General features: G+C 68.5%; 52 protein-coding genes, 1 pseudogene and 1 riboswitch (1 of these 54 cut by a window edge). Of the genes and pseudogenes, 29 read left to right on the top strand and 24 right to left on the bottom strand.

Annotation, left to right across the window (positions count from 1 at the left end):
- A protein-coding gene (locus ACTIFS_RS20205; RefSeq protein WP_439575927.1) for a dihydrodipicolinate synthase family protein crosses the window boundary here: on the top strand, window positions 1–863 show its 3' portion. The gene continues 322 nt to the left of window position 1, outside the view; the window shows 863 of its 1185 coding nt (coding positions 323–1185); its start codon lies off the left edge, out of view; its stop codon occupies window positions 861–863.
- A gap of 255 nt (window positions 864–1118) precedes the next feature.
- Window positions 1119–1985, top strand: a complete 867-nt coding sequence (locus ACTIFS_RS20200; RefSeq protein ID WP_439575926.1) for a sugar phosphate isomerase/epimerase family protein — start codon at window positions 1119–1121, stop codon at window positions 1983–1985.
- A gap of 428 nt (window positions 1986–2413) precedes the next feature.
- On the opposite strand, the gene ACTIFS_RS20195 is transcribed toward ACTIFS_RS20200, so the two are convergent.
- The 5 genes from ACTIFS_RS20195 to ACTIFS_RS20175 form a co-directional block, all read right to left on the bottom strand.
- Entirely contained in the window at window positions 2414–3070 is a 657-nt protein-coding gene (locus ACTIFS_RS20195; protein WP_439575925.1) for a TetR/AcrR family transcriptional regulator, read from the bottom strand.
- A gap of 58 nt (window positions 3071–3128) precedes the next feature.
- Window positions 3129–3962 (bottom strand): sugar phosphate isomerase/epimerase family protein, encoded by an 834-nt coding sequence (locus tag ACTIFS_RS20190; protein ID WP_439575924.1) that lies wholly within the window; start codon window positions 3960–3962, stop codon window positions 3129–3131.
- A gap of 70 nt (window positions 3963–4032) precedes the next feature.
- Entirely contained in the window at window positions 4033–5010 is a 978-nt protein-coding gene (locus ACTIFS_RS20185; protein ID WP_439575923.1) for a Bug family tripartite tricarboxylate transporter substrate binding protein, read from the bottom strand.
- 203 nt (window positions 5011–5213) lie between these two features.
- Window positions 5214–5705: a PaaI family thioesterase gene (locus ACTIFS_RS20180; protein WP_439575922.1), complete on the bottom strand. Its 492-nt coding sequence runs from the start codon at window positions 5703–5705 to the stop codon at window positions 5214–5216.
- Window positions 5706–5788: 83 nt separating this feature from the next.
- Entirely contained in the window at window positions 5789–6511 is a 723-nt protein-coding gene (locus ACTIFS_RS20175) for a transaldolase (protein WP_439575921.1), read from the bottom strand.
- Window positions 6512–6746: 235 nt separating this feature from the next.
- On the opposite strand from ACTIFS_RS20175, the gene ACTIFS_RS20170 reads away from it, so the two are divergent.
- Window positions 6747–7100, top strand: coding sequence for a hypothetical protein (locus ACTIFS_RS20170; protein WP_439575920.1), 354 nt, complete (start codon window positions 6747–6749; stop codon window positions 7098–7100).
- Window positions 7101–7276: 176 nt separating this feature from the next.
- Entirely contained in the window at window positions 7277–8263 is a 987-nt protein-coding gene (locus ACTIFS_RS20165) for a Gfo/Idh/MocA family oxidoreductase (RefSeq protein ID WP_439575919.1), read from the top strand.
- A 32-nt stretch (window positions 8264–8295) separates the two neighbouring features.
- Here ACTIFS_RS20165 and ACTIFS_RS20160 read toward each other — a convergent pair whose 3' ends face one another.
- Window positions 8296–8586: a hypothetical protein gene (locus tag ACTIFS_RS20160; protein WP_439575918.1), complete on the bottom strand. Its 291-nt coding sequence runs from the start codon at window positions 8584–8586 to the stop codon at window positions 8296–8298.
- Between the two features lie 283 nt (window positions 8587–8869).
- Between ACTIFS_RS20160 and ACTIFS_RS20155 the strand changes: the two genes are divergently transcribed.
- From ACTIFS_RS20155 to ACTIFS_RS20145, 3 genes are all read left to right on the top strand, one after another.
- Entirely contained in the window at window positions 8870–11185 is a 2316-nt protein-coding gene (locus ACTIFS_RS20155) for a xanthine dehydrogenase family protein molybdopterin-binding subunit (protein WP_439575917.1), read from the top strand.
- 155 nt (window positions 11186–11340) lie between these two features.
- Complete coding sequence (locus tag ACTIFS_RS20150) at window positions 11341–11781, top strand: c-type cytochrome (protein WP_439575945.1); 441 nt, start codon at window positions 11341–11343, stop codon at window positions 11779–11781.
- 73 nt (window positions 11782–11854) lie between these two features.
- The gene (locus ACTIFS_RS20145; RefSeq protein ID WP_439575916.1) at window positions 11855–12775 is read left to right on the top strand and encodes a c-type cytochrome; all 921 of its coding nucleotides are present in this window, start codon (window positions 11855–11857) and stop codon (window positions 12773–12775) included.
- 166 nt (window positions 12776–12941) lie between these two features.
- On the opposite strand, the gene ACTIFS_RS20140 is transcribed toward ACTIFS_RS20145, so the two are convergent.
- Both ACTIFS_RS20140 and ACTIFS_RS20135 read right to left on the bottom strand, forming a co-directional pair.
- Window positions 12942–13298, bottom strand: coding sequence for a DoxX family protein (locus ACTIFS_RS20140; protein WP_439575915.1), 357 nt, complete (start codon window positions 13296–13298; stop codon window positions 12942–12944).
- Between the two features lie 160 nt (window positions 13299–13458).
- On the bottom strand, window positions 13459–13695 hold the full coding sequence (locus ACTIFS_RS20135; RefSeq protein ID WP_439575914.1) for an Lrp/AsnC ligand binding domain-containing protein: 237 nt from the start codon (window positions 13693–13695) through the stop codon (window positions 13459–13461).
- A gap of 151 nt (window positions 13696–13846) precedes the next feature.
- A riboswitch (TPP riboswitch) is annotated at window positions 13847–13948 on the top strand.
- Between the two features lie 20 nt (window positions 13949–13968).
- Between ACTIFS_RS20135 and ACTIFS_RS20130 the strand changes: the two genes are divergently transcribed.
- From ACTIFS_RS20130 to ACTIFS_RS20115, 4 genes are all read left to right on the top strand, one after another.
- Window positions 13969–14742, top strand: a complete 774-nt coding sequence (locus ACTIFS_RS20130) for a hydroxyethylthiazole kinase (RefSeq protein ID WP_439575913.1) — start codon at window positions 13969–13971, stop codon at window positions 14740–14742.
- Complete coding sequence (thiD, locus tag ACTIFS_RS20125; RefSeq protein ID WP_439575912.1) at window positions 14739–15536, top strand: bifunctional hydroxymethylpyrimidine kinase/phosphomethylpyrimidine kinase; 798 nt, start codon at window positions 14739–14741, stop codon at window positions 15534–15536. Before ACTIFS_RS20130 ends, thiD begins: the two co-directional genes overlap by 4 nt.
- A gap of 4 nt (window positions 15537–15540) precedes the next feature.
- Window positions 15541–16629 (top strand): TRAP transporter substrate-binding protein, encoded by a 1089-nt coding sequence (locus tag ACTIFS_RS20120; RefSeq protein ID WP_439575911.1) that lies wholly within the window; start codon window positions 15541–15543, stop codon window positions 16627–16629.
- A 94-nt stretch (window positions 16630–16723) separates the two neighbouring features.
- The gene (locus tag ACTIFS_RS20115) at window positions 16724–17338 is read left to right on the top strand and encodes a helix-turn-helix domain-containing protein (protein WP_439575910.1); all 615 of its coding nucleotides are present in this window, start codon (window positions 16724–16726) and stop codon (window positions 17336–17338) included.
- Between the two features lie 23 nt (window positions 17339–17361).
- Here ACTIFS_RS20115 and ACTIFS_RS20110 read toward each other — a convergent pair whose 3' ends face one another.
- The 6 genes and pseudogenes from ACTIFS_RS20110 to ACTIFS_RS20085 all read right to left on the bottom strand — a co-directional run bounded on the left by ACTIFS_RS20110 (window position 17362) and on the right by ACTIFS_RS20085 (window position 23591).
- Complete coding sequence (locus ACTIFS_RS20110; protein ID WP_439575909.1) at window positions 17362–17562, bottom strand: hypothetical protein; 201 nt, start codon at window positions 17560–17562, stop codon at window positions 17362–17364.
- A gap of 243 nt (window positions 17563–17805) precedes the next feature.
- Window positions 17806–18665 (bottom strand): annotated as a pseudogene (locus tag ACTIFS_RS20105) (S8 family peptidase).
- 641 nt (window positions 18666–19306) lie between these two features.
- Window positions 19307–20266 (bottom strand): DMT family transporter, encoded by a 960-nt coding sequence (locus tag ACTIFS_RS20100; RefSeq protein ID WP_439575908.1) that lies wholly within the window; start codon window positions 20264–20266, stop codon window positions 19307–19309.
- 226 nt (window positions 20267–20492) lie between these two features.
- Complete coding sequence (locus ACTIFS_RS20095) at window positions 20493–21353, bottom strand: DMT family transporter (protein WP_439575907.1); 861 nt, start codon at window positions 21351–21353, stop codon at window positions 20493–20495.
- Between the two features lie 55 nt (window positions 21354–21408).
- Window positions 21409–22254 carry a fumarylacetoacetate hydrolase family protein gene (locus tag ACTIFS_RS20090; protein WP_439575906.1) on the bottom strand — a complete coding sequence of 282 codons (846 nt, stop codon included), beginning with the start codon at window positions 22252–22254 and terminating at the stop codon, window positions 21409–21411.
- A gap of 140 nt (window positions 22255–22394) precedes the next feature.
- Window positions 22395–23591, bottom strand: a complete 1197-nt coding sequence (locus tag ACTIFS_RS20085; RefSeq protein ID WP_439575905.1) for an MGDG synthase family glycosyltransferase — start codon at window positions 23589–23591, stop codon at window positions 22395–22397.
- A gap of 177 nt (window positions 23592–23768) precedes the next feature.
- Here ACTIFS_RS20085 and ACTIFS_RS20080 point away from each other — a divergent pair, with 177 nt between their 5' ends.
- The gene (locus tag ACTIFS_RS20080; RefSeq protein ID WP_439575904.1) at window positions 23769–24743 is read left to right on the top strand and encodes a threonine ammonia-lyase; all 975 of its coding nucleotides are present in this window, start codon (window positions 23769–23771) and stop codon (window positions 24741–24743) included.
- A 153-nt stretch (window positions 24744–24896) separates the two neighbouring features.
- Here the strand turns inward: ACTIFS_RS20080 and ACTIFS_RS20075 are convergent, their stop codons facing one another.
- Window positions 24897–25916, bottom strand: a complete 1020-nt coding sequence (locus ACTIFS_RS20075) for a hypothetical protein (protein ID WP_439575903.1) — start codon at window positions 25914–25916, stop codon at window positions 24897–24899.
- A gap of 76 nt (window positions 25917–25992) precedes the next feature.
- Between ACTIFS_RS20075 and ACTIFS_RS20070 the strand changes: the two genes are divergently transcribed.
- Window positions 25993–27216 (top strand): MFS transporter, encoded by a 1224-nt coding sequence (locus ACTIFS_RS20070; protein WP_439575902.1) that lies wholly within the window; start codon window positions 25993–25995, stop codon window positions 27214–27216.
- Here ACTIFS_RS20070 and dgcA read toward each other — a convergent pair.
- Window positions 27186–28169, bottom strand: a complete 984-nt coding sequence (gene dgcA, locus ACTIFS_RS20065) for an N-acetyl-D-Glu racemase DgcA (protein ID WP_439575901.1) — start codon at window positions 28167–28169, stop codon at window positions 27186–27188. The genes ACTIFS_RS20070 and dgcA overlap by 31 nt on opposite strands.
- Window positions 28170–28255: 86 nt before the next feature.
- Window positions 28256–29329, bottom strand: coding sequence for an N-acetyltransferase DgcN (gene dgcN / locus ACTIFS_RS20060; RefSeq protein WP_439575900.1), 1074 nt, complete (start codon window positions 29327–29329; stop codon window positions 28256–28258).
- A gap of 139 nt (window positions 29330–29468) precedes the next feature.
- On the opposite strand from dgcN, the gene ACTIFS_RS20055 reads away from it, so the two are divergent.
- From ACTIFS_RS20055 to ACTIFS_RS20040, 4 genes are all read left to right on the top strand, one after another.
- On the top strand, window positions 29469–30623 hold the full coding sequence (locus tag ACTIFS_RS20055; RefSeq protein ID WP_439575899.1) for an MlaE family lipid ABC transporter permease subunit: 1155 nt from the start codon (window positions 29469–29471) through the stop codon (window positions 30621–30623).
- 1 nt (window position 30624) lies between these two features.
- Window positions 30625–31416, top strand: a complete 792-nt coding sequence (locus tag ACTIFS_RS20050) for an ABC transporter ATP-binding protein (RefSeq protein ID WP_439575898.1) — start codon at window positions 30625–30627, stop codon at window positions 31414–31416.
- 37 nt (window positions 31417–31453) lie between these two features.
- Window positions 31454–33031, top strand: a complete 1578-nt coding sequence (locus ACTIFS_RS20045) for an MlaD family protein (RefSeq protein ID WP_439575897.1) — start codon at window positions 31454–31456, stop codon at window positions 33029–33031.
- 73 nt (window positions 33032–33104) lie between these two features.
- Window positions 33105–33674 carry an ABC-type transport auxiliary lipoprotein family protein gene (locus tag ACTIFS_RS20040; protein WP_439575896.1) on the top strand — a complete coding sequence of 190 codons (570 nt, stop codon included), beginning with the start codon at window positions 33105–33107 and terminating at the stop codon, window positions 33672–33674.
- 82 nt (window positions 33675–33756) lie between these two features.
- Here ACTIFS_RS20040 and ACTIFS_RS20035 read toward each other — a convergent pair whose 3' ends face one another.
- Complete coding sequence (locus ACTIFS_RS20035; RefSeq protein WP_439575895.1) at window positions 33757–41040, bottom strand: hypothetical protein; 7284 nt, start codon at window positions 41038–41040, stop codon at window positions 33757–33759.
- 193 nt (window positions 41041–41233) lie between these two features.
- On the opposite strand from ACTIFS_RS20035, the gene ACTIFS_RS20030 reads away from it, so the two are divergent.
- Entirely contained in the window at window positions 41234–41554 is a 321-nt protein-coding gene (locus ACTIFS_RS20030; RefSeq protein WP_439575894.1) for a hypothetical protein, read from the top strand.
- Here ACTIFS_RS20030 and ACTIFS_RS20025 read toward each other — a convergent pair.
- Window positions 41521–42039 carry a hypothetical protein gene (locus ACTIFS_RS20025; protein WP_439575893.1) on the bottom strand — a complete coding sequence of 173 codons (519 nt, stop codon included), beginning with the start codon at window positions 42037–42039 and terminating at the stop codon, window positions 41521–41523. The genes ACTIFS_RS20030 and ACTIFS_RS20025 overlap by 34 nt on opposite strands.
- A 242-nt stretch (window positions 42040–42281) precedes the next feature.
- Between ACTIFS_RS20025 and ACTIFS_RS20020 the strand changes: the two genes are divergently transcribed.
- From ACTIFS_RS20020 to ACTIFS_RS19985, 8 genes are all read left to right on the top strand, one after another.
- Window positions 42282–42653, top strand: coding sequence for an Hpt domain-containing protein (locus ACTIFS_RS20020; protein ID WP_439575892.1), 372 nt, complete (start codon window positions 42282–42284; stop codon window positions 42651–42653).
- Between the two features lie 164 nt (window positions 42654–42817).
- Window positions 42818–43138, top strand: coding sequence for a 2Fe-2S iron-sulfur cluster-binding protein (locus ACTIFS_RS20015; protein WP_439575891.1), 321 nt, complete (start codon window positions 42818–42820; stop codon window positions 43136–43138).
- A gap of 92 nt (window positions 43139–43230) precedes the next feature.
- On the top strand, window positions 43231–44289 hold the full coding sequence (locus tag ACTIFS_RS20010; RefSeq protein WP_439575890.1) for an NAD(P)/FAD-dependent oxidoreductase: 1059 nt from the start codon (window positions 43231–43233) through the stop codon (window positions 44287–44289).
- 361 nt (window positions 44290–44650) lie between these two features.
- Window positions 44651–45526: a DMT family transporter gene (locus tag ACTIFS_RS20005; RefSeq protein ID WP_439575889.1), complete on the top strand. Its 876-nt coding sequence runs from the start codon at window positions 44651–44653 to the stop codon at window positions 45524–45526.
- A gap of 56 nt (window positions 45527–45582) precedes the next feature.
- On the top strand, window positions 45583–46107 hold the full coding sequence (locus ACTIFS_RS20000; protein WP_439575888.1) for a SixA phosphatase family protein: 525 nt from the start codon (window positions 45583–45585) through the stop codon (window positions 46105–46107).
- Complete coding sequence (locus ACTIFS_RS19995) at window positions 46108–47544, top strand: YcjX family protein (protein ID WP_439575887.1); 1437 nt, start codon at window positions 46108–46110, stop codon at window positions 47542–47544.
- Window positions 47541–48554 (top strand): YcjF family protein, encoded by a 1014-nt coding sequence (locus ACTIFS_RS19990; protein WP_439575886.1) that lies wholly within the window; start codon window positions 47541–47543, stop codon window positions 48552–48554. The genes ACTIFS_RS19995 and ACTIFS_RS19990 overlap by 4 nt, the downstream gene beginning before the upstream one ends.
- A 61-nt stretch (window positions 48555–48615) precedes the next feature.
- On the top strand, window positions 48616–49047 hold the full coding sequence (locus ACTIFS_RS19985; RefSeq protein WP_439575885.1) for a universal stress protein: 432 nt from the start codon (window positions 48616–48618) through the stop codon (window positions 49045–49047).
- Here the strand turns inward: ACTIFS_RS19985 and ACTIFS_RS19980 are convergent.
- From ACTIFS_RS19980 to ACTIFS_RS19970, 3 genes are all read right to left on the bottom strand, one after another.
- Window positions 49031–49666, bottom strand: a complete 636-nt coding sequence (locus tag ACTIFS_RS19980) for a hypothetical protein (RefSeq protein WP_439575884.1) — start codon at window positions 49664–49666, stop codon at window positions 49031–49033. The two genes, ACTIFS_RS19985 and ACTIFS_RS19980, sit on opposite strands and share 17 nt — an antisense overlap.
- A 39-nt stretch (window positions 49667–49705) precedes the next feature.
- Entirely contained in the window at window positions 49706–50467 is a 762-nt protein-coding gene (locus ACTIFS_RS19975) for a tRNA1(Val) (adenine(37)-N6)-methyltransferase (RefSeq protein WP_439575883.1), read from the bottom strand.
- A 61-nt stretch (window positions 50468–50528) separates the two neighbouring features.
- The gene (locus ACTIFS_RS19970) at window positions 50529–50759 is read right to left on the bottom strand and encodes a putative signal transducing protein (protein ID WP_439575882.1); all 231 of its coding nucleotides are present in this window, start codon (window positions 50757–50759) and stop codon (window positions 50529–50531) included.
- Window positions 50760–50900: 141 nt separating this feature from the next.
- Here ACTIFS_RS19970 and ACTIFS_RS19965 point away from each other — a divergent pair, with 141 nt between their 5' ends.
- Both ACTIFS_RS19965 and queC read left to right on the top strand, forming a co-directional pair.
- Window positions 50901–51908 (top strand): polyprenyl synthetase family protein, encoded by a 1008-nt coding sequence (locus ACTIFS_RS19965; RefSeq protein WP_439575881.1) that lies wholly within the window; start codon window positions 50901–50903, stop codon window positions 51906–51908.
- A 68-nt stretch (window positions 51909–51976) separates the two neighbouring features.
- A complete protein-coding gene (gene queC / locus ACTIFS_RS19960) occupies window positions 51977–52675 on the top strand; it encodes a 7-cyano-7-deazaguanine synthase QueC (RefSeq protein ID WP_439575880.1) in 699 nt (232 codons plus the stop codon).
- Between the two features lie 251 nt (window positions 52676–52926).
- On the opposite strand, the gene ACTIFS_RS19955 is transcribed toward queC, so the two are convergent.
- Window positions 52927–54102 (bottom strand): vWA domain-containing protein, encoded by a 1176-nt coding sequence (locus ACTIFS_RS19955; RefSeq protein ID WP_439575879.1) that lies wholly within the window; start codon window positions 54100–54102, stop codon window positions 52927–52929.
- Between the two features lie 52 nt (window positions 54103–54154).
- Window positions 54155–54343, bottom strand: coding sequence for a hypothetical protein (locus tag ACTIFS_RS19950; RefSeq protein ID WP_439575878.1), 189 nt, complete (start codon window positions 54341–54343; stop codon window positions 54155–54157).
- A 119-nt stretch (window positions 54344–54462) separates the two neighbouring features.
- Between ACTIFS_RS19950 and ACTIFS_RS19945 the strand changes: the two genes are divergently transcribed.
- Entirely contained in the window at window positions 54463–54831 is a 369-nt protein-coding gene (locus tag ACTIFS_RS19945; protein WP_439575877.1) for a hypothetical protein, read from the top strand.
- Window positions 54832–54904: the final 73 nt, after the last annotated feature.

Raw genomic sequence — 54904 nt, 5'->3', positions numbered from 1 at the left:
GCTCGGTGCGGCAGGCCAGGGCCACCCCCGGAGCGGTGGTGTTCTCCGGCGCGGGGACCGACCATCTCGACCCCGCCGATGCGACATCCATCGACGATGTCATCGGCGCCTACGAAACGCAGTTCGAGGCGATCGAGGCGCTCGGCGGCCGCATCATCCTGATGGCCTCGCGGGCCCTTGCCCGGGTCGCCAGGAACCCGGAGGACTATGCGCGGGTCTATGACCGCATCCTGTCGCAGGCCGCCCAGCCCGTGATCATCCACTGGCTCGGCGACATGTTCGACCCCGCGCTCGCCGGCTACTGGGGCACCTGGGACCTCGATGCCGCCATGGACACGGCGGTCGATGTCATCAACCGCAATGCCGCCAAGGTCGACGGCGTCAAGATCTCGCTCCTCGACAAGGACAAGGAGATCGCCATGCGACGGCGCCTGAAGCCGGGCGTGAAGATGTATACGGGCGACGATTTCAACTATGCGGAGCTGATCGCGGGCGACGACAAGGGTTATTCGCACGCCCTTCTGGGCATTTTCGATGCCATCGCGCCCGCTGCGGCGGGGGCGCTCTCGGCGCTGGCGGATGACGACATCGCCACCTTCCACGACATCTTCGCGCCGACCGTGCCGCTGTCGCGGCACATCTTCAAGGCGCCGACCCGGTTCTACAAGACCGGCGTGGTCTTCGTCGCTTATCTCAACGGCCATCAGGACCATTTCACCATGGTCGGCGGGCAGGAGAGCACGCGCTCGACCCTGCATCTTGCCGAACTGTTCCGGCTGGCCGACCAGGCCGGCATCCTGCGCGATCCCGAGCGGGCCGCGGCGCGGATGGCGGCGGTGATGGCGACGCGAGGGGTGGCGTGATCAGGTCGTGACCTGCAGCAGCCAGGTGCGTCCTTCGAGGCTCGCTGCCGCTCGCACCTCAGGATGAGGAGGGATGTGGTTTGCATCAGTCCTGGATGAGACCTGACCGCCTCACCGCATACGGACCCTTGGTGCAGTCTGCCCACCTTCCTCATCCTGAGGTGCGAGCGTCAGCGAGCCTCGAAGGACGCTTTCGCCTGAAGCAGGGCAGCCGGCGCCCTTGCCCTGACCGGACATGACAAGGCCCTGACGACCATGCGTGATTTCTCCACCGACCATTCCCTGCTCTCGATCAACACCGCCACCGTGCGAAAGCAGGGTGACCTCGTCCAGATCATCGAGGCCTGCGCCCGCCACGGCATCCGGGCCATCTCGCCCTGGCGCGACCAGGTGGCAGCCGTCGGCCTTGAGGCGGCGGTCAAGGCGGTGAAGACCCACGGCCTCCGGCTCTCCGGCTATTGCCGCGGCGGCATGTTTCCGGCCGATGCGTCGAAACGGCAGGAGGCGCGCGACGACAACCGTCGCGCGGTGGACGAGGCAACGGCGCTCGGCGCCGTGTGCCTCGTGCTGGTGGTCGGCGGGTTGCCGCAGCACTCGCGGCCGGGTTCGGCGGTGTCGCATGATCTTGCCGGTGCGCGGGCGCAGGTCGAGGACGGCATTGCCGAGCTTCTCGACTATGCGCTGCAGGTGCGGATGCCTCTCGCCATCGAGCCGCTGCATCCGATGTATGCGGCCGACAGGGCCTGCGTGAACACGCTGGAACAGGCGCTCGACATCTGCGACCGGCTGGACCCCGGCCGGACCGGCGCGCTGGGGGTCGCGTGCGACGTCTATCACGTCTGGTGGGATCCGAACCTTTTCCGCGACATCGCGCGGGCCGGGCGCGAGCAACTGCTCGCCTATCACGTCTGCGACTGGCTGGTGCCGACCCGCGACCTGCTCACCGACCGCGGCATGATGGGCGACGGGGTGATCGAACTGAAGAAGATCAGGGCCGCCGTGGAGGCAGCGGGCTTTGACGGCTTCAGCGAGGTCGAGATCTTTTCAGAACTCGACTGGTGGCAGCGCCCGATGGACGAGGTGCTGAGGGTCTGCATCGAAAGGCACCGAAGCGTGGTGTGATTATCAGCGCGAGACAAATAAAATGTCTAGATGACCGGAAATCTGATCCGAAAGTCGTCAATGGCCTCTTCGAAGCGCCCAAATCCCTCCGCCCTCATTTGTGCGGCGAAGCCGATGCTTCGCTCGGTGCCAATCACAGCGGACCAAAAGTATTGGATCATGCCTCTCGCGTCCCGCTGTTCGAGCCGCGTTATTGTAAGGCGGACGCCTTGCTTCAGCCCCTTCGATGCAGTCGGGGAACTTAGAACGGGATCAAATACATTATCGTGCAGGAAATCCATGATCTCACGTTCCCGCGCACCTAGTAGTCTGGCCACTCGTCCCTCCCGGAATCCGGAAGCTGGTGATTGCATACCTATCATAGATCGCCAGCAGGCCGCCTATGGTGTCTAAAGCCGGCCAAACATCAATCGGATATGTTCGGCGCCTCAGGCCTTCACCCCCCTCAGCACGAACTCCACCACATGGGTGCGGCGCTCGGCGATCTGGTCGGGCTGTTCCATGTCGGCGTCGAAGATCACCGACAGGGTGTAGACGTTGGAGAAGAAGAAATAGCAGATGCCGATGATGGTGATCCACAGCTGCCGGGCATCGAGCCCCGGCCGGATCGTGCCGTCGGCCTCGCCCTTTTCCAGAATGCGCCCGATGGCGGCGATCACCGGCGAATTCATCGTGTTCACCTTGGCCGATTTCTTCAGCACCTTGGCGCGCTGGCGGTTCTCGGTGGCGAGCAGGTTGATGAAGGTGCGGTCGCGCACGAAGCTGTCGAAGGTGAACTCGGTGAAGCGCGCCAGTGCCCGCAGCGGCTCCAGCTGGTCGAGCTCGATCTTCTGCTCGGCCGAGCGGGCCCGCTCATAGGCCGATTCCAGCACGGCCAGGTAGAGCTGCTCCTTGGACGAAAAATAGTGGTAGATCATGCGCTTGTTGATGCGCGCGCGATCCGCGATGTCGTCGGTCTTCGCCCCCTCGTAGCCCTTGTTGGAGAACTCGCGGGTGGCGACATTGAGGATGCGCGCGCGGGTGCCGGCGCTGTCGCGCCGACGGATCGGCTTCGCCGCCGCGTCCGCTTCCTTCACCTCGTCCATCCGTGCTCCCCGTGCCGATTCGGGCCCGGCCTGACAGTCGCACGGGCGGGCCGGGCCGTCATGAACCCCGTGCCTCCATCAGGCCGCGCACATAGCCGGCGGCGCGGGCGGCGCAGGCCGGGCCGTCCGGCTCGTAGATGAACGGCTCGATGGCGATGTCGCCGGCATAGCCGGATTCCGCCAGCGCCCCGAGCACGGGCGCGAAACGGTCCCGGCCCTCGCCGGGGCCGCGCCGGTTGGCATCGTTGAACTGGACATGGGCGATGTGCCCGGTCGGCATCCAGCGGCGGATGAGGTCGGCCACCGGCTCCGCCTCATGGGCGGAGGCCGCCGAGGTGTCGATCATCGTGCGGAAGGCGGGATGGGCGACCGAGTCCACCAGCTGCGCCGCCTCGGCAAGCGTCGTGACGAAGTGGTTGTCGGGCGGGGCCAGCGCCTCGATGCAATAGGTGATGCCGCGTGCCCCGGCCTCGGGGGCGAGGGCGGAGAACAGGTCGCGGGCATGGGCGAAGGCATCCTGCTCGCTCTGGCCCCCGGCGACCTGCCTCTGGGCCGGCGAGCCATGGACCATGACCCGGCCGCCAAGGCCCGCACAGAGGTCGAGCAGGCCGAGCAGGATGTCGCGGGTGCGCGACCGGATCGCGGCGTCGGGGGCGGTGATTGACAGGCCCTGCGGCGTGACCAGCAGCCAGTGCAGGCCGGTGACGGCAAGCCCGTTGTCCTCGACGATGTGGCGCAAGCCCGCCGTCTCGGCTGCTGACAGCCGATGGGGTTCGGCCGATAGCGTGAAGGGGGCGATCTCCAGCCCGTCATAGCCGACCGCGCGGGCGAAGGCGCACTGGGCAGGGAAGGAGAGGTCGCGCAGGACCTCGTTGCACAGGGCAAGGCGCATGGGCCACCGATGGGCTTTCGACCCGCGCGAAGGCGTGCCGGGGCGGGCATTCCGCCCCGGCACGTCCGGATTACTGGATGCGGACGTTGGCGGCGCGGATCACGTCGCCCCACTTCTGCACGTCGGCGGCGTGGAGGGCACGCAGGGCATCCGGCGAGCGCTGGGCCTCGGGCGGGGCCTCGGCGCCAAGCTGCAGGAAGCGCGCACGGGCGGCCGGATCGTCGATCGCCTTGCGGAGCGCGGCGTTGAGCGCGGCGACGATCGGGGCCGGCGTGCCCTTCGGCGCGAAGACGGCGTTCCAGACCACCATCTCGGCGCCCTGCATGCCGGCCTCCTGGGCCGTCGGCACGTTCGGCAGCACCGGCGAGCGGGTCGGCGCCAGCACCGCGAGCGGGGTCACGGCGCCGCCCTGAACCTGGCCCATCAGGCTCGTCACCTGGTCGCAGATATAGCCGACATTGCCGGCCACGAGGTCCTGGATGGCAGGTCCCGTCCCACGATAAGGCACCATGGTGGGCGAGGCGCCGATCCGGTTGTTGAGCAGCAGGCAGGCCAGGTGCGAGGTGGAGCCGACGCCGGCATTGCCGTTGTTGACGGTGGTGGCATTGGCCTTCAGATGGGCGGAAAACTCGGCCAGCGTGGTCACCGGGATGCGCTTCGATGCCACCACGATGATCGGTGCGGAGGCCGCGACGCCGATGGGCTCGAAATCGGTCAGCGGGTTGAAGGCAAGGTTCGGATAGAGCGCCGGCGAGAAGCTCATGGTGCTCATCGGGCCCATCAGGATGGTGTGGCCGTCCGGCTCAGCGCGCGCGACGCGACCGGCACCGGTCGTGCCGGCGGCACCGGCGACATTCTCGACCACCACCTGCTGGCCAAGGCTGGTCGACATGCGCTCGGCGACCAGGCGCGCGACGATATCGGTCGGTCCGCCCGGTGCGAACGGCACGACCATGGTGATCGGCCGGCTGGGAAAGGTCTGTGCCGCCGCGGGGGCGGCGGCGAAGGCGGCGAGAATGCCGGCAAGGGCCAGCCTGGCAATGGTCATCGAATCCTCCCGGTGTCGTGCGGCGCCTGCAGGCACCATCGTTCAGGGTCCGCCCCGCGACCGGCAGGTCCGGGCGGTGCGGACATGGCGGGAGGATAGAGCCCGACAGCCCACGGCGTCAATCAAGTAAGTAACTGGTGAGGTGGTTACTGTGACGGTGCGATGGCCTGCGGGACCTCCGGCCGGGTGGCTCGTCGTCCGGGTCAGGAGGCCGGCGCGGTTTCCGGCGGGCGCGGCGGGGCGCCGATCTCGCCGGAGAAGATGCGGTAGATGGAGGTGGCGGTGAGGACCGGTTCGCCGGCCGCCGTCACCTCCGCATCGACGAAGGCCATCGAGCCGGTGAGCTTGCGGATCACCACCTTCGCCTCGATCCAGTCGCCGGGCTTGCCGGCGGCCATGAACTGCGAATTGAGCGCGATGGTGGCGCAGCGCCGGCGCGTCACCCTGACCACCTCGCGGCCGAGCACGGTGTCGACGAAGGTGAGGATGGCGCCGCCATGCAGCACGCCGTTGGGATTGCCGTGCCGGTCGTCGGACTGGAAGCCGTAGAGGCCGCCGGCCGCCCTGTAATAGGGGCCGGAGACGGCGATGTAGCCCTCGTTCGGCCGCAGCAGGGCAAAACCCTCCGGCGGCTGGAAGGCCTCGCCGGCCGGTCCGGTGTCGCCGGCGGTGGATGCGGTGCTGGATGCGGTCATGATGGTCGTCCCGTGGCCGCGCCAGTCTGTGGCCCGGCCGGGGCCGGCTCAAGACCCGCCATTCGGCGGTCGGATGTGCGGGGTCAGGCGTCCAGCGTCAGCCCGGCGGCCTTCGCATCGGCGACGAAGCCCTTGACCGTGTCGAGCGAGATGTCCTCGGGCGCGCGGCCGAGACCCTCCAGCTTCTTCAGGATGTCGGCCGGCGCGGTGATGATGTGGCAGCCGATCCGGTCGGCCTCGATGACGTTCCACACCTCGCGGGTGGAGGCCCAGATCACCTCGATCGTCTCGGTGCCGCGGGCAAGGCCGACGGCATAGGTCATGACCGGGATATAGTCGTGCCCGGCATCGCCGAGCCGGCCGGCGAACACCGAAATGATGGAAGGCGCCCCGCCGCGCAGCGCGTCGACGGAGGCCTTGACCTGCGCCTCGGTGTAGAGGGCGGTGAAATTGATCTTCACGCCCTCGCGGGAGAGCGTGTGGATGAGATCGTAGAGCGGTACGCCCTGCGAGTTGGTCACCGGCAGCTTGACATAGACGTTCTTCCCCCAGGTGGCGATGACGCGCGCCTGCGCCTCCATCTCCCTGAGGTCGTCGGAGAACACCTCGAACGAGATGTGATGATCCGGAACCGCCGCTACGAGGTCCTTCGCATAGGCCGCGTAGTCGGAGACGCCGGCGCGCTTCAGCAGCGAGGGGTTGGTGGTGAAGCCCTGAATCCACGGCTTCTTCGCCATCTCGACGATGGAGGCTTTCTCCGCCCCGTCGGTGTAGAGCTTGACCTTCAGATCGGCCAGGACCGGCATGCTTGTTCCTCCCGGATGTTCCGGCGGTTGTTTAGGGGAGGGGGAGGCGGGTGTCCAACGCGGCATCGCCTGCCCAAGGCTCGGAATGTGAATTGGGCATGAACGGGGCGATCCTGCGGCCCCGTTTGCCAATCGCGATTTCCGTGATGCCGGTCACATCGGCCAGGGCCGGGTGCGGGCAATGTCTCCCCATCAGGAAGCGAGGTGCTTCCGACCAACCCCGAGGAGACCTGCCATGACCAGCCTCACCACCAAAGTGCTTGCCGTCGCCGCCCTTGCGCTCGCCGGCTCCGTGTCCTTCGCCTCCACCGATGCCGAAGCCCGCGGGTTCCGCGGCGGCGGCTTCCATGGCGGCGGCTTTCACGGCGGAGCGTTCCGCCATGGCGGCTTCCGCCACGGCTTCCGCCCGAACATCCGTCCGCTCTGGGCGCGTCCCGGCGGCTGGCATGGCCACCGTCCGATGGGCTGGCACCGCCGCCACGTGCATATCGGCGTGATCGGCGTCGGCGCGGTCCTGCCGGCCTGCACCGTCATCCGCCGCTTCGATCCGGTCTATGGCGTGATCCGCCGCGTGACGGTCTGCAACTGATCCAAGCGATGTCGAAACCAGCGAGGGGCGGTCCTGCCGGGCCGCCCCTCGTCATGTCCGTTCATCCATCGTGATCGGCGTCGAATTGCCCTGGGGGCGCTGCGGGTCGTATACCTCCGCGCCTGAGGCGCGTGCCGCTCCGGCGCGAATCGCCTCCGCCATCGAGACCGATCATCATGTCCCTCATCCAGCCCGCGGCCTCTCCCCTTCGCGTCGGCGTCGTCGGCCTCGGCGTGATGGGCAAGAACCATGCGAGGGTTCTGGCGGAACTGCCCGGCGTCGTGCTGGCCGGCGTCGCCGATCCCGATCTCGCGCAGGTGGAGTTCGTGACCTCGCGCCTCGGCTGCCCCGGCTACCAGAGCCTCGAGGCGATGATGGCGGCCGGGCTCGATGCGGTGACGATCGCCGCGCCCACCCAGCTGCATACGCCGCTGGCGCTGGCCGCCATCGCGCAGGGCCAGCATGTGCTGGTGGAAAAGCCCATCGCCCAGTCGGTGGAGGAGGGGCGGCGCATCATCGATGCCGCCGGCCGCGCCGGGCGCGTGCTGATGGTCGGTCATGTCGAGCGGTTCAACCCGGCGGTCCAGTCGATCAAGCAGGCGCTGGAGGGCGAGGAGATCCTGTCGATCCAGATCACCCGCGTCGGCCCGTTTCCGCCGCGCATGTCCGATATTGGCGTGGTGATCGACCTGGCCGTGCATGACATCGACCTGATCCGCTGGTTCACCGGGTCCGAGATCGAGGACATCCAGCCGCAGACCAATTCGATCCACGCCGCCCGCGAGGACATCGCGCTGCTGCAGTTCCGCACCCGTTCCGGCGTGCTCGCCCACATCAACACCAACTGGCTGACGCCATTCAAGGCGCGGACGGTGCAGGTGGCCACCCGCGGCAAATATGTCGTTGCGGACCTGATCACGCGGCAAGTGACGGAATATTTCGACTACAAGCCCGATGGCAGCTATTCGATGCGCCATCTGTCGGTCGGCTATCAGGAGCCGCTGCGTGCCGAGCTGATCGCGTTCGTGGATGCCGTGCGCACCGGACGGGCGCCGCAGGTGGGCGGGGCAGATGGCCTTGCCAGCCTCGACATCGCCATGCGCTGCCTTGCCGGTCGCCCGACCGAGGTGCATGCGCTGAGAGTGGCGGCTGCGCGCGGCTGAGGCGGCCTTCCGGGCATTCTTTCTGCCGGCCGCTATTTCTGCCGGTCGCGCCAGATCTGCCAGAGGCCGGCGGCGAAGGCGAGCATGCCGGCATACCAGAAGGCCGGGATGTAGCGCGGCAGTGGCCCCCGGATCTGCTGCTGGAAGAACAGGCATTCGGTCGTCGGCCAGGCGATGCAGGCCAGCTTGAGGCCGATCAGGCCGAAGGCGCCGCCATATTGCGCATAATAGAAGAACCACCAGACCAGCGAGATGAACCACAGGCCGAGGCCGAGAAGGATCGTCGGCGGGGTGGATGGCGGTGTCGGCTTGTCCTGCTCCATGGGCATCGGCCTCCTGCATGCGGGGCTGCGGACTATCGACGTCCGGCGCATGTCAGGCAAACCCGGCCGTCACGGGACAGGTTCCGCCCGGGTCTGGACCCCGGAGAAGCCGAATCCGGCGGCAGGCGTTGAGGGCCTCTGCCGCCAAGGGCGCCAAACCCCATGATGGGGTCTCCGTCTGCCGTGAGGCCCCGGAGCACCGGCATGGTGGCCTTGCGGTTCGGCTGGCTTGCCCCGACCGGGCCGGCGCTCCATTCTAGAGCCCTTCTCAGGAGCACCCGACATGACGCCGATGAAGTTCGGAATGGGCCAGGCCTTGACCCGCATCGAGGACGCGCCGCTGCTGAAGGGCGAGGGCCGGTTCGTGGCCGATCTCGTGCCTTCCGGCGCGCTGGTGGGCTATGTGCTGCGCTCGCCCTTTGCCTTCGCCGATTTCGTCATCAGGGAGGTCTCGGCCGCCCGCGCCATGAAGGGCGTGAAGGCGGTGTTCACCGCAGCCGACCTTGAGGGCATCGGCAATCTGCCCTGCCTCAGCCAGGTCCCGACCAAGGGCGGCAAGACGATCCTCAACCCGCCGTGGGAGGTGCTCTGCTCGAAGACGGTGCGCCATGTCGGCGACGGCATCGCCTTCGTGGTGGCCGACACGATCGAGCGCGCGCGCGACGCGGCCGAGGCGATCGAGGTCGACTACACCTCGCGCGCGCCGATCATCGACGCGGTGGATGCGCTGAAGCCCGGCGCCGCCGAGGTCTGGGCCGAGGTGCCGGGCAACCTCGCCGGCGAGGTGGAACTCGGCGACGAGGCCGCCACCGAGAAGGCCTTCGCCAAGGCCCATCGCACGGTCGCCGTCACCATCGTCAACAACCGGCTGGTCACCAACTACATGGAGACCCGCGGATGCCTCGCCGAATATGATGCGAAGGAGAAGAGCTACACGCTCACCCTCGGCAGCCAGGGCTCGCACGGCATCCAGAACACGCTGGCGACCAAGATCCTCAACGTGCCGAAGGAGAAGATCCGCGTCATCACCCCCGATGTCGGCGGCGGCTTCGGCACCAAGACCTTCATGTTCCGCGAATATCCGCTGTGCCTCGTGGCGGCCCGCAAGCTGAAGAAGCCGGTGGCCTGGGTGCAGGACCGCTCCGACCATTTCGTCAATTGCAGCCAGGGGCGCGACAATGTCTCGACCGCGACCGCCGCGCTCGACCGGCGCGGCAAGGTGCTGGCGGTGAAGGTCGAGACGGTGGCCGACATGGGCGCCTATCTGTCCCAGTACGCGACCTTCATCCCCTATGTCGGCGCGCTCATGCTGGCCGGCGTCTATGCCTTCCCGGCCATGTATGTGCACCTGAAATATGCCTACACCAACACCGTTCCGGTGGACGCCTATCGCGGCGCCGGCCGGCCGGAGGCGGCCTATCTGATCGAGCGCCTGATGGACCGCATTGCCATCGAGACCGGCTCGACGCCGGCCGAGGTGCGCCGGCGCAACTTCATCCAGCCGGACCAGTTCCCGTGGAAGACGCCGGTCGGGCGCACCTATGATTCGGGCGAGTTCGATGGCCATATGACCCGCGCAATGGAGGTGGCCGGCTGGGACACGTTCAAGGACCGGCTCAAGGCGGCGAAGAAGGCCGGCAGGATCCGCGGCATCGGCATGGCTACCTATATCGAGGCCTGCGGCGGCGGCGCGCCCGAGAATGCCTGGATGAGTCTCGAGAAGGACGGGACCGTCACCATCAAGATCGGCACCCAGTCGAACGGGCAGGGCCACAAGACCGCCTATGCCCAGCTCGCCTCCCAGCATCTCGACATTCCGGTCGAGAAGATCAACGTCATCCAGGGTGACACCGCCCTGATCCCGACCGGCACCGGCACCGGCGGCTCGCGCTCGCTGCCCGTTGGCGGGGCGGCGGTGGATGTCGGCGCGCGGGCGCTGGCCGACATCATCCGGGACATGGCGGCCTCCGAGATGGAGGTCGGCGTCGGCGACGTGGAGATCCGCGACGGCACGGTGCGCGTGGTCGGCACCGACAAGGCGATTTCCTACGAGAAGATCGCCTCGCTCCCCGGCGCCGAGGACAAGCTGAAGAGCCACGGCACCTGGCGTCCGCCGGAGCCGACCTTCCCGAATGGCACGCATATCTGCGAGGTGGAGATCGATCCCGAAACGGGCGCAACCGAGATCGTCGCCTATACGGTGGTCGACGATTTCGGCGTGACCATCAACCCGATCATGCTGGCGGGCCAGGTCCATGGCGGGATCGTGCAGGGCATCGGCCAGGCGCTGCTGGAGCGCACGGTCTATGACAAGGAGAGCGGCCAGCTGATCACCGCCTCGTTCATGGACTACGCCATGCCGCGGGCCGACCACATCCCGAACTTCCACTTCGAGACGCGCAACGTGCCCTGCGTGACCAATCTGCTGGGCATCAAGGGCGCGGGGGAGGCCGGCACGATCGGCGCCTGTCCCTCGGTGATGAACGCGATGGTGGATGCGCTCTGGCGCGCCTACGGCATCCGCGAGATCGACATGCCGGCGACGCCGGCGCTCGTCTGGCAGACGATCCAGGAGGCGAAGAAGGCAAAGGCTGCGTGAGCGGCGCGTGCGCCGCTGCAATTGGCCGATTGCCTTTCTGCAAGCCGGGCTGGCGATAACGCATCCGTGACTGTGAAAAGTCGCCGAGGTCAGTGTGGAATGATTCCAGCCGGTCTTCCGGCTTTCATTCCAGACGGGAAACCAGGGTGTCACTCATGAAGCGCATCGCCATCGCCGCCGCCATTCTCGCGCTCGGCATTGCCGCCGTTACCGCGCAGGGGGGCGACCCCATTGCCCAGCGCAAGGAGGCCATGAAGGCTGTCGGCCAGCAGACCGGCCTTGGTGCGCGCATGGCGCGCGGGCAGGCGCCGTTCGATCTGGCGCAGGCCCAGCGGATCTTCGCAACCTATGCGGAGGCGGCCGGCCGCTATGGCAGCCTGTTCCCGGACAACAGCCAGACGGGCGGCGAGACGGCGGCGCTGCCGGCGATCTGGGCGAACAAGGCAGACTTCGAGGCCCGGATTGCCAAATGGGGGCAGGACGCGCGGACGGAGGGCGCCAAGGTGACCGACCTGGACACGTTCCGCGCTGCCTTCGGCGCCGTCACCCGCAATTGCGGCTCCTGCCACGAGACCTATCGCCGGCCCCAGAGCTGATCTGCGACCGCGAACGTGAGGCGCGGGCCCTGGCCCGCGCTTCCCATCATTCCAGCACGACAGGGGGCGGGCCATGATGCGGCGGCTCATCACGGTGTCCATCGTTCTCGCCCTGGTGGGTGGTGCGGCCTTCTGGTGGCTGACGCGACCTGACCGGATCGACGCCGCCGCGCTCGGCAGCCATACGCCGAATGCCGAGAACGGGCGGATCGTCTTCTTCGCGTCGGGCTGCGCATCCTGCCATGTCACCGAGGGGCTGACGGACCGCACCCGTCTCGGCGGCGGGCATGGGCTGCGCTCGCCCTTCGGCACCTTCTATGCGCCGAACATCTCGCCGCATGCCGAGCGGGGCATCGGGCGCTGGACGGAAGCCGACTTCGTCACAGCCATGGTCAAGGGGACGTCGCCCGCCGGCGACCATTACTACCCGGCCTTTCCCTACACCTCGTACCAGCGGATGACCGTGCCCGACATCCGCGACCTGTTCGCCTATCTGAAGACGCTGCCGGCCGACGAGACGGCCAACCGGCCGCATGATGTCGGATTTCCCTTCAATGTCCGGCGCGGGCTCGGCCTGTGGAAGCTCGCCTTCCTCGACGGCCAGCCGTTCCGGCCGGACCCTGCGCGCAGCGCCGAATGGAACCGCGGCGCCTATCTGGTCGAGGGGCCAGGGCACTGCGCCGAGTGTCATTCGACACGCGACTGGACCGGCGCCATCGCCGCCGACCGGCGCTATGCCGGCGGGCCCAATCCGGATGGCCGGGGCTGGGTGCCGAACATCACCCCGCACCGCGACGGGCTCGCCGAGTGGGAGGCCGGCGACATCGCCGCCTTCCTCTCGGACGGCCTGACCCCGACGGGCGATTCCACCGGCGGCACGATGGCGGCGGTCATCCGCAACACGTCCCAACTGCCTGACGCCGACCGAGCCGCCATGGCGGCCTATCTGAAGAGCCTGCCGCAGCGGGCCGGCCGGCGTCCGCCGCGGTCATGAACCGGCCGCAACGGGCGCCGGCAGGGTCACGCAGGCGTGAGTTCAGGACACGCGAACGTGTCCTGAAAAGCCCGACAGGCCAGGTGGTTGCCTGTAGGGAACCGGTTCCGGCGCGGCGCGAACCGCCGGAGCGATTCGCGTTGCTCCGGCCGGAACGCGGCCGGCGTCAGGGATTGGACGAACGCTGCGCGTCGACGCTCCACGGGCCGGGGCCTGCGAAGACCAGGTAGAGCGACACGAAGCAGAACATGATGGCGAGATCGCCGCGATTGAGCATGGGGAAGAAGTTCCCGCCGGCATGGCCGATGAAATAGGCGGCCGCCATGGTGCCGGCCAGCAGGAAGGCCGCCGGGCGCGTCAGAAATCCGATCAGAATCAGCGCTCCCGTCACCAGTTCGATGGCGCCCGCGATCCAGGACAGGGACAGGAAGGGCGGGTTCATGGTGCCGGGGAAGCCGAAGAGCTTGGTCAGCGGGTATTGCAACAGGACGAGGGCGAACATGATCCGCAGGATGGAAAGCATCCTCGGCGACCATGCGTTCAAAGTGGGGGTCAGGCTGTCCATGCGAAGGTCCGTCTCGCTGTTCATTTGTCGGGGGAGCGGCCGCCTGTTCAGGCCGGCCACCCCGACCTAGCGGGACGGGGACAGGGCGCGCAAGCGGGGGCGCGGCGGCCCCGGCGGCTCAGAACGCCTTGAAGGTGATGATCGTGTGGGTGTCCTGGATGCCCGGGATCGTCTGCACCTTCTCGTTGACGAAATGGCCGATATCGGTGCCCTGCTCGACATAGAACTTGACCAGCAGGTCGAAATTGCCGGCGGTCGAATAGATTTCCGAGGCGATCTCGCGGTCGGCGAGCGCGGCGGCCACGTGATAGGCCTTGCCGAGCTGGCACTTGATCTGGACGAAGAACGGGATCATGGCGGGCCTCGCAACTGCGCTGGCTCCTTCCTGCCATCAAAGGCGCTTTTCGTCATCCCCAAAGGGTCCGATCGCTGCACGGGAGCCATGACCCGGTCCCTGAGCCGGCCCGGCGGCCTTGCGCAGCGGCCCGCGCTGGCCTAGGTCTTCTCCCATCTCGTCGGGGTGCCCATTGCGGGCTGAGAGGCTTTGAGCCAACCCGTCGCACCTGATCCGGGTCATGCCGGCGGAGGAAACCGAGATGAGCGCTCCGGCGCCTGACAGGGGCATGTGATGCCCGCCAAACTCGCCCGCATCGCCGCCGACCGGCTTGGCCTTATCCGCGCTCGCCGTCCGCGCATCCATGTGGTCACCAATACGGTGGCGCAGACCTTCACCGCCAATGCCCTGCTGGCCATCGGCGCGGTGCCGTCGATGACCACCGCAGCCGACGAGATCGGCGCCTTCGTCGCCGGCGCCGACGGGCTGCTGGTCAATCTCGGCACGCTGGAGGCCGACCGGCGCGGGGCGATCCGCATCGCCATCGCAGCGGCAGAGGACAAGGGCATTCCCTGGCTGCTCGACCCGGTCTTCATCGATCGCTCGCCGGCGCGCGCCGCCTTCGCGCGCGAGCTTGCGGGCCTTGGCCCAGCCGCCATCCGCGGCAATGCCGCCGAGATCGCGGCTCTGGCCGAAGGCGAGGCCATCGACGCGCTGGCCCGCCGGCTCGGCGCGGTGGTGGCGCAGACGGGCGAGAGCGATCACGTCACCGACGGCACGCGCGGGCTGTCGGTGGCCAACGGCCATCCCCTGATGGCGAAAGTCACCGCCATGGGCTGCGCGGGCGCGGCCATCACCACGGCGTTCCTGACCTGCGGCGGGGAGGCGGCCGAAAGCGTCGCCGCCGCGCTGCTGGCCCTCGGTATCGCCGGAGAGGCGGCAGCAGAGGAGGCGCGCGGGCCGGGCACCTTCGCCGCCGCCTATCTCGACGCGCTCCACGGTGTCGACGCGCTCGAACTTGCCACGCGGGCCCGGCTCGGCCCCGACTTGCGGGAGAAGCGGTCATGACAGCCATTGCCGTCACCATTGCCGGCTCGGATTCGGGAGGAGGGGCCGGCATCCAGGCGGACCTCAAGACCTTTTCCGCGCTCGGCGTCTATGGCGCCAGCGTCATCACCGCGCTGACCGCGCAGAACACGCGCGGCGTTCAGGCGATCCACGACGTGCCGCCGGCCTTCATCGCGGAGCAGATGGATTCGGTCTTTTCCGACCTGAAGGTCGGCGCGGTGAAGATCGGCATGCTGTCGCAGGCCGCCGTCATTGAGGCGGTGGCGCAGGGGCTCGACCGCCACGGCGTCCGCCATGTGGTGCTGGACCCGGTCATGGTGGCGACCTCCGGCGACCGCCTGCTCAATCCCGATGCTGTCTTGGCGCTGCGGCGACTGCTCATCCCGCGCGCCAGCATCGTCACGCCGAACCTTCTGGAGGCCGCAGCGCTGCTCGATCAGCCGGTGTCCGGCACGGAGGACGACATGCTCGCCCAGGGCCAGGCGCTGATCGCCCGCGGCGCGAAGGCCGTGCTGGTCAAGGGCGGCCACGGCACGGGCGAGACGAGCACCGACCTTCTGGTGACGCCGGAGGGAAAGGTGCGGCTGGAGGCGCGCCGCATTGCCACGCGCAACACCCATGGCACCGGCTGCACCCTGTCCTCGGCTATCGCGGCGGGCCTCGCCAAGGGCTTCCCGCTCGGGCAGGCGGTGAGCGAGGCCAAGGACTATGTGACGGCGGCCATCGCCGCCTCCGACCGGCTGTCCATCGGCGCCGGCCACGGGCCAACCCATCATTTCCACGCCTTCTGGTGATGCCATGACCGTGCCCGTCCGCTTCCGCCCCCACCGCCGCGCGGCACTGGCAGCCGCTGCCGCCGGCCTCATCGCCAGCCCGTCCGTGGCACGGGCGCAGACGCCGCTGCGCTGGCGCATGGTGACGTCCTGGCCGCGCAACCTTCCCGGCCCCGCCTTCTCGGCCCAGCGCCTCGCCGATCGCATCCGCCTCTTGTCGGGCGGCCGCATCGTGGTGCAGGTCTTCGCCGCCGGCGAGATCGTGCCGGCCTTCTCCGTCCACGATGCGGTGGGCAATGCCACGGTGGAACTGGGCCATACCGCCTCGTTCTTCGCCATCGGGCGCGACCCGGCCTTCGCCTTCTTCACCTCCGTGCCGTTCGGCTTCACGCCGCCGGAGCATGGCTCGTGGATCTATAGCGGCGGGGGCCAGGCGCTGTGGGACGAGACGGCGGCCCGGTTCGGGTTCAAGCCGCTGCTCGGCGGCAATACGGGTGTCTCGATGGGTGGCTGGTTCCGCCGGGAGATCGCCTCCGCCGAGGATGTGAAGGGCCTGACGATCCGCATGGTCGGGCTGGGTGCGGAGCTGTTCCAGCGCATGGGCGCGACGGCGCTCGCCATCCCGCCGGCGGACATCTATCCGGCACTGGAGCGGGGCGCCATCGATGCCGCCGAATTCACCTCGCCGGGCTCCGATATCCAGCTTGGCCTGTGGCGGGCGGCGCCGTTCTATTACGCGCCCGGCTTCAACAAGCCGAACGGATCGAGCGAGCTCATCGTCAACAAGGCGCTGTGGGACGGCCTGCCGGCCGATCTGAAGGGCATCATCGACGCCGCCTCGCAGGCCGAGCAGGTGATCGCGCTGGCCGAGATCGAGAAGCTGAACATGGAGGCGCTGGCCCAGATGGTCGGGGTTCACGGCGTCAAGCTGCGCGGCTTTCCGGCCGGACTGGTCACGCTGGCGCGCCGCCATGCCGCTGACCTGATGCGTGATCTCGGCACGCGCAGCCCCATGGCCGCCAGGGTTCTGGCGAGCTATGGCACCTATCAGGCGCGCCTGTCGCCCTGGACGCGGGTGTCGCTGCACGCGGCGCTGGGTGCCCGGGAGGTGTAGGCAGGCCGCCCGACCTTGCACCGCAGGGGGCCGGTGCCTATGGTCGTTTCGACGAACGATCGTTCGGAACAACGCACGAGACGTCCTGACGCCCATGGCCGACCGCGACCCGAAAAAGCACGAATTCGATGCGGGGGTTCACGCCTTGTCGGGCAATCTCGGCAAGACGGTGCAGCGGCTGCGCAAGGCCTACAACCTGTCGTTGTCGGAGCTTTCCGAACAGTCCGGCGTCGCCAAGTCGATCATCAGCCAGATCGAGCGCAACGAGACCAATCCGACGCTGGCCACCATCTGGCGGCTCTCCCAGGCGCTCGACGTGTCGATCGAACGGGTGCTGGCCACCGGCACCGAGGAGCCCTTCCTCGAAAAGCTGTCGAAGGCCGATACGCCGCTGCTGGTCTCCGACGACGGGCGCTGCCGCCTGTCGATCATCGGCTGGATCAAGACGGTGGAATGGCTGCAATGGTATGATTTCCAGTGCGATCCCGGCGGGGTGCTGGAAAGCGAGGGCCACCAGCGCGGCTCGATCGAGAGCCTGTCCGTGCTGTCGGGCGCGCTGGAGGTCGAGGTCGGCGAGCGCAGCGAGACGGTCAGGTCCGGCGAAAGCGTGCGCTACCGCTGCGACGGCCGGCACGTGATCCGCAATGCCAGCGACGAGACCGCCCACGCGATCATGGTCTGCATCCTGAAGGCGGCGGTGATGGAGTAGGCGCCGGGCCGATGGCCGGACACCTATTCGCGCAGCACCATCTCGACGTCCGGCAGCCGCTCGATCTCGCGCAGCAGATCGGCCGAAGCGCGCACCTCGACCGCTCCGAGCGCGGTTGCTTCGCCGACGTTCAGGTCAGCCGCCCGGCCATGGTGGCGCACCCAGGCGACCAGCTTGTCCTTGTGCCGCTCGGTGAGCTGGCGTCCGGCCTGGACGCGGGACATTCCGGGGGCCTCCGAAGGTGTCCGATCGCGGAAGATGACCGTCGCGTGTTCGGTAGCGGCCATGGAAGGCAACTCCTCTCGGGAATAGCCGGAAGCAGGCTCATTTAGCATGCCCTCCGGTTGCTGTCGCCCCGTTCGGCAGGCTCAGGATTGTCGACGACCGAGCTTGGCACGTCGAGCCTGAACAAGTGGTTTCTCGACATGCTTGTAGGGGATATTTCTGGCGACCATAAGGTGCAATCGTCAGAGGCTCGCCGCAATTGCCGGATCGTAGCGGACCAGCCGGCCTCCATGCCCGTCGACCGGCAGGCCGCTCTGGCTGAGAACGTCGCGCAGTTCGTCGGCTGTCAGGTTCGGCTGGCGCGAAAGATAGAGCGCCGCGATCGCGCCCGCATAGGGCGATGCCATGCTCGAGCCCGAAAGGGTCTCATAGTGGGAGCCACCGTCGCAATCGCGATGGAGGCATGAGCGAACGGCGTGCCCGTAGCCGAAGAAATCCGGCTTTTCGCGTGCCGGAAGGCCTTCGGGTCCCTTCTGGCCGGGCTTGACGAAATTGCTGCCCGAAAAGCCAGCAACCTTGCCGTCGAAGTCAACGGCACCGATCCCGAACACCGATTCGAACAGTGCCGGATAGCCCGCCCGGCCGGCCCCGCCATTGCCGATGGCTGCGAAGATCATGGCCTCGCCGGTGACCGAGGCCTGATTGAGGATGAGGCGCATGCCCTCGATATGTTTCTTGAACCGAGCGTCGACATCCCGACGCAGTTCCTGATGGACAAGTTCCCGGTCGAAGCCGAGCGACAGGTTGATGATCCGCGGCTTGCCGCGCATGTCGTCGCTGTCGAACGTCTGGATCAGCCAGTTGAGACCCCTCAGGACCCTTGCAGCGCTGGTCAGCATCGTCTCGCTCTCGATGACGGACCCGACATGCAGGTTGACATCGGGCGCTATGCCGAATTGCCGGCCACATGCGTGCCGTGACCGCTGACGTCGAAGCCGCGAACGTCCCGGTGCGGCTGTTCGAAACGCAGCGGGAGATAGCGGAAATTGACCGTCCGGCTGTTGAACTCACAATGATCGGCATCGATGCCGGTATCGAGCATGCCGAACGCGATGTTGGCGCCGCGCACGCCATCCCCGTGGGCAGCCGCGATGCCCGAGGCCTCCGGCCAGCGGCCGTCTTGGCGGTGGTCCGACGACAACGTCAGTTCGTCGGGCGGCAGGGTCGGCGGAAGCCCGAGGGCGAAGTCTTCGATGACCTCGATCTCGTCGCCGATGAGCCCGTCGAGGCTGTTGAGCACATCGTTGCGTTGTTCGGACCGGGCGAAGTCCACCGTATAGGCGGCAATCCCATCGAGCCGGCGGAAATAGCCGTGCCTGACGGCCTGCTCGCGCTCCCGGCGGCCATTGATGCGGAAGATGTCGACAAGCTTGCGGTCGCGCAGCCTGGGTTCGGCGACCTGTTGCAGGTGCTCGAACCTGCCGCGGACCTCGTCCCGCACTTCTCCCATCTCGGCTTCCGAGAGGGCGATGCCCGATCCGCTCAGGCCTTCGGCGCGCGGCACAAGGATGACGCGGTTGGCATGGTGATGGCGAATGGTCGTCGAACGCGCCGGCCCGAATGATGATGTCATGTGTCCCCCCGCCGATCGATGGCAGGGAAGCCTAGCGAAAGACCCTCTAAGGTTGCAACAGAATTAAAAAGCAACCTATCGGAGTAGTGCCGTCCCCGTCTTTCAGGCCCTCAACCCTGCGGAGTGGCAACCTTGCGCTGGCGGGCTCGTTCCAGCCCGAGCTTCTGCTCGCGCCAGATGACGAAGATGCCGGAGGCCACGACGATGCCGCCGCCGGTGATCACGAAGATGCTCGGCAGGTCGGCAAAGACCAGGTAGCCCATGATGATCGCCCAGATCATCGAGAAATATTCGAACGGGGCGATCAGCGACGTGTCGGCATGACGGTAGCTGATGGTCAGGAAGATCTGGCCGAGCCCGCCGAACACGCCGACCATGACCAGGATGAAGGCCTGCCAGGGCGTCGGCACCACCCATTGGCCGATGAACGGCACATAGTGCCCGAGCGGCCAGGTGAGGAGGGCCAGAACCGCGCAGAGCGCCATGAAGGTGAAGACGATCGAGGCCGTCGTCTCGGTATTGACCAGTCGCCGCACCTGGATGGTTGCGAAGGCCGCGCAGACGGCGCCGCCGAGCGCGAACATGGCGCCCTGGCGCTGGGCCTCGCTGCGGTTCGACAGGGCGGTGATGTCGAGATGCGGCCAGAGGATGACCAGCACGCCGACAAAGCCGATGGCGACCGCCGTCCAGCGATAGACGCGCACCTGCTCGCCCAGCAGGAAATAGGCGAGCGGCACGACCATCAGCGGCGCGGCATAGCTGATTGCGGTGGAATCGGCGAGCGGCAGCAGGGTCAGGCCGACGAAGCCGGAGAACATGCCGGTGGCGCCGATGACGCCGCGCTTCATGTGGGAGCGGAAGCTCGTGTACTGGAACGCCTCCATGATCTCGCGGCGGAAGGCGAGCATCAGGAACAGCGGGATCAGCGCGAAGAACGACCGGCAGAACACGACCTGGCCGACCGGCACGTCCCGGCCGGCAACGCGCACCAGCGTCGACATGCAGGTGAACGCCATGGTCGAGAGCAGCTTGAGCAGGATTCCCGTGGCGGCGCGGGACAGGACGGGCATCGTGCGGGGAAAAGCCGGGGCGAGGGGAGCGATGTTCCTTCAACCACGGCGCGCGGGATTTGACGAGACCCTGCGATGCAGGCATGCCCTGTCCTGAACGGGCGGCGGGCGCGGGCGTGGCTGTTTGCGCGCTGAATCACCGTGCGGGCGCATGCTGTTGAGGCGACGTGGGAAATCCGGCTGATCCTCATGCTGAGATTCCGAATCCGCCAGCTCACGTGCCGATTCAGGCGCGCGCCGCCCGCCGCCGCTCGCCGGCCAGGATCGCGAGCGCGATGCCCGCGATGATGCCGGCCGAGGCAAGCACGATGCGCGCTGTCAGAGGCTCGCCGATGAACAGCACCGCGCCCGCCGCGGCAATGGCCGGCACGGTGAGCTGGACGGTGGCGGCCGTCACCCGCGCCAGGTGCGGCAGCACCGCATACCAGACCGCATAGCCGAGGCCGGAGGCGATCACCCCGGAGGCGAGCGCATAGCCGAGCCCGGCTGGCGAGGGCGGGTGGACATGCCAGCCCCAGGCCATCATCGCCAGCGCCACGGGAAGGCAGCGGGCGAAATTGCCGGTGGTGTCGGCGAGCGGGTTGGTCGAGCCGCGGCCGATCAGCGAATAGGCGGCCCAGCAGAGCCCGGCCGCCGCCATCAGGATGACGCCCGCGGGCGACGGCGCGCTTGCCCCCGGCGCGACCAGCCAGACCAGCGCCCCGAAGGCGAGCGCCAGCCCCGCCCATTCGACGGCGCCCGGCCGGTCGCCGGCAGCCAGCGCCGCGCCCACCATGCCGGCCTGCACGGCGCCGAACAGCACGATGGCCCCGACCGCGGCGCCCAGCCACAGATAGGCGATGGAGAAGCAGATGGCATAGCCGAACAGCGCCGCCGCCTGCGCCCAGCTTCCGGCGAGGCGGAGCGACGCGCCGCCCGCGCCGATGAGGCGGGAGAGGATCAGCAGCGCCACCGCGCCGGAGGCCAGGCGCCAGCCGGTATAGCCCATGTCGTCGATGGCCGAGCCGGCGAGCGCCAGGCGCGCCAGGATCGAATTGGCCGCAAAGGCGACCATGGCCACGGCCGTGAGGACGGCAGCTTTCAGCATGGCCCCTCCGGCCGCAGAGGGAGCAGAGGGGCGGCGCGTGCCGCCCCCTGTCGCCTCACTTCCAGGCGACGACCGTCTGCTTCTGCTCGCCGAGACCCTCGATGCCCAGCGTCATGACGTCGCCGGCCTTCAGGAATTTCGGCGGCTTCATGCCGAGGCCGACGCCCGGCGGGGTGCCGGTGGTGATGACATCGCCCGGCTCCAGCACCAGGAACTCGGAGATGTAGGAGACGATCGTCTTCACGTCGAAGATCATGGTCTTGGTCGAGCCGGTCTGCATGCGCTCGCCGTTGACGTCGAGCCACATGCCGAGCTTCTGCACGTCCTTCACCTCGTCGGCCGTGACCAGCCAGGGGCCGAGCGGGCCGAAGGTCTCGCAGCCCTTGCCCTTCATCCACTGGCCGCCGCGCTCGATCTGGAAGGCGCGCTCGGAGACGTCGTTGCAGATGCAGAAGCCGGCGACCACCGACATGGCATCCTTCTTCGACACGTAGCGGGCGCGCTCGCCGATGACGATGGCCAGCTCGATCTCCCAGTCGGTCTTGACCGACTTCTTCGGCAGCATCACGTCGTCGTTCGGCCCGACGATGCAAGAGGGCGCCTTGTTGAACAGGATCGGCTCGGTGGGAATGGCCGCGCCGGTTTCGGCGGCGTGATCGGCATAGTTGAGGCCGACGGCAATGAAATTGCCGACCCGGCCGACCGGCGAGCCGAGGCGTGGCCGGCCCTTGACCAGCGGCAGCTTCTCCCAGTTCGCCTTGGCGATCTTTGCGAGGCCCTTCTTGGAGAGCACGTCTCCGGCGATATCGGAGACGAGGCCGGACAGGTCGCGGATCTTGCCTTCCGGGTCGACCAGCCCCGGCTTCTCCTTGCCCCTGGCTCCGTAGCGGACGAGTTTCACGACAGCCCTCCCTCGTTTTTTCGCGTCGTCAGTGGATGATGCAGTCCGTCTCAATCGTTTCGCAAGGCCGCGGGACGCATGGCGGCCGGCTCATTGGCGGCTGACCCGATCCGCCGGCGCCACGGCCGACAACGGCGCCGTCAGGCAGCGGACCCCGCGAGGATCGAGGCGACGATGTCGCGGGTGGCGCGGGCGCGGCCGAGCGAGCGGGCCGCAGCGGCCATGGCCGCGAGCCGGTCGCGCCCGCCGGTCATCAGATGCGCGATCTCGGCGCCGATGCGCTTCGGCTTCGGCTCGAACAGGCCCGCTCCGGCATCGACGACATGGTCGACATTGGGGGCCTCCTGGCCGGGAATGAAGCCGTAGAGCAGCATCGGCAGGCCGCGCACGCTGGCCTCGGCGATGGTGCCCGGCCCGGCCTTGGTCACCAGCAGGTCGCTGGCATGCATGAGATCGGCCATGCGGTCGATATAGCCGAGCGCAGTCAGCGGCACCGGGAAGGGGCTGGCCTCCAGCGCCTCCTTCAGCCGCCGGTTGGTGGCGCAGACGATGGCCAGCTGGGCGGCCGGCGCATCGGGCGAGGCGACGGCGAGCGCCGAACCCGCCTCCCGGGCGATGGCCTCCATGGGACCGATGCCGCCGCCGCCGCCCATCACCAGCACCACCGGCAGGTCCGGAGCGAGGCCGAAGCTGGCGCGTGTCGCGCCGCGGTCGGCCGTCTCGCGGGCGAAGTCGGCGCGAATCGGCAGGCCATAGGCATGCAGCCGCGTGCGGGGCAGGCCGCGCGCGGCGGCGATCTCCACCGCCCGTTCGGTCGGCAGGTAGATGGCGGCGTTCTTCGGGTGCAGCCAGGAGGGATGGATGCCGCCGAGATCGGTCACCACCGTGACATAGCGGCTTGCCGGCGACAGGCGGGCCAGCACCGGCAGGACCAGGTCGTTGACCAGCGGATGGACCGAGACGACGAGGTCCGGCCGGGTGGCCGTGACCAGCCGTTCCAGCTTGCGCCGCGACAGGCGCCGCACGAGCGCGGCCGAGGGGCGCGCGACGGCGCGATGGGCCGTCGCCCTCCACATGGCATGCCACAGCCGCGGGGTGCGGTTGACCAGCCCGTCATAGCCTTTCGGCAGCCGCGAGAAGGGAAAGCTCAGGTGGTCGGTGAGCACGTCGACGATGGTAACGGTGAGCCCCTGCCTCTGGGCATGAAACTCGGCCTCCAGCGCCCGCGCACTGGCCAGATGACCGCCGCCGGTGCGGCTCATCAGGATGAGGATGCTGCGCGGACCGTCGCCCGGTGCGGCCGCGGCCTCGGCAGGGTGGATGCGGGCATCGGTCACGCGGTTCTCCCGGCGCGCTCTCTAGCCTGCCGCCCGGCCGAAGGCGAGGGGGCCGGGCGGCGCCTCGTGTCGCAGGGCAGCGCCGGTATCAGCGGCGGTGATGGCTGGGGCAACAAAGCCTTGCTTGCCGTCGCCGCTGCCACGCCGTCATATGGTCCGCCTGATCCGGAGACCGCCATGCCTGCCCTGCCGACTGCCGCCGATGTCGCCGATGCCGCCCGCCTGATCGCACCCGTTGCCCGCCGCACGCCGCTGCTGAGCTCGCCCGAACTGGATGCCCTCACCGGCGCGCGGGTGTTCCTGAAGGCCGAGTCGCTGCAGCGCACCGGCTCGTTCAAGTTTCGCGGCGCCTACAACCGGCTGGCGCGCCTGAACGCTGACGAGCGCAGGACCGGTGTCGTCGCCATGTCCTCCGGCAATCACGCGCAGGGCGTGGCAACCGCCGCGAAGCTGCTCGGCATGCCGGCGCTGATCGTCATGCCGAAGGATTCGCCCGCCCTGAAGCGCGAGCGCACTGCGGCGGCCGGCGCCGAGATCGTGCTGTTCGACCGCGAGAAGGACGATCGCGTCGCCATGGCCGCAGGGATCGCGGCCGAACGCGGCGCGACGCTGGTGCCGCCTTTCGACGATTTCCACATCATGGCCGGGCAGGGCACGGTGGGTCGCGAGATCTGCGAGGACCTGGCGGGGCTTGGCCTGAAGCCGGATGCGGTCATCGTGCCGGTTTCCGGCGGCGGGCTTTTGGCCGGGGTGGCGCTGGCGGTGCATGAGGTGGCTCCTGGTGCAAGGATTTATGCCGGCGAGCCGGAGGGTTTCGACGACCACACCCGCTCGCTCGCGGCCGGGACGCGGCTCGGCAACGAGAAGATGGGCGGGTCGATCTGCGACGGGCTGCTGGCGCCCATGCCGGGCGAACTGACTTTCGCCGTGACCCGGCCGCTGGTGGCCGGCGGTGTCGTGGTCTCCGACGAGGAGGTGAAGCGTGCGGTGGCCTTTGCCTTCCGCGAGCTCAAGCTGGTGGTCGAGGCCTCGGGCGCGGTGCCGCTGGCGGCGCTGCTGTCCGGCCGTCTCGACGTGAGGGATCAGGTGGTCGTTCTGGTGGTGTCCGGCGGCAATATCGATCCGGCCCTGTTCGCCTCGATCGTGGCGTGAAGCGCGTTCGGGGTGCGCCGGGCGCAGCTTTCGAACATGCCTGAATCATGCCCGACCAGCGTCACGCTGTCAAGGACAAAAATCCTCTAGAGGAAGAAAGCCCTGATTGCAGTACCCCGCTCGCATGGCGGGGTTAAAGCGCCGCCCCCGCCGTCAGCTCGTCAGCGCGACCTTTTCCACGAAGCTCAGCTTCTCGATGTCCTCGATCGAGGGCAGGCGACCGGCGCCCGTTTCCCGGGCCGCACGCGGCGAGGGGCTGAGCGCGCGTTCGTCGGTCGACAGCGCGGCGGCTGCGGTGGCGCGCGCTTCCAGTGCCACGCCGGCAGGTTCCGGCTGCACGGAGGCCACCGCGTCGAACAGGAGGTCGGCGGCATCGCCATCGGCTCCGGCGTCGCCATCGCCACCTGCTTCCTCCGCCACCCCGGCGCCAGCATCGGCGAACAGCGCCTCGTCCAGCATCAGGTCGACATCGGTCTGGGCGAGGCCCTCGCCCGGTCGGGCCGGGCCGTTGAGCAGGGAATCGCCGCCTGCGGCATCGGACGGCCTCGGCGGCGCGGCCGGGGGCACGCCGGCATCGCCCCAGATGGCCATCATCGTGTCGATGCGCTGTTCGAGGAAGCGCAGCACGCCGATCACCTTGCGCGTCCGCTGGCCGGTGATGTCCTGGAACGAGCAGGCGGTGTAGATGTCGGTCGCCTTGGCGTCGATCAGGTCGCAGACCTCGTCCGGCGTACCCTGCTCGCGCAGGGTCCAGGCGATCTCCTGGATGGTCTCGGCCGCCCCCAGAATGTCGCCGGTGGCGGTGGCTGTCGCCTGAACGATGGCATCGAGCTCGACCGAGGCCTCCTCGAAGCGGCCGCCGTCGGAGCCCTCCGGCTTGATGGCGGCGATCTCGGCCTTGGTCTGGGCGATCGCCTGGGCCATCTCGCGGATGTCCATGCGGATGCGGTCGATCTCGGGGGCCGGGGCGCGGGCCACCGCGAGCGTGCCTTCCAGACGCTGGATGGCGCCGAGCACGGCGGTGGTGTCGGCGTGGCGGTTGCGCCTTGCATATTCGGCCAGGAACCAGCGCCCGCGCGCGGTCTCCATGACCGCATCGGCAATGGATTCGTAATCGGCTTCGCTGATCGGGGCCGGGGGCGCCGGAACGGGAAGGCGGGGCTCGTCTGACATCGGCGGGGTGCTCTCGCGGCACGCGGACAGGCAGTCTAGAAACGCATGGTCTCACCGATTCTCGTCGGAAATCCTAATGTCGCGCGGGCCTGACGCCAAACCGGATGACGCCAAGCTCTTCGCGACGCGCCTCGCGCTGTTCTATGCGGCGCTGTTTATCGGCTTCGGGCTCTACCAGCCGTTCTTCCCGATCTGGCTGAAGGCGAAGGGCCTGAGTGATGCCGAGGTTGGCACCGTGCTCGCCTGCGGCATGATGATCCGCATGGTGGCGACGCCGACCGTCACTTTCCTCGCCGACCGCAGCGGCGTGTTGTCGCTGGCCATCGTCATCTGTGCCAGCGCCACCATGGTGGCGTTTCTCGGCATCGGCATGGCCGAGGGCTTCGCCATGATCCTGGTCGGCGTGCTCATCACCTCCTTCGTCTGGAGCCCGATGGTGCCGCTGGCCGATGCCTATGGCCTGGCGGGCGTTGCCCGGCGCGCCCTCGACTACGGGCGCATCCGGGTCTGGGGTTCGGTGGCCTTCATGGTGGCGAACATCGTCGGCGGCGTGGCGCTGGTGATCATCCGGCCCGAGCAGATCGTCTGGATGATCTGGCTGAGCCTGGTGCCTCTGGCGGTCGCCTCGCTCATGCTGGTGCGCGACCAGAAGGAGGTGCAGACCGGGCCGAAGGGACCCTCGTTCTTCAACCGCCGCTTCGTGCTGATCATGGTGGCGGTCGCCTTCCTGCAGGCGAGCCATGCCGTCTATTACGGCTTCGCCTCGATCCACTGGAAGGCAGTCGGCTATTCGGGATTCGTTGTCGGCCTGCTCTGGGCCGTGGCGGTGCTGGCCGAGATCGTCATGTTCTGGGTGGCGACGCGCTTTGCCCGTGACTGGCGGCCGACCACCTACCTTCTGATCGGCGGGGCCGGGGGCTTCCTGCGCTGGGCGCTGATGGCGTTCGACCTGCCGCTGATCGTGCTGGCGCCGTTGCAGGCGCTGCATGCGGCCGGCTTCGGCCTGGTCCATCTCGGCACCATGGCCTATCTCGCCGCGCGCCTGCCGGCACACGCGCGGGCCAGCGGGCAGGGCACGGTCTCGGTCGCCATCGGCGCGACCATGGCGATGGCGACGCTGATCGCCGGCTGGCTCTACGCGCGCGTGGGCGCCTATGCCTATCTGGCCATGGCAGCGCTCTGCCTCGTCGGCCTTGCCGTGACGCTTGTCGCGCGCGCGATGCCGATCGAACGGCCCGGACTCCCCGCCGGAGGCGAGAAGGATGCTCCTCAGCCCCAGAGGGAGGGGGCCGGCGGATAGACGGTGGCGCCGTCGTAGCGCAGGCCCACCGGGCGGTCCTCGCGCAGGAGCAGCGGGCCGTCGAGATCGACCAGGAAGGCGCGCTGGGCAATCACCATGGCGGGGGCCATGGACAGCGAGGTGCCGACCATGCAGCCGGTCATGATCTTCAGCCCGAGGCGCTCGGCCTCGTCGGCCAGCATCAGCGCCTCGGTTAGCCCGCCGGTCTTGTCGAGCTTGATGTTGATCGCGTCGTATTTGCCCTTGAGGCCGGCCAGCGAGGCGCGGTCGTGAACGCTCTCATCGGCACAGATCGGCAGGGGGCGCCGGATGCCGATCAGCGCCGCGTCGTCAGCGGCCGGCAGGGGCTGCTCAACCAGCGCGATGCGGAAGCGCTCGCAGATGGCAAGGTTTGCCTCGAGGTTGGCCGGCGTCCAGGCCTCGTTGGCGTCGATGACCAGCGTGGCATTGGGCACCGCCTGGCGGATCGCCGCGAGCCGGTCGCCGTCGCCCTCGCCGCCGAGCTTGATCTTCAGGTGCGGCCGGCCGCAGGCCTTGGCCTGCTCGGCCATGGTCTCGGGCGAGCCGAGCGAGATCGTGTAGACCGTGGTGAGCGGCTTCGGCGCGGGGAGGCCGGCCAGTTCCCAGGCCCGCTTGCCGGCCTGCTTGGCCTCCAGGTCCCAGAGCGCGCAGTCGATGGCATTGCGCGCCGCGCCCGCCTTCATGGCGGTGAGCAGGCCCTGCCGGTCGAGACCACCGGCCAGCGCCTCGGTCATCGCCTCGATCTCGGCGGCAACCCCCTCGACCGTCTCGCCATAGCGCGGATAGGGCACGCATTCGGCCCGGCCGATGGCCGCGCCGTCGCGAATCTCGCAGACCACCACCACCGCCTCGGTGCGCGAGCCGCGCGAGATGGTGAAAGTGCCGGCGATCGGCCAGCTCTCGATGGAGACGGTCAGCGAACGGGACGACATGGGCGACACTCCGCGGGCGAACGGGAACGATGACGGGTCACGACCGGCGCAGGCCGGGCCGGGTGGCGTGCAGCCTGCTCAGGCGTTCACTTCGCCTTCCTGGCAGCCTTCGCCTTCTTCGGCTCGGGCACGGGTTCCGGCATGGGCTCGGGTTCCCCATAGAGCTCGGCGATGGCATCGACCAGCGGCTCGACACCGAAGCGCACGGGGTCGGTCGCCGGCAGCTCATATTCGCGCGACAGCCGGTCGAGGCAGGTGAAGGCCGCATCCTCCGACAGGTGCTCGGTGTTGATGGCAAGGCCGACGCAGGTGATCGCCGGATTGGTCAGCCGGCCGAGCGAGGTGGTCATCTCGATGACCTCGCCGATGGAGGGCAGGGCCGTCTGGACACCGCGCATGGTGCGCCGGGTCGGCTCGTGGCAGACGATGAAGGCGTCGGGCTGGGCGCCGTGCAGCAGGCCGAGCGTCACGCCGGCGAAGGAGGGGTGGAACAGCGAGCCCTGGCCCTCCACCACGTCCCAGTGGAACGGGTCGGCGGCCGGGGTCAACCATTCGGCGGCACCGGCGATGAAGTCGGCCACCACCGCATCCACCGCCACGCCGCGGCCGGAAATGAAGATGCCGGTCTGGCCAGTGGCGCGGAAATCGGCATCGAACCCGCGCTCGCGCATGCCCCTTTCCATGGCCAGGGCGGTGTATTTCTTGCCGACAGAACAATCGGTGCCGACCATCAGCAGGCGCTTGCCGGAGCGCAGATTGCCCTTGCCTGTGGGAAAGGTCTGGGTCGGATGGCGCACGTCATGCAGCTTGCGCCCGTGCTTCCTGGCCGCCGCCGCGATCTTCGGGTTGTCGGCCAGCTTCACATGGAGGCCGGTCGCGACATCCATGCCGGCCTCGATGGCCTGCACGATGGTGTCGATCCAGTGGGCCGGCAAAACGCCGCCGGCATTGACGACGCCGACCACGAGGGTCTTCGCGCCTGCCTTCGCCCCTTCGGCGATGGACACGTCCTTCAGTCCGGTATCGGCCTTGCAGCCCTCCAGCCGGAGCTGGCCGACGCACCAGTCGCGGCGCCAGTCGACGATGCCCTGGGCCGTCTTGGCGGCCAACTGGTCGTGAACGTCTCCCAGGAACAGGAGATAGGGCTTGGCGATGTCCATGGCGGGGTCCGGAAGGCAGGAATGGGGCAGGCCGACCTCGACGGGGCCGGGCGCGCCCTTTATGAAGAGGAGTGTTGCGCGTGCCAAGCACCGGTCGTGCATGGCACCCTGCGCGAGCGCGATTGATCGACATGACGCCGTGAACGAGCCGAGCCCTATCCCCACCGCCCAGATGTCGAGCCGTGTGGATGGCAGCCGGCTGACGATCGCGCTTGCCGGCACCTGGACAGCCGTGACCGCCGGCACGATGGAGCCGCAGATGCGGCGTCTGGTGGCCGATTCCGGCGCGCCGGCAGCCGTCCTGATGGATTTTTCCGCCGTCGATCGGCTGGATACGATCGGCGGCGCGCTTGCCAAGACCGTCGAGGCCGCGTTCCGCGCGCGCGGCATCCCGGTCGAGGTGGAGGGCCTGTCCCCGTCCGCCGGCACGATCTACCGGGAGGTCGGCGTCGGCCTCGACGAACCGGCCCCGCCACCGGCGAGGGAGCCGCCGGCGATCATTCAGGGCCTGCGCAAGATCGGCGACCAGATGCTGGACGCGATGGCCGACACCAGGGCCCTCGTGTCGTTCTTCGGCGAGGTGGTGGTCGCCGGGCGCTACCTGGCCATCGGCCGTGCGCGGTTCCGCTTCGCCGCCGTGGTGACCCAGCTCGACCGCGTGGCCTTCCGGGCCGTGCCGATCATGTTCCTCATCACCTTCCTCATCGGCGGCATCATCGCCCAGCAGGGCATCTTCTTCTTCCGCAGCTTCGGCGCCGACACCTATGTGGTGGATCTCGTCGCCATCCTGACGCTGCGCGAGATCGGCGTGCTGATCGTCTCGATCATGGTGGCGGGCCGGACCGGCTCGGCCTTCACCGCCGAGATCGGCTCCATGAAGATGCGCGAGGAGATCGACGCCCTGCGCGTCATGGGCCTCAATCCGGTCGAGGTGCTGGTCCTGCCCCGGCTGATCGCGCTGGTCATCGGCCTGCCGCTGCTGACCATTGTCGGCAATCTGTCGGCGATCGCGGGCGGGGCCATCGTCGCGCAGGTCTATGGCCAGATCCCCCTCGACATCTTCCTGTCGCGGATGCAGGAGGAGGTCGCTCACCGCCACGTCTGGGTGGGCCTGGTGAAAGCGCCGTTCATGGCCCTGATCATCGGGCTGGTGGCCTGCGTGGAGGGCCTCAGGGTCAAGGGCTCCGCCGAGAGCCTCGGCACGCAGACCACGGCCTCGGTGGTCAAGGCGATCTTCCTCGTGATCGTGGTCGACGGCCTGTTCGCCGTCATCTTCGCAAGCCTTGGATACTGACATGGCAGTCAACCCGGCCACGATTCCCCAGGGCGAGGTGATCATCGCCGCGCGGGACGTTGCCATCGGCTTCGGCGACCACATGGTCATCGACGGGCTCGACCTCGACGTCTATTCGGGCGAGGTGCTCGGCGTGGTCGGCGGTTCGGGCACCGGCAAATCGGTGCTGACGCGCTGCATCATCGGCCTGGTGCCGAAGCGGCGCGGCACGATCACGGTGTTCGATCAGGATCTGGACGAGACCACCGACCAGGATCACAAGGCCATCGAGCGGCGCTGGGGCGTGATGTTCCAGCACGGTGCGCTGTTTTCCTCGCTCACCGTGAAACAGAACATCCAGGTGCCGCTGCGCGAATATCTGAACCTGTCCGTGCCGCTGATGGACGAGATTGCCCGGCTCAAGATCGCCATGGTCGGCCTCAATCCGGACGCAGGGGACAAATACCCTTCCGAACTGTCGGGCGGCATGATCAAGCGCGCGGCACTGGCCCGGGCGCTGGCGCTCGATCCGGAAATCGTCTTCCTCGACGAGCCGACCTCGGGCCTCGATCCGATCGGGGCCGGGGAGTTCGACACGCTGATCAGGACGTTACGGGACACTTTAGGGTTGACCGTGTATATGGTCACCCACGATCTCGATAGTCTGGTGCGAATCTGCGACCGGATCGCAGCCCTCGCAGACGGACGCGTGATCGCCACGGGAACCATGGCGGACATGGTCCGCCACGATCATCCGTGGCTCAGACGCTACTTCGGCGGCGAGCGGGCGCGCGCGGTCGGAATCAGGGCATGACGAGGCGGTTCGGGGCGCCTCGCCGGAGAGGGTTTCCATGGAGACCAGAGCCAATACCACGCTGATTGGCGCCTTCACGCTGGCGGTGCTGACGGTATTCGGCCTGTTCCTGTGGTGGTTCCTCAGGGCGGGAGAGAGCTCGAATCGCGACAATTACCGCATCGTCTTCAACGGCCCTGTCGGGGGCCTGAGGACCGGCGCCAATGTCTTCTACAACGGCATCCGCAAGGGCGAGGTGCGCTCGCTCGACATCGACCCGGCCGACCCGCGCAAGGTGGTGGCGGTCATTGCCGTCCAGCAGGGCACACCCATTTCCAGCGCGACGCGGGCCAGCCTCAATGTTCAGATCCTGTCGGGCATCGCGTCGGTGGCCCTGACCAACGGGCCGGGCCCGACCCAGCCGCTGGCCCGGATCGCCGGCGGCCCGCCGCCGCAGATCGGCCCCGAGGTCCATGGCGGGCAGGACCTGCTCGCCGGCGCCCAGGAGACGATGAACACGCTCAACGGGCTGGTGCGCCGGCTCGACGACGTGCTGGCCACGGGGCAGGGCTCGTTCCAGCGCAGCCTCGAGAATGTCGAGAAATTCACCGCCGCGCTCGGCGACAATTCCGACAACGTCCGGGACTTCCTGAACCAGACGGGCGAGGCGGCCCGCCAGATCGGCGCGCTGGCCCAGCGGCTGGACCGCGTGACGACCCAGGTCGAATCCATGATGGAGGGTGCCCAGCCCGGCCGGATCACCTCGATCCTGCGCAATGTCGACGAACTGACCGCCGGTCTGAACGCCCAGCGCGAGAGCTTCGCCGACCTTTTGCGCGATGCCCGTCAGGCGGCCACCTCGCTGACCCAGACGCTCGGCTCGGTGAACCAGACCGTGACCGCCTTCGACGTGCAGCGGCTGAACCGGGTCATTGCCAATGCCGACCAGGTCACCACCCAGGTGCAGTCGTTGATGGAGGGCGCGACCCCAGGTCGCATCACCTCGATCCTGCGCAACATCGACGAGTTGTCGACCGGGCTGAACGCGCAGAGCCAGTCCTTCGCCGATCTGCTGCGCGATGCCCGGCAGGCCGCGAATTCGCTGACGCAGACGCTCGGCTCGGTCAACGAGACGGTGACGACCTTCGATGTCCGCGCCCTGAACCGCACCATCGCAAATGCCGACCGGGTGGTGGGCGCGCTCGACAGCGAGCGAATCGGCCGCTCGATGGAGAATATCGACCGTTTCACCCAGGCGCTGGGCCGCAATGCGGAGAGCGTCGATCTGCTGCTGCGCAATGCCGGCGAGGTCTCGACCAAGCTGAACACGATGGCCGACCGGATCGACAACCTTCTGAAGAGCTTCTCGGGTGACGGGCAGAACAACATGTTCGCCGAGTTCACCCAGACGGCGCGGGCAGTGCGCACGCTCGCCGAGCGGCTCGACACGCGCACGGCGCAACTGACCAACTCCATCTCCGGCTTCACGGATCGAACGATCCGGGATATCCAGTCACTCTCCGCGGACGGACGCCGCACATTGACCGAGCTCGAGCGCACGCTGCGCTCACTCGAGCGCAATCCGCAGCGCTTCATCTTCGGCGGCTCCGGCGTGCCGGAATTCAATCGCCGCTAGGCTCATGCCTCGACCGGCACAGGAGACAGACGGGTGAGGCGTGACTGAAGCGAGGCGCAGATTGCGGATCGGGGTGGCGTTTGCCGCCGTTCTGGTGCTGTCCGGCTGCTCGTCGGTCGGCTCGACGGTGCCGCGCGGCTACGACATCCTGGCGCCCACCGCGTTCCCCGGCCGCGCCGGCTCGGTTCGCGGACAGCTTCTGGTCATCGAGCCCAAGGCCATTGCCAGCCTCGATACCGAGCGGATCGCCGTGCGCGGGCCGGGCGGGGCCTATTCCTACCTGTCGGACGGGTCCTGGGCCGACCGCCTGCCGAAGCTGCTGCAGGCGCGCATCATCCAGGCCTTCGAGAATGCCAACCGGCTGCGTTCGGTCGGCCGGCCGGGTGACCGCCTCGCCTCCGACTGGCAGCTTCTGGCTGACGTGCGCTCCTTCGAGGTGGTGGCGACCGGCAGCACCGAGGTGGTCGTCGAGCTCTCCGTAAAGCTGGTCAACGACCGCTCCGGCCGCATCCGCGCGGCCCGGGTCTTCTCGGCCCGCGCCCCGGCTGCGGGCACCGATGCCGCCAATGTCGCCAGCGCCTTCAACCAGGCCAGCGCGAAGGTGCTCGCCGAGATCGTGATCTGGTCGACCGGCCAGATCTAGGGCCCGCCGCCACCCTTTCCGGACATGAAAAAGGGCGCCCGCAGGCGCCCTTTGTCGTTGGTGAGGAGCCTTGCGGCCGCGATCAGTCGAACCGGCCCGAGGCATGGGCGAGCAGCGTGAACACCTTGCCCGTTTCCGAGGTCAGGTAGCTGCGCGACAGCGAGCCGTCGCGGTCGTTGCGGTCGACATCGGCCAGCAGCCGCTGGAACTCGTCGATGTAGCGGTCGACGGTCGACTGGAACTCCTCGTCCCGGCGATAGCGGCGGCGCAACTCGTCGAAGGTCTGCTGGCCCTGGGCGGTATAGAGGCGGCGCGAGAAGACATTGCGCTCGCCGCGGCGCCAGCGGTCCCACAGGTCGGCGACCGCCTCGTGCTCGACCATGCGGGCGATATCCGAGGACAGGGCGTCGAGATTGTCGAGGGCCGCCGGGGCCGGAGCGCGCCGGGGAGCGGCCGGCCGCATGGGCTGCTCGTCCTGGCCCTCGGAGGTCGAGGCGCGGGCGAGCAGGTCGGAGAGCCAGCCGCCGCGCTCGCCGGTGGTGCGGGCCGGTTCGGCGCGCGGGGCAGGGGCCTCGCGACGCGGCTCGGCGGCCGGCCGGCTGCGGGCCGGCTCGGGGCGGACCGTCTCGGCAACGCTGCCGCGCAGCGGCAGGGCCGGTTCCTCGCGCACCGGGCGGCGGGCGGCGGGGGCCGCCGCGACCGGAGCAGGAGCTGGAGCCGTCGGCTCGGCCACGTCGAAGGCGCGGCCGGACTTTGAGACGATGTCGTTCAGCTCGGCCAGCGCCTTGATCTGGTCGGCGACGACCTTGCGCATGGCGGTGGCGTTCTCCTGCGTCTCGCGCGGCAGTTCGACCAGTCCGCGCGACAGCTCGGTGCGGGTCTCGGACAGTTCGCGCTGGATCTCGGAGGTCATGCTCTTGACCCCGGAAATCAGCGTCTCGAACCGGTCCGCCGCCTCGCGGAACAGGGAGTTCATCTCGCCGGTCGCCTGCTCGTAGGCGGCCCGCATCGCATGGGTGGTGCGCTCGCGCTCCTTGCCGGTGGCGAGGCGCAGCGTTTCCGCCTGCTCGCCGATGGCGCGCGTGGTCTGGTCGGTCGATTCGACCAGGACGCGGCCGATTTCGCGGGCACGCAGCTCGGCCGAGCCGAGATTGTCGTCGAGCAGGGCGGTGAAGCTCTTGACCAGGTTGTCCATGTCCTCGGTCTTGCCGACGAGATTGCCGACCAGCGATTCGATGGCTTCACGCCGGCCCTCAAGGCTCGCGTCCAGGCGGCCCTGCAGATCCTCGATCTGCTCGGCCGCGCCGGACAGCATGCGGGCCTGGATGTCGAAGCGCTCGGTGAGCTGCCCGATATCGGCCAGCACCGTGCTCGCCACCTGGTTCAGCTGGCCGACCTGGCCTGCCAGCATCCGCGTCGAGGTCTCGGCGGTGGAGGAGGCCGCATGCGCCGAGGTGGAGAACTCGGTGATGCGCCGGCCGAGCTCGCCATTGATCTCGACGAGGTTGTTCTCGGTCTGGCCGGCAAGCTCGCGCAGCGTGCGGTTCGACTCGGCGAGGCGGTCGAGCAGGCCGACGATCTCGCCGCTGAGCTGGTCGGAGGTCAGCGACATGCTGGCGACCGAGGCGCGGGCGCCGTCCTCGATGGAGGTGCGGAAGCTCGTCGAGCTGTCGGCGAGCAGGCGGGCGGCCTCCTCGCTCGATTCCGAGATGGTCCGCGTGACGTCGATGCCGGTCTCCGACAGGCTGCGGGTGATCTCGGCGCCCTTCTGGCCGATGACCTCGGCGATCGCCGTGCCGCGGTTGTCGAGCGCGCGCACCACGAGGTCGCCGACGCGGCTCAGCTCGTTGGTGATCTGCTGGCCGTTCTGGCCGAGGCTGGAGACCAGGTTGCCGCCGCGCTCGTCGAGCAGGGAGGCGAGTTCGTGCGAGCGGGCGCCGAGCACGGCGTTGATCTCGTTGACGCGGGTCGACAGGCCCTGGGTGATGTCGCCGGAGATGGTCGAGAGCGTGCGCTCGACATCCTCGGCATTGGCACGCAGGGTCGCCGTCACGGCCTCGACGCGCTCGGTGAGCGTCTCGGCGATATGGGTGCCGCGCTCGTCGAGGGCGGCGGAGACCGTCTCCATGCGACCAAGCACCGCCTCCTCGAACCGCTGGACGCGGGTGTCGAGCGTCTCGGCCACCTCCAGCGCCCGGATGCCGAGCGTCTGGTTGATCTCGTCGGCCTTGACCGAGAGGGTGGTGGTGATCAGGTCGGCGCGGCTGGTCAGCGTATAGGTCACCTCTTCCGACTTGTCGGTCAGAAGGCGGCTGATCTCGCTGGACTTGGCGGTCAGCGTGTAGGCCACCTCCTCGGACTTTTCGGTCAGCAGGCGGGTGATCTCGCCGGACTTGGCGGCCAGCGTGTAGGTCACGTCGGCCGACTTGTCGGCCAGCGTGCGGGCGATCTCCTCGGAGCGGTTGCCGAGATTGGCGGCGATCTCTTCCGACGTCACGGCCAGCGTCTGGGCGATGGCCTCGGACCGCACGTTGAGGTTCGTCGCGATGTCCTCGGATGTCGCAGCGAGCGACTGGGCGATGGCTTCCGAACGGACGTTGAGATTGGCGGCGATGTCCTCGGAGGTCGAGGCCAGCGTCTGGGCGATGACCTCCGACCGTTCGGTGAGGTGGCGGGCCATCTCGTCCGACCGGCTGGTCAGGTTGATCGCGATCTCGTCCGACTTGGTGGCGAGGATGCGCTCCATGTCGTCCGACTTGGTGGTCAGGTTGACCACGATCTGCTCGGAGCGGTCGGCCAGCAGCCGCGCCATCTCGTCGGACTTGGAGGTCAGGTTGTAGGCGATCTCCTCCGACTTCGAGGTCAGCGTGTGGGTGATCTCGTCGGACTTGGCGGTCAGGTTGGCGGTGATCTCCGCCGACTTGTTCTCCAGGGCCTCGGTCACCGCCTTGCCGCCGTCGCCGAGCACCTGGGCAAGCTCCAGGGTGCGGCTGGCGAGCGTTGCGTTGAACGCCTGCGCACGGGTGTCGAGCGCCGTGTCGATCCGCTCCAGACGGCCGTCGAGGGCCTCCGTGATGGCCTGCGACTGGGTGGCCACCCGTTCGGCGAACTCGCGTGAATCCGCATGGATGCGGTCGGCCAGTTCCCCGCCCTTGCCGGCAATGGTCTGGTCGAGCGCGGCGATGTGGCCGCTGAGCTTGTGGTCGATGAGGGCGGTCTGGCTGGCGACCGATTCGATCAGCGTGGAGGCATGGGTGCCCACGCGGTTCTCGAAATCGCTGGTCAGGCGGCCGACGGCATCCTCCAGATTGATCGAGTGGCGGCTGACCACGTTTTCGAGGCTCGTCGCGTGGTGGGCGACGCGGTTCTCGAAGCTGGCCGCATGGCGAACGATGATGTCCTCGATGGAGCCGGAATGGCGGCCGAAGGCATCGTCGAAGGTCGCGACGTGCTGGGCGATCCGGCCCTCGAAGCCGGAGGTGTAGCGGCCGAACGCCTCCTCCAGATTGCCGGCATGGGCGGCGACGCGGCTCTCGAAGGTGGTCGAGTAGCGGCCGATCGCCTGGTCGAGGCTGGTCGCGTGATGGGCGACGCGGTCCTCGAAATTGGTGGCGTGGCGGCCGATGATCTCGTCGAGTGCGCCGGAATGGCGGCCGAATGAATCCTCGAACGTCGTGACGTGATGGGCGATGCGGCCCTCGAAGCCGGAGGTGTAGCGGTTGAACGCGTCCTCCAGGCTGCCGGCATGGCCGGCGACGCTGGCCTCGAAGCCCGTGGTGTAGCGGCCAATGGTCTCCTCAAGGCTCGTCGCATAGTGCGCGACGCGGGTCTCGAAGCCGGAGGTGTAGCGGTTGAACGCCTCCGCCAGGTTGCCGGTATGGCCGGCGACGCTGGCCTCGAAGCCGGTGGTGTAGCGGCCGATGGCCTCGTCGAGGTTCGTCGCATGGTGGGCGACACGGCTCTCGAAGCCGGACGTGTAGCGGCTGAAGGCCTCCGCCAGGTTGCCGGCATGGGTGGCCACCTGCGTCTCGAAGGTCGCCGAATAGCGGCCGATGGCCTCGTCGAGGCTGGTCGCGTGGTGGGCGACGCGACCCTCGAAGCCGGAGGTGTAGCGGGCGAACGCCTCCTCGAGATTGCCGGCGTGACCGGCGACCTGGGCATCGAAGGAGCTCGTGTAGCGGGCGATGGCTTCCTCGAGACTGCCGGCATGACCGGCGATCTGGGCCTCGAAGCCGGAGGTGTAGCGGCTGAAGGCCTCCTCCAGATTGCCGGCCTGGCCGGCGACCTGGGTGACGAAGCCCGAGGTGTAGCGGTTGAAGGCCTCCTCGAGATTGCCGGCATGGCCGGCGATCTGGGCCTCGAAGCCGGTGGTGTAGCGGTTGAAGGCCTCCTCCAGATGGCCGGCCTGGCCGGCGACCTGGGTGACGAAGCCGGTGGTGTAGCGGGCGAAGGCCTCTTCCAGATTGCCGGCATGGCCGGCGACCTGCGTCTCGAAACCGGTCGCGTAGCGGGCAATGGCCTCCTCCAGGTTTCCGGCATGGCCGGCGACCTGGGCCTCGAATGTCGAGGCATGGCGGGCAATCGCGTCGTCGAGGCTGGCGCTGTGATGGGCGATGCGGGTCTCGAACCCGGAGGCCTGGGCCGCGACCCGCCTCTCGAACCCGGACGCATGGCGCTCGAACGTATCGCCGAGCCCGGCCACATGCTGGACCACCCGGTCCTCGAAGCCGGCGGAGTGACGGCCGATCGAGTCCTCGAACTGGCCCATGTGATGGGCGATGCGGGTGACGACCTGTTCGCCGTGGTGGCTGACCGTCTCGGTGATGGCGGCAGTGGTCTCCTGGAGCTGGCGCGCGACGACGTCGCCGCGCGTGGCCAGCGCCTCGGTGATCTCGGTGCCGATGGCGCCAAGGCGCATGGTGAGATCGGTGCCCTGGGTCGCGAAGGAGGCGAGCACGTCGGTGCCGGCCAGTTCGATCTCCTCGCGCAGATTGGCCGTGCGCTCGGAAATCGCGGTCGTGACCGTGTCGCTGGCCCGGTGCAGGGCGAGCTGAACGTCCTGCGCCTTCTCGGTGAGGCTCTCGACCACCTGGATGCCGACATCGCCGATGGCCGACTTGGCCTCCGCGGTGCGCTGGGTGATGGCCTCGGCGATGAGCTGGCCGGTGACGGCGAGGCGCTTGTCCAGCTCCTCGCCATGGGTGGTGACGGTGTGGTGCAGCCTGTCGCCGGTCTCGGCGATGCGGTCGGCAAGGGCGCCGCCGCGCACGGTGATGGTCTCGGCGACAAAGCCGCCGGTCGCTTCCAGCTTGCCGACCACCTCGGTGCCGCGGTTGGTGAGTTCGCCGACGAGCGTCTCGCCGGTGTCGCGCAGGCGGGTGGTGACCTCGTTGCCGCGCAGCGACAGTTCCGAGACGAAGGCCTCGCCGGTCGCGCGCAGGGTGGAGGTGACGTCGCCGCCGCGGGTGGCGAGTTCGTGGATCAGCGTCTCGCCGGTGGACTTGAGCACGGCATTGACGTCGTTGCCGCGGTTCGACAGCTCGTAGACGACGTGTTCGCCGGTGTCGCGCAGGCGGGTGGTGACCTCGTTGCCGCGCAGCGACAGCTCGGAGACGAAGGCCTCGCCGGTCTCGCGCAGGGTGGAGGTGACGTCGCCGCCGCGGGTGGCCAGCTCGTTGATCAGCGTCTCGCCGGTGACCTTCAGCACCGTGTTGACGTCGTTGCCGCGCGCCGAGAGCTCCTGGATCAGGGTCTCGCCGGTGACCTTGAACACCGTGTTGACGTCGTTGCCGCGGGTGGACAGCTCGTAGACGACATGCTCGCCGGTGTCGCGCAGGCGGGTGGTGACCTCGTTGCCACGCAGCGACAGCTCGGAGACGAAGGCTTCGCCCGTTTCGCGCAGGGTGGAGGTGACCTCGCCGCCGCGGGTGGCCAGTTCGTGGATCAGGCTCTCGCCGGTGTCGCGCAGGGTGGAGGACACCTCGTTGCCGCGGCTGGTGAACTCGGTGATCAGGCTCTCGCCGGTATCCTTCAGCATCGAGGACACGGCGCCGGAGCGCGTGACCAGCTCGGAGATCAGGCTCTCGCCGGTGGTCTTGAGCGTGGAGGAGATCTCGCCGGACCGCTCGGACAGTTCCGAAACCAGGCTCTCGCCGGTGTCGCGCAGGCGCGTGGAGACCTCGTCGGCGCGGCTGGCAATGGCGTGGGTGATCTCGGCGCTGGTGGCGGCGAGATGGTTGGTCATCGCCGTGCCGGTCTCCGACAGCTTGGCGGCCATGGTGGTGCCGGTCTCGGCCATGGTGACCGTGACGATGTTGCCGGTATCCGTCAGCACGGAGGTGACGCGGTCGCCGGTGGTCGACAGGGCGCCCGTCACGTCGTCGCTGGTCGCGGCGAGGCGGTCGACGATCTCGGCGCCGCGCACCTGGATCTGGTCGATCATGGAATCGCCGGCGCGGCCGAGCGCCATGGTGATGGCTTCCGCCTTCTCGGCGAGCGTTCCGGTGACGCGCAGGCCGGATTCGTCGATGCGGCGGGACAGCTGGTCGCCGGCCTCGCCGATCTGGCTGGCCAGCTGCTCATGGATGCCGGTCATGGAGGAGCGGACACGCTCGGCGTTGACGACGATGGCCTCCCGCTGGGTGACCAGTTCGTCGATCAGCGCGCGCACGCGCACCTCGTTGTCGCCATAGGCGCGCTCGAGCGCGGCGACCTCGTTGTGGACCAGGGCTTCCAGCTCGCCCGCGCGGGCGAGCGCACGCTCCACGCCGTCGCCCATGGCCGCGACCTCGCGGCGGATGGCCTGGCCGACCGTGACGACGGATTCGCGCGCCAGCCCCTCGGGCTCGGCAAGGCGCAGGGCGATCTCGCTCATGCCGCGGGCGACGATGCGCATTTCCTGCGACCGGCGGATCAGCGCGGCCATCACGAAGAAGAACAGGACCGGGAGGAACAGGATGGCGGCGAAGGTGAGGGTCGCGGGCGAGGCGAGATCGATGGCGGTGGTCATGCCGAAGACCTGCGCGCCGATGAACAGGCCGGCGCCGATCCAGGCGAGCGACACGAGGGCGGCGAGCCAGAGAGGCGCCGTGGACGGCCGGCGCGACAGGCGCTCCAGCATCTGCGCGACATCCCGGCGGTCGTCATTGGCCGCGGGCTGGCTGGGTGCCACCACCGCCTCCGCGCGGCGGGTATCGGCGAAGAGGTCGTCGTCGACCCGGACCCCCGACGCTTCCGAGCCGCGGGCCGTCCCGGAGGTGCGGGTGGTCTGCCGCGCCGATTCCTGGTTGGCCAGCTCAAGCGCGTCCTGGATCGCCGCCAGGGCCGCCTCGGCCGGATCCTGGGTCTTCTTCGGAGTGTTCGCCATGGTGTCGCCCGCATCCTTTGACCAGCAGACAGGCATCAGCCAATCGCGGAGGCGGCGCCCGAGGGCCTCTAGGACGCAACACCACGACTGGCGCGACAACAGTCCGCCGCAGCGTGTAATCTACCGGCGCCCCTTTAGGAATGAAACCTGCCGGGGTCGCAGTTTCCGAATCATCGTTAACGGATGAGTAACCATGATCGACGGCAACAGCGGCGGAAGGGCTGGACAGCGTGGCGGCAAGCCTCGCGCGAAGCGTGCCGGTGTGGACGGGCAGGGCGCCCCAAGGCCGAGCGATGTCCAGCGCCGCTGGCTGCTGCGCGGCACCAGCCAGCCCGGCGGAAAGCTGCCGCTGTTCGATGCCGCGGGCCGGGACGTGCCCCGCGCCACCATCCGTGCCTGCATCGAGGCCGGCTGGGCCGAGCCCTGGTTCGCCAACCCGGTCAAGCCCGACTGGCTGGTGTGCCGGCTGACCGCGGAAGGCTACCGGGCCGTGGGCCGCGAACCGCCGGACTGACCCGTGCGCGCGGTCACCTGATCGATGTAGCGGTCCATGCCGGCGACGACCACGCTGTTGACCATCGCTGCCCTGACGGGGTCGAACTGGGCGTGAACCGCCTCGATATAGCCCTGGGTGTGACAGGCGAAGGCATGGGCCTCCCGGCTGGTCTGCGGGTGCTGCGCGGCCAGCGACAGGCTGCGGGCCGCATCCCGCTCGCCGCGCAGTTCTGGGCCGACCGGTAGCCTGACCGCCGCGAGCGCGTCGGCATAGAGCTCGGCGTCACTGTGTCGGTCGATGAGCCAGCCCACCGAGAAGGCGAACACATCCACCAGCCAGACCGCTGCGCGCGCCAGGTAGATCGCGATCATCAGGACGACGATCGTCAAGAAGGGCTGGCTGGTGCCCATCGCCAACGTTGCGAGCACCGAGCAGGCCAGTTCCACGCCGATCCGGATCAATCGCGTCCGAAGTGCCCGTCCGCGCGTGCGCTGGAACACCATCGCCTTCTCCCGCTGCTCCGTGCTTGCCGTGTCCCCCTGCCGTCCTGGCGGGACGGGACGCCGGTCACCGGCGGCCGGACCTTGCCTGCCGCCTTTACCGCACGTCAACCGCGCCGCCGGATTCCGCCATGCTCTTAACTCCGGTTTGCCCGAGCGGCGTCCACCATCCGCCGTGTCGGGGAGAGAGGAGGGACAACCTCCTCCGGGGCGTGACGGCCCCATCAACAGGGACGCGAAAGACAATGGCACGTATGATGAGCGACGACTTCACAGGGGGCGGCGGACGGCCCGTCGACCTCGTCCACCTGTCCCGCCAGACCTTCGGGGATCGCGATCTGGAACGCGAGGTTCTGGCGCTGTTCGAGCGGCAGTCGCGGACCATGGTGGCGCGGCTCCGCGAGGCGACCAACGCCAAGACCTGGGCGGACGCCGCCCATACGCTCAAGGGATCGGCGCTCGGGATCGGTGCCTTCGCGGTGGCCGAGGCCGCCGGGCGCGTCGAATGCGACCAGGTCGATCACCTGTCCTCGCGCGCCTGGGACGACCTGAACCGGCTCGAGAAGGAAGTGGAGGCGGTCAACGCCTTCATCGCCAGCATCCTCCAGGCAGCCTGAACCGGCGCAGGACGGACTCACGGACGCGCTACTGGCGGAGCGGCACGGCTTTCGCTAAGGGATCGGCAGTTTTCCGGGCCGCTGCGTGAAGGCGTGGCGGCCTTGTCTCGTGCGGGCGTGTCCAGCGCCCGCAGCCGGGACGCCTGCCGCCATGCGAGGAGCCGATGCCGCAGATCACCTTCATCGACCACAAGGGCGAGCGCCGCACCGTGGCCGGGGATACCGGCGCGACGGTGATGGAAGCCGCGATCAAGAACGGCGTGCCCGGCATCGTTGCCGAATGCGGCGGGGCCTGCGCCTGTGCGACCTGCCATGTCTATGTCGACGAAGCCTGGACGGCGGTCGTGGGCGAACCCTCCCACATGGAGGAAGACATGCTCGACTTCGCCTTCGATGTGCGGCCGAACTCGCGCCTGTCCTGCCAGATCAAGATCACGGCCGCCATGGACGGGCTTGCCGTGACGACGCCCGAGCGGCAGGGCTGAACGGCGGTCCCGAAGGGCTGAAGCGCGCCAACGGCCTTTTCGCGCCTGCCGCATCGCGATAGAGACAGGCGTCTTCACTTTTTGAGGCGCCCATGTCCGACGCGCTTGCCGACACCCCGTCCCCCGTCGAGGTCGACTGCCTGATCGTCGGGGCAGGCCCGGTCGGGCTGTTTGCCGTGTTCGAGCTCGGTCTGCTCGACATCAAGGCCCATCTCGTCGATATCCTGCCGAAGGTCGGCGGCCAGTGCGCCGAGCTCTACCCGGAAAAGCCGATCTACGACATTCCCGGCTTCCCCTCCGTGTCGGGGCAGGGACTGGTCGACAATCTGATGCAGCAGATCGAGCCCTTCGGCGCGACCTTCCATCTCGGCCAGCAGGTGGACGCGATCGAGGTTCTGGGCACGGCGGAGAAGCCGCTGTTCCGGGTGGTGACCGATGCCGGCACGGTGTTCATGGCGAAGACCATCGCGATTGCCGCCGGCGGCGGCTCGTTCCAGCCGAAGCGCCCCCCCGTTCCCGGCATCGAGGGTTTTGAGGGCAGTTCGGTGTTCTATTCGGTGCGCCGGATGGATGCCTTCCGCGACCGCGACGTGATGATCGTCGGTGGCGGCGATTCCGCTCTCGACTGGACGCTGAGCCTTGCGCCCATCGCGCGTTCGCTGACCCTGATGCACCGGCGCGACGAGTTCCGGGCCGCCCCCCATTCGGTCGAACAGATGCGGGCCCTGGTGGCCGAGGGGAAGGTGAACCTCGTCTTCGGCCAGATCACCGGACTGGAGGGCGCCGCGCCCGCGCTTGCCGGCGTCACCTGCCGCGGGCTCGACAATCAGCCTTTCACGGTGCCTTGCGACCGCCTGCTGCCGTTCTTCGGGCTGACCATGAAGCTCGGACCGATCGCCGGCTGGGGCCTGAACCTTCACGAGAACCTGATTGCCGTGGATACCGAGAAGTTCGAGACCTCGGTGCCCGGCATTTTCGCCATCGGCGACATCAACTGGTATCCGGGCAAGCTGAAGCTGATCCTGTCGGGATTCCACGAGGCCGCGCTGTTCGCCCAGAAGGCGCATCGCTATGTCTATCCGGACAAGCGCCTGACCTTCCAGTACACGACCTCCTCCTCCAGCCTGCAGAAGAAGCTCGGAGTGTCGTAAGGCGGGTGTCCGGGCAGGTCTGATCCGGCCTGCATTCCGGTCTGTGCGTCTTTCGAGGCTCGGGCTCACGCCCTCGCACCTCGGGATGCGGAAGGAGGTGAGCTGCCATTCGCCAGAAGCTGCGGCGTGGTGCCAGTCCCGTTCCGCGCCGATGCCAGGCACATTCCTCCTCATCCTGAGGTGCGAGCGACAGCGAGCCTCGAAGGACGCAGGAACCGGTTGCCGGCGAACCTGGCCAGCCCCGTTCTCCGGCCCCGCCAGCCTCCGGAACGGCCCACGCAGGGCCCCCATGCCGGCGCGCCCCTTCGTTTTCGCGCCGGATGGCTTAAACGGGTCGGCCACGCGCGGAGAAACAAGCGCCATGCCCCCCCAGACGGCCGAGCGGCCGCTTCCCGCCATCGCCGCGCAGGCTGCCTGCTTCTTCCTCATCTCGATCAATGACGTGATCCTGAAGATCATCGTCGCCGAGATGCCGAGCTGGCAGATCATGGCCATCCGCTCGGGCTTCAGCCTGATGATGCTGATGCCTTTCGTCGCCTGGCAGATGGCCAGAGGCTCGGGCACCATCGCCACGCGCCGGCCGGTCGCGCATCTGTTCCGCGCCTGTCTGTCGGCCGTGTCGATCTTCGCCTATTTCGAGGCGCTGCGCGAACTGGACCTGCCGGTGGCGACCGCCATCCTGTTCGTCACGCCGTTCTTCGTTGTGGCGCTGTCCGGCATCGCTCTCGGGGAGAAGGTGACGGCCAACCGCTGGATCGCCGTGGCGATCGGCTTTGCCGGGGCCCTTGTCATCATCCGTCCCGGTCCGGCGGGGGTCTCGATCGCGGCGCTGCTGGCGCTGCTGTCGGCAGCCACCTGGGGCGCGGCCATGGTTGCCATGCGCAACCTGGCCAGGACCGAGGGCACGCTTTCGGTGATCCTCTATTTCAACCTGTTCATCTGCCTCATCGCGGGTGCCATGGCCCTGCCGGGCTGGCAGCCGGTGCCGGCGCGCACCATCGGCATCCTCGCGATCATCGCGGTGATCCAGTTGTCCGCCCAGTTCTTCATGATGACCGCCTTCCGCTTCGCCTCGGCATCGGTGGTCGCGCCCGTGCAGTACAGCCAGCTTCTCTGGTCGGTGCTGGCGGGCTGGCTGGTCTTCTCCGTGATTCCGGGCCCGAACGTATTCCTCGGGGCGGCGGTCATCGTGGCGAGCGGCCTCTACCTCATCCTGTCCGAGCGGCGGGCTTCCTGATCGACCTTGCCTCCGGCCCCCGGAACACGCACATCTGCGGAGCGAAAGGGAGTGTGATGCGCCGGCTGATCCTGCTCAGGCACACCAAGTCCGACTGGCCGGCGGGATTGCGCGACCGCGACCGGCCGCTGGCCGCACGCGGGCGGCGCGCCGCTCCGCTGATGGGCCGGGTGCTGGTGGAGCGCGGCCTTGTGCCCGACCGCGCACTGGTGTCCACGGCAAGGCGCACCACCGAGACATGGGACCTGGCGCGGGCCGGCCACCCGGACCTTCCCGCAGGAACGGGGGAACCGCGCATCTACGAGGCGCCGGCGTTCCAGCTTGCCAATGTGATCCGCGAGGTGCCGGACCCGGTCCAGACCCTGCTGATGGTCGGTCACAATCCCGGCATGGAGGATCTGGCTTTCGAACTGGTCGGCTCGGGCGACGAGGCGGCCCGCGCGCGCCTCGGCCGCAAATATCCGACCGGGGGTCTCGCCGTCATCGCCTGTGCCATCGACAGCTGGCGCGACCTTGCCCGCCATTGCGGCCGGCTGGACGCCTTCGTCGTGCCCCGCGACCTCGATGACGAGGCCGAATAGATGGTCTGGACCGGATTGTGGAACGAGACGCGCCTCGCCGCCCGTTCCATCGCAAGCTATGCCACCGACTGGGTCAACCCGACGCTGAGGCTGGGGGTCACCGGGCTGTCGCGCTCCGGCAAGACGGTTTTCATCACCGCGCTCGTCCATGGCCTGATCGCCGCCGCGCGCTGGCCGGTGTTCGAGGCGCAGGCGCAGGGCCGCATCGCGCGCGTGCGCCTGGAGCCGCAGGCCGATGATGGCATTCCGCGCTTTCCCTACGAGCAGCACCTCGCCACGCTGACCGGCGAGCGCATCTGGCCGGAAGGCACCCGGCGCATCAGCGAGATTCGCCTCGCCATCGACTTTGCCTCCAATGCCGGCCTGATGCGCGGCACCTCGCGCACGCTCACCCTCGACATCGTCGACTATCCCGGCGAATGGCTGCTGGACCTGACCCTGCTCGGGCAGACCTATCCGGAATGGTCGCGGCGGAGCATCGACCAGGCCCGGTCGCATCCGCGGGACGGCCTCTCCGGGGAATGGCTGGCCGCGGCGGCGGCGGTGGACCCGTTCGGACGGGCGGAGGAGGGCGATGCCATGCGCCTTGCCGCCCTGTTCACCGCCTATCTGAGGGCCTGCCGCGACGAGCGCGTGTCGCTGTCGACGCTGCCGCCGGGGCGGTTCCTGCTGCCCGGCGAGATGGAGGGTTCGCCCGCGCTCACCTTCTGCCCGCTGGACCTTGCCGGCCGGGCGCCGGCTGGCGACAGCCTGGCCGCGCTGATGGAGCGGCGCTTCGAGAGCTACAAACGGCTGGTGGTGATGCCGTTCTATACCCAGCATTTCGCCAGCCTCGACCGGCAGGTCGTGCTGGTCGATGCCCTGGCGGCGCTGAATGCCGGCCCGGCAGCGCTCGCCGATCTCGAACTGGCGCTTGCCGACGTGCTGACCGCTTTCCGGCCGGGCAGCAATTCCATCCTTTCCGCCATGCTGTCGCGCCGGATCGACCGCATCCTGTTCGCCGCCACCAAGGCCGACCACCTGCACCAGACCAGCCACGACCGGCTGGAGGGGCTTTTGCGGCGGCTGACCGACAGGGCGATCCGCCGCTCCGAGTTCGCGGGCGCGCGCGTGGATGTCGCCGCCATCGCCGCGCTCCGCGCCACGCGCGAGACGATGGTGTCGCGCAAGGGACGCCCGCTCGCCTGCATCGTCGGCACGCCGCTCGCCGGGGAGGTCGCGCTGGGCGAGCGCTTCGACGGCGAGGGGGAGGTCGCCATCTTTCCCGGCGAACTGCCCGCCGATCCGACCGGGCTGTTTGCCGGCCCCGAGGCGTTTCTCGGCGAGGACTACCGCTTCGTCCGGTTCCGCCCGCCTGTGGCCGACCCGCGCCAGCCCTTGCCCCATATCCGCCTCGACCGCGCGGTCGAGTTCCTGATCGGAGACCGGCTGGCATGAGCAAGCGACCGGAAAAGCCGCAGGTCTTCCGCCTCGGCCGCGACGATGTGGAGATGGCGCCGCCGAGCGATGCACCGGTGCCGACCCGGTCGGGGCCTGAGCCGGTGGCGGTCGAGATCGCCGCAGCGGCGCCGCCGAAGACCGGGTTCTGGACGAAGCTGTTCTGGACCGGGGCCGGTGCGCTGGTCTCGCTCGGCTTCGGCGTGGCGGTATCGCGCCTGATCGACGATCTGTTCGCGCGCACCCTGTGGCTCGGCTGGCTGGGCGTTGCGGCGGCCGGCGTCTTCGGCCTTGCGGCACTCGTCCTGATCGCCCGCGAGCTGCTGGCGCTGCGGTCTCTCGCCCGGCTCGACATGCTGCGCGAGATGGCGGCCGAGGCGGTGGCGCGCGGCGATGGGCGGGCCTGCGGCCTTGCCGCCGATGCGGTCATTGCCGCCATGGCCGGCAACGCCCGCACGGCGCGCGGGCGGGCGGTGGTGGCCGAGGCCTTGACCGGCGGCATTGTCGACGGGCCGCAGAAGCTGCGCATCGTCGAGCGCGAACTGCTGGAACCGCTCGACCGGGAAGCGACGCGGCTGGTCGCCGAGGCGGCGCGCCGCGTGTCGGTGGTCACGGCGGTCAGCCCGCGCGCGGCGGTGGACCTTGCCGTGGTGTTCGGAACGGCGGTGCATCTCATCCGGCGTGTCGCCGAGGTCTATGGCGGCCGGCCGGGCACGCTCGGCATGCTCAAGCTGACGCGCCATGTCATGGCCCATATGGCGCTGACCGGCGGCATGGCGGCGGGCGACACCGTGCTCGACCAGCTTGTCGGCCATGGCCTCGCGGCCCGGCTGTCCGCCAAGCTCGGCGAGGGCGTGCTTAACGGATTGCTGACCGCCCGGCTCGGCATCACCGCCATCGCCGTGACGCGGCCCTTGCCCTATATCGGCTCGCCGCGCCCCGATGTGCGCGATCTGGTCGGCGATGCCCTGTTGCGCCCGGGCCGGGAGGACCCGCCGCGGCGCGCTTGACCCGCCTCAAGGACGCGATGCGCGTCAGCCGTCAGGGTGCTCGCCAGACAGGGAGAGCACCATGTTCAAGACCATTCTGTGCCCGGTTGATCCGGTGGAGCCGGGGCTCGAGGACAAGGCGCTGGCGGTGGCGAAGCAACTCGTCGGGGCCGGTGACGCCAAGATCGTCCTGCTCGCCGTCGTGCCGGACATGCCGGCTTTTGCGGCCGAATATATCCCGATGGATTTCCGCCAGGCGCAGGTCAAGGACGCGAAGGAGACACTCGCGGCCCTGTCGGAGAAGCTCGGCCTCGGCGAGGGGCAGGTGACCGCCAGGGTCAGGATCGGCCGCCCCTATCACGAGATTCTGGAAGAGGCCGCCGAGGCCGGGGCCGATCTGATCGTCATGGCCTCGCACCGGCCGGGCCTTGCCACCTATCTGATCGGCTCGAACGCCACCCATGTCGTTCGCCACGCCCGCTGCTCGGTCATGGTGCTCAGGTCCGGCGCGTGACCGGCTTCGGCAGGAGCGCGGCCGGGGGATCGAGCGGATCGAAGGTGCCCGGCCGGTTCTTGGTCAGCCAGAGCGACATCTGCCAGACCGTGTAGCCGCCGACGAAGGCGACGAGCCCGAGAAGGCCCCAGTTGAGGGCCTGCAGGCCCTGCACCGCGAGATAGGCGAGGCACAGCGCGAGCAAGCCTGTCGTCAGCGCCACGACCGCATAGCGCCAGGAGGGTTCGCCGGCGAGGAACCGGGCCTTGGGCGAGGCCTTGGCAATCGCAGCCAGAAGGACGCGCACGAAGGCATGGAAGGCCGGGTCGTTGGCCTCGATCTCGGCGACGCCGCGCCAGGAGATATTGGCGAACCAGACCTTCTGGCCGAGCCTCTGGCGGATGTCGACGCGGTAGCGGTGCGTGTAGAGGTTGGCCGGCCGGAAGGCGATGCGCACGCTCTCGATCTGGTGCAGCGGCAGGCGGCCGGTGGCGCGCCCGTCCGACCAGACCAGGTCGCGGTCCTCCAGGGTGAACGACACGTCCATGCCGATCAGCTTCGGCCGATGGCGGTAGGTCGGGTGATCCTCGTGGTCGCGCATGAGGCCACTGAGGTGAGCGCTGTCGTCTGCAAGGGTCATGACGCCGTCTCTACAGGGTCGCGGCGCCCCTGCCAAAGGTCACAGCGCGGCGCCCTCGCGCAGGATCGCCTCGGCTTCCGGCGTCGTGCGGCCGGTCGCATCCTGGAGGACGAGGCCGGGCAGGATGGTCACGGGCGCGCGCGACCCCTTCACGGCATTGACGATCAGGCGGATGGCCGGCGAACTCGGGCGCGGGTGGACCGGCCGCAGCGTGACCGCGCCGAAGCGGCCGCGCAGGGCGGCCAGAAGAGCCTCCGGCTGGTCGGCCCGGTGGATCATGGTGAGCGAGCCGCCGGGACGCAGCACCGAGACGGCGGTGCGCAGGAACCCGGCCAGCGCATCGTCGCCGGCCAGGTGCGCGAGCCGCCGGCCGGGCTGCGGCGAGCCGCGATGGCGGGCGGCGTCGTGAAAGGGCGGATTGGTCAGCACCCGGTCGATCTGGCCGAGGAGCAGGCCCGACCGCTCGCGCATGGACCCCCGCGCGCGGGCGTCCATGATGATGACGCGGGTCCGATCCCCCACACCGTTGAGAGCCGCATTGGCTTCCGCAAGCCGTGCGAGAATGGGATCGATCTCCACCAGCGTGAGAAAGCCGAGCGGCACGCGCCGCGCCAGGGCAAAGGCCGCGGCGCCGACGCCCGATCCGAGATCCAGCACGCGTTCGTCCGGGCCCGCCGGCACGGCGGCTGCAAGCAGCACGGCATCATGCCCGGCGCGGTGACCGCGCTCGGGCTGGATCAGCGTCACCCGCCCGCCGAGAATGGCATCGCGCGTGACGGGAATCTCCGCCGTCTCGTCCATCGACCATCACTGGCACGGAATGGCCGGTCAGCCCATCCGCCACTTTCCGGAAGCGGACGGTTCAGCCGGGCAGGGGGCGCAGTTCCTCGCCCCAGCCGGCCTCGCGAATGAGCCGGCGGGCCCGGTCGGCCTCGTCGGGGGGAACCAGGATGCGCATGGGAAAGGCGGCGATCCGTGCTTCCAGCGCGGATATATGCCGGTCGGCGACGAAATGGGTCACGCCCTCGCCCGAAAGCAGGGCCTCGACCGCCGAGACGAAGACGGGATCGGGGGTGCGGACGATCTCTTCCAAGCCCCTGCATCTCCCCGCTGCGGCGGCAGGCCCTTGCAGGCTGCGACCTTTCGTGATGGTTGCCAGCCTTGAGAAGGACCGAGGCCCTGCCTATTGTCCAGAAAAATCCGGGCAAACGGTCCCAAGCTTGCGGAGTGCTGCGTGGCAGTCGTCGTCCCATTCGAGAAGGAGCAGGCCTCGATCGAGGCCCTGGTCGGTGCCACGCGGGCCGACATGGAGCGGGTCAATGCGATGATCCTGTCGCGGACGGGCTCGCAGGTGACCATGATTCCCGAGGTGGCGAACCATCTCATCTCTTCCGGAGGCAAGCGGCTGCGCCCGATGCTGACGCTGGCCACCGCAGCGCTTGCCGGCTATCGCGGCGAGGGGCATGTCAAGCTGGCGGCAGCGGTGGAGTTCATGCACACCGCCACGCTGCTGCACGACGATGTCGTCGACGAGAGCGACATGCGGCGCGGCCGGCCGGCGGCCCGCATGGTCTGGGGCAACGAGGCCTCGGTGCTGGTCGGCGACTTCCTGCTCGGCCAGGCCTTCAAGATGATGGTGGAGGTCGGCTCGCTGCGCGCGCTCGACATCCTCTCCACCGCAGCCGCCGTCATCGCCGAGGGCGAGGTGATGCAGCTTGCTGCCGCCAAGAACACGGCGACCACGGAGGACGAATATCTGGCCGTGGTCCGGGGCAAGACGGCCGAGCTGTTTGCGGCCGCCTGCGAGGTCGGCCCCGTGATCGCCGACAGCCCCAAGGCGGAACAGGCCGCCGCCCGCGCCTATGGCATGAATCTGGGCATCGCCTTCCAGCTGATCGACGATGCGCTCGATTATGGCGGCAAGGCCCAGAAGCTCGGCAAGAATGTCGGCGACGATTTCCGCGAGGGCAAGATCACGCTGCCCGTGGTGCTCGCCTTCCGCCGCGGTTCGGGCGAGGAGCGCGCCTTCTGGAAGCGCACGCTGGTGGAGGGGGCGGTCGCCGCCGGCGATCTTGAGGCCGCCATCGGTCTGATGACCCGGCACGGGGCGCTGTCCGACACGATCGAACGGGCCCGGCACTATGGCGACATGGCCGTGGACGCCCTGGCGCTGTTCCCCGACAGCCCGCTGAAGGCGGCGCTGAAGCAGGCCGTCGATTTCTGCATCGCCCGGGCGCATTGAGGCGGGCGAAGGCGGCTTGATGGGCCCCAGCTGGTCAAAGCAGCTCAAGCCGTGAGAGTGCTCCACCCATGACTGAAACCGGCGCTCTCGTGCTGTTCTCCGGCGGGCAGGATTCGGCCACTTGCCTCGCCTGGGCGCTCGACCGGTTCGACCAAGTGGAGACGCTCGGCTTCGCCTATGGCCAGCGCCACCGCGTCGAACTCGACTGCCGTGAGGGCCTGCGCGTTGGCACGGCCGCGCTCGATCCCCGCTTTGCCGCGCGGCTCGGCCCGGACCATACGCTCGACCTCGGCGTGCTGGGCGAGGTCTCCGAGACGGCGCTGACCCGCGACACGGCGATCGCCATGGGCGCGGAGGGTCTGCCCAATACCTTCGTGCCCGGCCGCAACCTCGTGTTCCTCACGTTCGCCGCGGCGCTGGCCTATCGGCGCGGGCTCAGGCACATCGTCGCTGGCATGTGCGAGACCGACTATTCCGGCTATCCCGACTGCCGCGACGACACGATCAAGGCGCTGCAGGTGGCGCTCAATCTCGGCATGGACCGGCGCTTCGTTCTGGAGACGCCGCTGATGTTCATCGACAAGGCCGAGACATGGCGGATGGCGGAACGGATCGGCGGGGCGGAGCTGGTGGAGCTGATCCGCACGCAGTCGCATTCCTGCTATCTCGGTGACCGGACGCAGGAGCACGACTGGGGCCATGGCTGCGGCACCTGTCCGGCCTGCGAGCTCAGGGCAGCCGGCTGGCGGCGCTACCGGGGCGGGTGAAAACGCAGCGCGGACGGCTTGCAGGACCGAGTTGCCTCCTTCGAGGCTCGCCCTTCGGGCTCGCGCCTCAGGATGAGGAGGACGAGGTTGGCATTTCGGGTGTGCGGGCCCCGGCCGCCTGACGCATCTGACAGCGATGCAAGCCTTCACCCTCCTCATCCTGAGGTGCGAGCGGCAGCGGGCCTCGAAGGACGCAAATCCCGTGGTGCAAGCCGCGTTGGCGCCGGATGGCGTCCACCCGCCGGATGGTGCTACCGCACCAGTTCCTTCATTGCCTTGTCGAGGCCGCTCAACGTCAGGGGATACATCCGGTTCTCCATCAGGTCGCGGATGACACCGATGGAATGGGTGTAGTCCCAGTGCTTCTCCTTGACCGGATTGATCCAGACCATGGAGGAGTAGATGGAGGCGATGCGCTTCAGCCAGACCGCGCCGGCTTCTTCGTTGAAATGCTCGACCGACCCGCCGGGCTGGACGATCTCGTAGGGGCTCATGGACGCGTCGCCGACGAAGATCACCTTGTAGTCGCTGCCATATTTGTGCAGCACGTCCCAGGTCGGCGTGGTTTCATCAAAGCGGCGATGATTCTTCTTCCACACCTTCTCGTAAAGGCAGTTGTGGAAGTAGAAATATTCCATGTGCTTGAATTCGGCCTTGGCCGCCGAGAACAGCTCCTCGCAGAGCTGGATATGCCAGTCCATCGAGCCGCCGACGTCGAAGAACAGCAGCACCTTGATGGAATTGCGCCGCTCGGGCCGCATCTGCACGTCGAGAAAGCCGTGGCGCGCCGTCTCGCGAATGGTGCCGTCGAGGTCGAGCTCGTCGGGTGAGCCGGTCCGGGCGAATTTTCGCAGGCGGCGCAGCGCGATCTTGATGTTGCGGGTGCCGAGTTCGACCGTGTCGTCGTAGTCCTTGAACTCGCGCTTGTCCCAGACCTTCACGGCGCGGAAATTGCGGTTCGAATCCTGGCCGATGCGGATGCCTTCGGGATTGTAGCCGTTGGCACCGAAGGGCGAGGTGCCGCCCGTGCCGATCCACTTGTTGCCGCCCTGATGGCGCCCCTTCTGCTCCTCGAGGCGCTTCTTCAACTCCTCCATCAGCTTGTCCCAGCCGCCGAGCGCCTCAATCTGGGCTTTCTCTTCCTCGGTCAGGAACTTCTCGGTCAGCTTGCGCAGCCATTCCTCGGGGATGTTGACCTCGAGGCCCTCGGCCAGCGTTTCGAGACCCTTGAAGGTGGCGCCGAACACCTTGTCGAACTTGTCGATGTTGCGCTCGTCCTTCACCAGCGTGGCGCGGGACAGGTAGTAGAAGTCGGTCGGGGAGCGCTCGATGATGTCGGCGTCCAGCGCCTCCATCAGCGTGAGATATTCGCGCACCGTCACCGGCACGCCCGCCTTCTTCAGATCGTGGAAGAAATTGATGAACATGGCGCCAGTCTAGTGTCAGGGGTGGCTGCCGTCACCCGCCCTGTTCGGCGGATCAGCCATTGCCGCCGCTGATCGACGACGAGCCGAGGCCCGTGCCCCCAGACAGCCGGTCGATCTTCGCCCTGTGGTGCTCGCCCTCGCGGACCTTCGGGTCACGCCAGCCGCGCCCGACCAGCCACCACGAGAGCGGAAGGGAGACGATGATCGCACCGGCTGCGACATAGAGCAGGGCCGTTCTCATGGGGAAGAGACTACGCTCGATGCCGCAAAATGACAATCATTGCCACATCCGGACACTGCCACGGGGACGCTGGTGCCATTCCCAAGCGGACACTAACATCCGTTGGGAGGAGAGCCACCATGGCGCAGATGGGTGCTGTCAACAGCGGTCAGCCGCACTTTTCCGCTATGGAGGACGGTGCCTATGGGCTCCTGCGAAAGCTGCCGCCGGGCCTGTGCGTCGATTGTGGCGCGGCAGCCGGCGTCACGGTTGGCAGGATCCTGAAGCACAGCCCGAACTCCCGTGTGATCGCCTTTGAGCCCTTCCCCGGCAACTGGCCGCGCTTCGAGGAGGCGTGGGGCAGCGACAGTCGCTGTGAGCTGAGGAAGATCGCACTCGGGGCCAGCGCGACGATTGCTCCCTTCTACGTCGCGCACAGTGCCACTTTGGGCGGCCATGCCGGTGCCTCCAATGTTGGGACTCTGGTTGGTCGTGGCGATCTCCAGTGACCTGAGACCCTCTTCTCCTCCGGCCTGAGGGAGAGTCCTGGGTTTCGTTTATGGCCTTAGGCGGCCTGTCGTT

Source organism: Phreatobacter sp., from assembly GCF_051860605.1.
GTDB lineage: Bacteria > Pseudomonadota > Alphaproteobacteria > Rhizobiales > Phreatobacteraceae > Phreatobacter.
The sequence above is the reverse complement of the archived record's forward strand: the minus strand, read 5'-3'. Positions and strand labels throughout refer to the sequence as shown.

What these genes read in the sequence shown, in the direction of transcription:
- ACTIFS_RS20200 (WP_439575926.1), top strand. Translation starts at nt 1,119, where the DNA reads ATGCGTGATTTCTCCACCGACCATTCCCTGCTCTCGATCAACACCGCC.
- ACTIFS_RS20195 (WP_439575925.1), bottom strand. Translation starts at nt 3,070, where the DNA reads ATGGACGAGGTGAAGGAAGCGGACGCGGCGGCGAAGCCGATCCGTCGG.
- ACTIFS_RS20190 (WP_439575924.1), bottom strand. Translation starts at nt 3,962, where the DNA reads ATGCGCCTTGCCCTGTGCAACGAGGTCCTGCGCGACCTCTCCTTCCCT.
- ACTIFS_RS20185 (WP_439575923.1), bottom strand. Translation starts at nt 5,010, where the DNA reads ATGACCATTGCCAGGCTGGCCCTTGCCGGCATTCTCGCCGCCTTCGCC.
- ACTIFS_RS20180 (WP_439575922.1), bottom strand. Translation starts at nt 5,705, where the DNA reads ATGACCGCATCCAGCACCGCATCCACCGCCGGCGACACCGGACCGGCC.
- ACTIFS_RS20175 (WP_439575921.1), bottom strand. Translation starts at nt 6,511, where the DNA reads ATGCCGGTCCTGGCCGATCTGAAGGTCAAGCTCTACACCGACGGGGCG.
- ACTIFS_RS20170 (WP_439575920.1), top strand. Translation starts at nt 6,747, where the DNA reads ATGACCAGCCTCACCACCAAAGTGCTTGCCGTCGCCGCCCTTGCGCTC.
- ACTIFS_RS20165 (WP_439575919.1), top strand. Translation starts at nt 7,277, where the DNA reads ATGTCCCTCATCCAGCCCGCGGCCTCTCCCCTTCGCGTCGGCGTCGTC.
- ACTIFS_RS20160 (WP_439575918.1), bottom strand. Translation starts at nt 8,586, where the DNA reads ATGGAGCAGGACAAGCCGACACCGCCATCCACCCCGCCGACGATCCTT.
- ACTIFS_RS20155 (WP_439575917.1), top strand. Translation starts at nt 8,870, where the DNA reads ATGACGCCGATGAAGTTCGGAATGGGCCAGGCCTTGACCCGCATCGAG.
- ACTIFS_RS20150 (WP_439575945.1), top strand. Translation starts at nt 11,341, where the DNA reads ATGAAGCGCATCGCCATCGCCGCCGCCATTCTCGCGCTCGGCATTGCC.
- ACTIFS_RS20145 (WP_439575916.1), top strand. Translation starts at nt 11,855, where the DNA reads ATGATGCGGCGGCTCATCACGGTGTCCATCGTTCTCGCCCTGGTGGGT.
- ACTIFS_RS20140 (WP_439575915.1), bottom strand. Translation starts at nt 13,298, where the DNA reads ATGCTTTCCATCCTGCGGATCATGTTCGCCCTCGTCCTGTTGCAATAC.
- ACTIFS_RS20135 (WP_439575914.1), bottom strand. Translation starts at nt 13,695, where the DNA reads ATGATCCCGTTCTTCGTCCAGATCAAGTGCCAGCTCGGCAAGGCCTAT.
- ACTIFS_RS20130 (WP_439575913.1), top strand. Translation starts at nt 13,969, where the DNA reads ATGCCCGCCAAACTCGCCCGCATCGCCGCCGACCGGCTTGGCCTTATC.
- thiD (WP_439575912.1), top strand. Translation starts at nt 14,739, where the DNA reads ATGACAGCCATTGCCGTCACCATTGCCGGCTCGGATTCGGGAGGAGGG.
- ACTIFS_RS20120 (WP_439575911.1), top strand. Translation starts at nt 15,541, where the DNA reads ATGACCGTGCCCGTCCGCTTCCGCCCCCACCGCCGCGCGGCACTGGCA.
- ACTIFS_RS20115 (WP_439575910.1), top strand. Translation starts at nt 16,724, where the DNA reads ATGGCCGACCGCGACCCGAAAAAGCACGAATTCGATGCGGGGGTTCAC.
- ACTIFS_RS20110 (WP_439575909.1), bottom strand. Translation starts at nt 17,562, where the DNA reads ATGTCCCGCGTCCAGGCCGGACGCCAGCTCACCGAGCGGCACAAGGAC.
- ACTIFS_RS20100 (WP_439575908.1), bottom strand. Translation starts at nt 20,266, where the DNA reads ATGCCCGTCCTGTCCCGCGCCGCCACGGGAATCCTGCTCAAGCTGCTC.
- ACTIFS_RS20095 (WP_439575907.1), bottom strand. Translation starts at nt 21,353, where the DNA reads ATGCTGAAAGCTGCCGTCCTCACGGCCGTGGCCATGGTCGCCTTTGCG.
- ACTIFS_RS20080 (WP_439575904.1), top strand. Translation starts at nt 23,769, where the DNA reads ATGCCTGCCCTGCCGACTGCCGCCGATGTCGCCGATGCCGCCCGCCTG.
- ACTIFS_RS20075 (WP_439575903.1), bottom strand. Translation starts at nt 25,916, where the DNA reads ATGTCAGACGAGCCCCGCCTTCCCGTTCCGGCGCCCCCGGCCCCGATC.
- ACTIFS_RS20070 (WP_439575902.1), top strand. Translation starts at nt 25,993, where the DNA reads ATGTCGCGCGGGCCTGACGCCAAACCGGATGACGCCAAGCTCTTCGCG.
- dgcA (WP_439575901.1), bottom strand. Translation starts at nt 28,169, where the DNA reads ATGTCGTCCCGTTCGCTGACCGTCTCCATCGAGAGCTGGCCGATCGCC.
- dgcN (WP_439575900.1), bottom strand. Translation starts at nt 29,329, where the DNA reads ATGGACATCGCCAAGCCCTATCTCCTGTTCCTGGGAGACGTTCACGAC.
- ACTIFS_RS20050 (WP_439575898.1), top strand. Translation starts at nt 30,625, where the DNA reads ATGGCAGTCAACCCGGCCACGATTCCCCAGGGCGAGGTGATCATCGCC.
- ACTIFS_RS20045 (WP_439575897.1), top strand. Translation starts at nt 31,454, where the DNA reads ATGGAGACCAGAGCCAATACCACGCTGATTGGCGCCTTCACGCTGGCG.
- ACTIFS_RS20035 (WP_439575895.1), bottom strand. Translation starts at nt 41,040, where the DNA reads ATGGCGAACACTCCGAAGAAGACCCAGGATCCGGCCGAGGCGGCCCTG.
- ACTIFS_RS20030 (WP_439575894.1), top strand. Translation starts at nt 41,234, where the DNA reads ATGATCGACGGCAACAGCGGCGGAAGGGCTGGACAGCGTGGCGGCAAG.
- ACTIFS_RS20025 (WP_439575893.1), bottom strand. Translation starts at nt 42,039, where the DNA reads ATGGTGTTCCAGCGCACGCGCGGACGGGCACTTCGGACGCGATTGATC.
- ACTIFS_RS20020 (WP_439575892.1), top strand. Translation starts at nt 42,282, where the DNA reads ATGGCACGTATGATGAGCGACGACTTCACAGGGGGCGGCGGACGGCCC.
- ACTIFS_RS20015 (WP_439575891.1), top strand. Translation starts at nt 42,818, where the DNA reads ATGCCGCAGATCACCTTCATCGACCACAAGGGCGAGCGCCGCACCGTG.
- ACTIFS_RS20010 (WP_439575890.1), top strand. Translation starts at nt 43,231, where the DNA reads ATGTCCGACGCGCTTGCCGACACCCCGTCCCCCGTCGAGGTCGACTGC.
- ACTIFS_RS20005 (WP_439575889.1), top strand. Translation starts at nt 44,651, where the DNA reads ATGCCCCCCCAGACGGCCGAGCGGCCGCTTCCCGCCATCGCCGCGCAG.
- ACTIFS_RS20000 (WP_439575888.1), top strand. Translation starts at nt 45,583, where the DNA reads ATGCGCCGGCTGATCCTGCTCAGGCACACCAAGTCCGACTGGCCGGCG.
- ACTIFS_RS19995 (WP_439575887.1), top strand. Translation starts at nt 46,108, where the DNA reads ATGGTCTGGACCGGATTGTGGAACGAGACGCGCCTCGCCGCCCGTTCC.
- ACTIFS_RS19990 (WP_439575886.1), top strand. Translation starts at nt 47,541, where the DNA reads ATGAGCAAGCGACCGGAAAAGCCGCAGGTCTTCCGCCTCGGCCGCGAC.
- ACTIFS_RS19985 (WP_439575885.1), top strand. Translation starts at nt 48,616, where the DNA reads ATGTTCAAGACCATTCTGTGCCCGGTTGATCCGGTGGAGCCGGGGCTC.
- ACTIFS_RS19980 (WP_439575884.1), bottom strand. Translation starts at nt 49,666, where the DNA reads ATGACCCTTGCAGACGACAGCGCTCACCTCAGTGGCCTCATGCGCGAC.
- ACTIFS_RS19975 (WP_439575883.1), bottom strand. Translation starts at nt 50,467, where the DNA reads ATGGACGAGACGGCGGAGATTCCCGTCACGCGCGATGCCATTCTCGGC.
- queC (WP_439575880.1), top strand. Translation starts at nt 51,977, where the DNA reads ATGACTGAAACCGGCGCTCTCGTGCTGTTCTCCGGCGGGCAGGATTCG.
- ACTIFS_RS19955 (WP_439575879.1), bottom strand. Translation starts at nt 54,102, where the DNA reads ATGTTCATCAATTTCTTCCACGATCTGAAGAAGGCGGGCGTGCCGGTG.
- ACTIFS_RS19950 (WP_439575878.1), bottom strand. Translation starts at nt 54,343, where the DNA reads ATGAGAACGGCCCTGCTCTATGTCGCAGCCGGTGCGATCATCGTCTCC.
- ACTIFS_RS19945 (WP_439575877.1), top strand. Translation starts at nt 54,463, where the DNA reads ATGGCGCAGATGGGTGCTGTCAACAGCGGTCAGCCGCACTTTTCCGCT.